General features: G+C 70.1%; 68 protein-coding genes, 1 tRNA gene and 1 pseudogene (2 of these 70 running past the window's edge). 35 read left to right on the forward strand and 35 right to left on the reverse strand.

What is annotated here, in order from left to right; genetic code table 11:
* From ACGFI7_RS35205 to ACGFI7_RS35215, 3 genes are all read right to left on the reverse strand, one after another.
* On the reverse strand, window positions 1-153 hold the start of the coding sequence (locus ACGFI7_RS35205) for an SgcJ/EcaC family oxidoreductase (protein WP_393412397.1). It extends 222 nt beyond the left edge of the window; the window shows 153 of its 375 coding nt (coding positions 1-153); the start codon lies at window positions 151-153; its stop codon lies beyond the left edge, outside the window.
* Window positions 154-267: 114 nt separating this feature from the next.
* A complete protein-coding gene (locus tag ACGFI7_RS35210) occupies window positions 268-870 on the reverse strand; it encodes a PadR family transcriptional regulator (protein WP_393412399.1) in 603 nt (200 codons plus the stop codon).
* Between the two features lie 47 nt (window positions 871-917).
* On the reverse strand, window positions 918-1,724 hold the full coding sequence (locus ACGFI7_RS35215) for an MBL fold metallo-hydrolase (protein WP_393412401.1): 807 nt from the start codon (window positions 1,722-1,724) through the stop codon (window positions 918-920).
* Between the two features lie 60 nt (window positions 1,725-1,784).
* Here ACGFI7_RS35215 and ACGFI7_RS35220 point away from each other — a divergent pair, with 60 nt between their 5' ends.
* Together ACGFI7_RS35220 and ACGFI7_RS35225 are read left to right on the forward strand one after the other, a co-directional pair.
* Window positions 1,785-2,216: a VOC family protein gene (locus ACGFI7_RS35220; protein WP_393412403.1), complete on the forward strand. Its 432-nt coding sequence runs from the start codon at window positions 1,785-1,787 to the stop codon at window positions 2,214-2,216.
* A 74-nt stretch (window positions 2,217-2,290) separates the two neighbouring features.
* Window positions 2,291-3,481, forward strand: a complete 1,191-nt coding sequence (locus ACGFI7_RS35225) for a TerC family protein (RefSeq protein WP_393412405.1) — start codon at window positions 2,291-2,293, stop codon at window positions 3,479-3,481.
* A gap of 16 nt (window positions 3,482-3,497) precedes the next feature.
* Here ACGFI7_RS35225 and ACGFI7_RS35230 read toward each other — a convergent pair whose 3' ends face one another.
* The 6 genes from ACGFI7_RS35230 to ACGFI7_RS35255 all read right to left on the reverse strand — a co-directional run bounded on the left by ACGFI7_RS35230 (window position 3,498) and on the right by ACGFI7_RS35255 (window position 9,359).
* A complete protein-coding gene (locus tag ACGFI7_RS35230; protein ID WP_393412407.1) occupies window positions 3,498-3,680 on the reverse strand; it encodes a hypothetical protein in 183 nt (60 codons plus the stop codon).
* Window positions 3,681-3,744: 64 nt separating this feature from the next.
* Window positions 3,745-4,899 carry an MFS transporter gene (locus ACGFI7_RS35235; protein ID WP_393412409.1) on the reverse strand — a complete coding sequence of 385 codons (1,155 nt, stop codon included), beginning with the start codon at window positions 4,897-4,899 and terminating at the stop codon, window positions 3,745-3,747.
* Window positions 4,900-4,967: 68 nt separating this feature from the next.
* A complete protein-coding gene (locus ACGFI7_RS35240) occupies window positions 4,968-5,834 on the reverse strand; it encodes a TolB family protein (protein ID WP_393412411.1) in 867 nt (288 codons plus the stop codon).
* Window positions 5,835-5,892: 58 nt separating this feature from the next.
* Entirely contained in the window at window positions 5,893-7,857 is a 1,965-nt protein-coding gene (locus ACGFI7_RS35245) for a beta-galactosidase (RefSeq protein ID WP_393412413.1), read from the reverse strand.
* A gap of 119 nt (window positions 7,858-7,976) precedes the next feature.
* Window positions 7,977-8,366, reverse strand: coding sequence for a nuclear transport factor 2 family protein (locus ACGFI7_RS35250; RefSeq protein WP_393412415.1), 390 nt, complete (start codon window positions 8,364-8,366; stop codon window positions 7,977-7,979).
* Window positions 8,367-8,426: 60 nt separating this feature from the next.
* Complete coding sequence (locus tag ACGFI7_RS35255) at window positions 8,427-9,359, reverse strand: sigma-70 family RNA polymerase sigma factor (RefSeq protein WP_393412417.1); 933 nt, start codon at window positions 9,357-9,359, stop codon at window positions 8,427-8,429.
* 44 nt (window positions 9,360-9,403) lie between these two features.
* Between ACGFI7_RS35255 and ACGFI7_RS35260 the strand changes: the two genes are divergently transcribed.
* From ACGFI7_RS35260 to ACGFI7_RS35280, 5 genes are read left to right on the forward strand one after another with little or no spacing between them, the layout of a single operon-like run.
* Entirely contained in the window at window positions 9,404-9,631 is a 228-nt protein-coding gene (locus tag ACGFI7_RS35260; protein WP_393412419.1) for a hypothetical protein, read from the forward strand.
* A 4-nt stretch (window positions 9,632-9,635) separates the two neighbouring features.
* Entirely contained in the window at window positions 9,636-10,979 is a 1,344-nt protein-coding gene (locus tag ACGFI7_RS35265; protein ID WP_393412421.1) for a hypothetical protein, read from the forward strand.
* Window positions 10,979-11,248: a hypothetical protein gene (locus ACGFI7_RS35270; protein WP_393412423.1), complete on the forward strand. Its 270-nt coding sequence runs from the start codon at window positions 10,979-10,981 to the stop codon at window positions 11,246-11,248. The genes ACGFI7_RS35265 and ACGFI7_RS35270 overlap by 1 nt, the downstream gene beginning before the upstream one ends.
* Entirely contained in the window at window positions 11,245-11,553 is a 309-nt protein-coding gene (locus tag ACGFI7_RS35275) for an SseB family protein (RefSeq protein ID WP_393412425.1), read from the forward strand. The genes ACGFI7_RS35270 and ACGFI7_RS35275 overlap by 4 nt, the downstream gene beginning before the upstream one ends.
* Window positions 11,554-11,557: 4 nt before the next feature.
* Window positions 11,558-11,929: a hypothetical protein gene (locus ACGFI7_RS35280; protein WP_393412427.1), complete on the forward strand. Its 372-nt coding sequence runs from the start codon at window positions 11,558-11,560 to the stop codon at window positions 11,927-11,929.
* Here ACGFI7_RS35280 and ACGFI7_RS35285 read toward each other — a convergent pair whose 3' ends face one another.
* From ACGFI7_RS35285 to ACGFI7_RS35300, 4 genes are all read right to left on the reverse strand, one after another.
* Window positions 11,930-12,781, reverse strand: a complete 852-nt coding sequence (locus tag ACGFI7_RS35285) for a DUF72 domain-containing protein (protein ID WP_393412429.1) — start codon at window positions 12,779-12,781, stop codon at window positions 11,930-11,932. It lies immediately after the preceding gene.
* Between the two features lie 9 nt (window positions 12,782-12,790).
* Window positions 12,791-13,789, reverse strand: coding sequence for an NAD(P)-dependent alcohol dehydrogenase (locus ACGFI7_RS35290; RefSeq protein WP_393412431.1), 999 nt, complete (start codon window positions 13,787-13,789; stop codon window positions 12,791-12,793).
* A 137-nt stretch (window positions 13,790-13,926) separates the two neighbouring features.
* Window positions 13,927-14,298 (reverse strand): GntR family transcriptional regulator, encoded by a 372-nt coding sequence (locus tag ACGFI7_RS35295; protein WP_393412433.1) that lies wholly within the window; start codon window positions 14,296-14,298, stop codon window positions 13,927-13,929.
* Window positions 14,295-15,128, reverse strand: coding sequence for a hypothetical protein (locus ACGFI7_RS35300; protein ID WP_393412435.1), 834 nt, complete (start codon window positions 15,126-15,128; stop codon window positions 14,295-14,297). Before ACGFI7_RS35300 ends, ACGFI7_RS35295 begins: the two co-directional genes overlap by 4 nt.
* Before the next feature lie 298 nt (window positions 15,129-15,426).
* Between ACGFI7_RS35300 and ACGFI7_RS35305 the strand changes: the two genes are divergently transcribed.
* Complete coding sequence (locus tag ACGFI7_RS35305) at window positions 15,427-16,305, forward strand: M23 family metallopeptidase (RefSeq protein ID WP_393412437.1); 879 nt, start codon at window positions 15,427-15,429, stop codon at window positions 16,303-16,305.
* 142 nt (window positions 16,306-16,447) lie between these two features.
* Here the strand turns inward: ACGFI7_RS35305 and ACGFI7_RS35310 are convergent, their stop codons facing one another.
* The gene (locus ACGFI7_RS35310; protein ID WP_393412439.1) at window positions 16,448-17,305 is read right to left on the reverse strand and encodes a 5'-nucleotidase C-terminal domain-containing protein; all 858 of its coding nucleotides are present in this window, start codon (window positions 17,303-17,305) and stop codon (window positions 16,448-16,450) included.
* A gap of 263 nt (window positions 17,306-17,568) precedes the next feature.
* Between ACGFI7_RS35310 and ACGFI7_RS35315 the strand changes: the two genes are divergently transcribed.
* The gene (locus ACGFI7_RS35315; RefSeq protein ID WP_393412441.1) at window positions 17,569-18,534 is read left to right on the forward strand and encodes an endonuclease/exonuclease/phosphatase family protein; all 966 of its coding nucleotides are present in this window, start codon (window positions 17,569-17,571) and stop codon (window positions 18,532-18,534) included.
* Here ACGFI7_RS35315 and ACGFI7_RS35320 read toward each other — a convergent pair whose 3' ends face one another.
* On the reverse strand, window positions 18,535-19,185 hold the full coding sequence (locus tag ACGFI7_RS35320; RefSeq protein ID WP_393412443.1) for a response regulator: 651 nt from the start codon (window positions 19,183-19,185) through the stop codon (window positions 18,535-18,537).
* Window positions 19,182-20,291, reverse strand: coding sequence for a sensor histidine kinase (locus ACGFI7_RS35325; RefSeq protein ID WP_393412445.1), 1,110 nt, complete (start codon window positions 20,289-20,291; stop codon window positions 19,182-19,184). The genes ACGFI7_RS35320 and ACGFI7_RS35325 overlap by 4 nt, the downstream gene beginning before the upstream one ends.
* A 112-nt stretch (window positions 20,292-20,403) precedes the next feature.
* Between ACGFI7_RS35325 and ACGFI7_RS35330 the strand changes: the two genes are divergently transcribed.
* The 4 genes from ACGFI7_RS35330 (at window position 20,404) to ACGFI7_RS35345 (ending at window position 23,105) form a co-directional block, all read left to right on the forward strand.
* Window positions 20,404-21,336 (forward strand): ABC transporter ATP-binding protein, encoded by a 933-nt coding sequence (locus tag ACGFI7_RS35330; protein ID WP_393412447.1) that lies wholly within the window; start codon window positions 20,404-20,406, stop codon window positions 21,334-21,336.
* Complete coding sequence (locus tag ACGFI7_RS35335; RefSeq protein ID WP_393412449.1) at window positions 21,333-22,097, forward strand: ABC transporter permease; 765 nt, start codon at window positions 21,333-21,335, stop codon at window positions 22,095-22,097. Before ACGFI7_RS35330 ends, ACGFI7_RS35335 begins: the two co-directional genes overlap by 4 nt.
* Before the next feature lie 81 nt (window positions 22,098-22,178).
* Window positions 22,179-22,535, forward strand: coding sequence for a hypothetical protein (locus ACGFI7_RS35340; protein ID WP_393412451.1), 357 nt, complete (start codon window positions 22,179-22,181; stop codon window positions 22,533-22,535).
* Window positions 22,536-22,673: 138 nt separating this feature from the next.
* A complete protein-coding gene (locus tag ACGFI7_RS35345) occupies window positions 22,674-23,105 on the forward strand; it encodes a hypothetical protein (protein WP_393412453.1) in 432 nt (143 codons plus the stop codon).
* On the opposite strand, the gene ACGFI7_RS35350 is transcribed toward ACGFI7_RS35345, so the two are convergent.
* Window positions 23,099-23,650, reverse strand: coding sequence for a hypothetical protein (locus tag ACGFI7_RS35350; protein WP_393412455.1), 552 nt, complete (start codon window positions 23,648-23,650; stop codon window positions 23,099-23,101). The two genes, ACGFI7_RS35345 and ACGFI7_RS35350, sit on opposite strands and share 7 nt — an antisense overlap.
* Window positions 23,651-23,873: 223 nt before the next feature.
* On the opposite strand from ACGFI7_RS35350, the gene ACGFI7_RS35355 reads away from it, so the two are divergent.
* Complete coding sequence (locus tag ACGFI7_RS35355) at window positions 23,874-24,707, forward strand: phosphotransferase enzyme family protein (RefSeq protein WP_393412457.1); 834 nt, start codon at window positions 23,874-23,876, stop codon at window positions 24,705-24,707.
* 18 nt (window positions 24,708-24,725) lie between these two features.
* Here ACGFI7_RS35355 and ACGFI7_RS35360 read toward each other — a convergent pair whose 3' ends face one another.
* Window positions 24,726-25,352, reverse strand: a complete 627-nt coding sequence (locus ACGFI7_RS35360) for a dihydrofolate reductase family protein (protein ID WP_393412459.1) — start codon at window positions 25,350-25,352, stop codon at window positions 24,726-24,728.
* 35 nt (window positions 25,353-25,387) lie between these two features.
* Window positions 25,388-26,086, reverse strand: a complete 699-nt coding sequence (locus tag ACGFI7_RS35365) for a hypothetical protein (protein WP_393412461.1) — start codon at window positions 26,084-26,086, stop codon at window positions 25,388-25,390.
* 73 nt (window positions 26,087-26,159) lie between these two features.
* Between ACGFI7_RS35365 and ACGFI7_RS35370 the strand changes: the two genes are divergently transcribed.
* The 4 genes from ACGFI7_RS35370 to ACGFI7_RS35385 all read left to right on the forward strand — a co-directional run bounded on the left by ACGFI7_RS35370 (window position 26,160) and on the right by ACGFI7_RS35385 (window position 29,071).
* Complete coding sequence (locus ACGFI7_RS35370) at window positions 26,160-26,624, forward strand: MarR family winged helix-turn-helix transcriptional regulator (protein ID WP_393412463.1); 465 nt, start codon at window positions 26,160-26,162, stop codon at window positions 26,622-26,624.
* A gap of 72 nt (window positions 26,625-26,696) precedes the next feature.
* On the forward strand, window positions 26,697-27,203 hold the full coding sequence (locus ACGFI7_RS35375) for a SigE family RNA polymerase sigma factor (RefSeq protein ID WP_393412465.1): 507 nt from the start codon (window positions 26,697-26,699) through the stop codon (window positions 27,201-27,203).
* Entirely contained in the window at window positions 27,200-28,054 is an 855-nt protein-coding gene (locus tag ACGFI7_RS35380; protein ID WP_393412467.1) for a hypothetical protein, read from the forward strand. Before ACGFI7_RS35375 ends, ACGFI7_RS35380 begins: the two co-directional genes overlap by 4 nt.
* A gap of 120 nt (window positions 28,055-28,174) precedes the next feature.
* Window positions 28,175-29,071 carry an aminoglycoside phosphotransferase family protein gene (locus ACGFI7_RS35385; RefSeq protein ID WP_393412469.1) on the forward strand — a complete coding sequence of 299 codons (897 nt, stop codon included), beginning with the start codon at window positions 28,175-28,177 and terminating at the stop codon, window positions 29,069-29,071.
* Between the two features lie 9 nt (window positions 29,072-29,080).
* Here ACGFI7_RS35385 and ACGFI7_RS35390 read toward each other — a convergent pair whose 3' ends face one another.
* The 6 genes from ACGFI7_RS35390 to ACGFI7_RS35415 all read right to left on the reverse strand — a co-directional run bounded on the left by ACGFI7_RS35390 (window position 29,081) and on the right by ACGFI7_RS35415 (window position 33,678).
* Entirely contained in the window at window positions 29,081-29,545 is a 465-nt protein-coding gene (locus ACGFI7_RS35390) for a winged helix-turn-helix transcriptional regulator (protein ID WP_393412470.1), read from the reverse strand.
* Window positions 29,546-29,647: 102 nt separating this feature from the next.
* Complete coding sequence (locus ACGFI7_RS35395; protein ID WP_393412472.1) at window positions 29,648-30,259, reverse strand: class I SAM-dependent methyltransferase; 612 nt, start codon at window positions 30,257-30,259, stop codon at window positions 29,648-29,650.
* Complete coding sequence (locus ACGFI7_RS35400) at window positions 30,256-30,897, reverse strand: TIGR04282 family arsenosugar biosynthesis glycosyltransferase (protein WP_393412474.1); 642 nt, start codon at window positions 30,895-30,897, stop codon at window positions 30,256-30,258. The genes ACGFI7_RS35395 and ACGFI7_RS35400 overlap by 4 nt, the downstream gene beginning before the upstream one ends.
* A complete protein-coding gene (locus tag ACGFI7_RS35405) occupies window positions 30,897-31,274 on the reverse strand; it encodes a hypothetical protein (RefSeq protein WP_393412476.1) in 378 nt (125 codons plus the stop codon). The genes ACGFI7_RS35400 and ACGFI7_RS35405 overlap by 1 nt, the downstream gene beginning before the upstream one ends.
* Window positions 31,271-32,371 (reverse strand): molybdopterin-dependent oxidoreductase, encoded by a 1,101-nt coding sequence (locus ACGFI7_RS35410; RefSeq protein WP_393412478.1) that lies wholly within the window; start codon window positions 32,369-32,371, stop codon window positions 31,271-31,273. The genes ACGFI7_RS35405 and ACGFI7_RS35410 overlap by 4 nt, the downstream gene beginning before the upstream one ends.
* Complete coding sequence (locus tag ACGFI7_RS35415; RefSeq protein ID WP_393412480.1) at window positions 32,368-33,678, reverse strand: glycosyltransferase 87 family protein; 1,311 nt, start codon at window positions 33,676-33,678, stop codon at window positions 32,368-32,370. Before ACGFI7_RS35415 ends, ACGFI7_RS35410 begins: the two co-directional genes overlap by 4 nt.
* A gap of 138 nt (window positions 33,679-33,816) precedes the next feature.
* On the opposite strand from ACGFI7_RS35415, the gene ACGFI7_RS35420 reads away from it, so the two are divergent.
* From ACGFI7_RS35420 to ACGFI7_RS35430, 3 genes are all read left to right on the forward strand, one after another.
* A complete protein-coding gene (locus ACGFI7_RS35420; RefSeq protein WP_393412860.1) occupies window positions 33,817-34,788 on the forward strand; it encodes an NAD-dependent epimerase/dehydratase family protein in 972 nt (323 codons plus the stop codon).
* Window positions 34,785-35,474, forward strand: a complete 690-nt coding sequence (locus ACGFI7_RS35425; RefSeq protein ID WP_393412482.1) for a glycosyltransferase family 2 protein — start codon at window positions 34,785-34,787, stop codon at window positions 35,472-35,474. The genes ACGFI7_RS35420 and ACGFI7_RS35425 overlap by 4 nt, the downstream gene beginning before the upstream one ends.
* A 122-nt stretch (window positions 35,475-35,596) precedes the next feature.
* Complete coding sequence (locus tag ACGFI7_RS35430; RefSeq protein WP_393412484.1) at window positions 35,597-36,025, forward strand: hypothetical protein; 429 nt, start codon at window positions 35,597-35,599, stop codon at window positions 36,023-36,025.
* A 102-nt stretch (window positions 36,026-36,127) separates the two neighbouring features.
* On the opposite strand, the gene ACGFI7_RS35435 is transcribed toward ACGFI7_RS35430, so the two are convergent.
* From ACGFI7_RS35435 to ACGFI7_RS35450, 4 genes are all read right to left on the reverse strand, one after another.
* Window positions 36,128-36,727 (reverse strand): hypothetical protein, encoded by a 600-nt coding sequence (locus ACGFI7_RS35435; protein ID WP_393412486.1) that lies wholly within the window; start codon window positions 36,725-36,727, stop codon window positions 36,128-36,130.
* An 81-nt stretch (window positions 36,728-36,808) separates the two neighbouring features.
* Complete coding sequence (locus ACGFI7_RS35440) at window positions 36,809-37,156, reverse strand: hypothetical protein (RefSeq protein ID WP_393412488.1); 348 nt, start codon at window positions 37,154-37,156, stop codon at window positions 36,809-36,811.
* 178 nt (window positions 37,157-37,334) lie between these two features.
* On the reverse strand, window positions 37,335-37,592 hold the full coding sequence (locus ACGFI7_RS35445) for a hypothetical protein (RefSeq protein ID WP_393412490.1): 258 nt from the start codon (window positions 37,590-37,592) through the stop codon (window positions 37,335-37,337).
* Window positions 37,589-37,888 (reverse strand): DUF6247 family protein, encoded by a 300-nt coding sequence (locus ACGFI7_RS35450; RefSeq protein WP_393412495.1) that lies wholly within the window; start codon window positions 37,886-37,888, stop codon window positions 37,589-37,591. The genes ACGFI7_RS35445 and ACGFI7_RS35450 overlap by 4 nt, the downstream gene beginning before the upstream one ends.
* A gap of 219 nt (window positions 37,889-38,107) precedes the next feature.
* On the opposite strand from ACGFI7_RS35450, the gene ACGFI7_RS35455 reads away from it, so the two are divergent.
* Complete coding sequence (locus ACGFI7_RS35455) at window positions 38,108-38,494, forward strand: hypothetical protein (protein ID WP_393412497.1); 387 nt, start codon at window positions 38,108-38,110, stop codon at window positions 38,492-38,494.
* 150 nt (window positions 38,495-38,644) lie between these two features.
* On the opposite strand, the gene ACGFI7_RS35460 is transcribed toward ACGFI7_RS35455, so the two are convergent.
* Together ACGFI7_RS35460 and ACGFI7_RS35465 are read right to left on the reverse strand one after the other, a co-directional pair.
* Complete coding sequence (locus tag ACGFI7_RS35460; RefSeq protein ID WP_393412499.1) at window positions 38,645-38,815, reverse strand: hypothetical protein; 171 nt, start codon at window positions 38,813-38,815, stop codon at window positions 38,645-38,647.
* A gap of 22 nt (window positions 38,816-38,837) precedes the next feature.
* On the reverse strand, window positions 38,838-41,525 hold the full coding sequence (locus ACGFI7_RS35465) for an ATP-binding protein (protein ID WP_393412501.1): 2,688 nt from the start codon (window positions 41,523-41,525) through the stop codon (window positions 38,838-38,840).
* 304 nt (window positions 41,526-41,829) lie between these two features.
* On the opposite strand from ACGFI7_RS35465, the gene ACGFI7_RS35470 reads away from it, so the two are divergent.
* The 8 genes and pseudogenes from ACGFI7_RS35470 (at window position 41,830) to ACGFI7_RS35505 (ending at window position 47,557) form a co-directional block, all read left to right on the forward strand.
* On the forward strand, window positions 41,830-43,374 hold the full coding sequence (locus ACGFI7_RS35470) for an MFS transporter (RefSeq protein ID WP_393412503.1): 1,545 nt from the start codon (window positions 41,830-41,832) through the stop codon (window positions 43,372-43,374).
* Between the two features lie 19 nt (window positions 43,375-43,393).
* Entirely contained in the window at window positions 43,394-43,783 is a 390-nt protein-coding gene (locus ACGFI7_RS35475; RefSeq protein WP_393412505.1) for a VOC family protein, read from the forward strand.
* Complete coding sequence (locus ACGFI7_RS35480; RefSeq protein WP_393412507.1) at window positions 43,780-44,361, forward strand: dihydrofolate reductase family protein; 582 nt, start codon at window positions 43,780-43,782, stop codon at window positions 44,359-44,361. The genes ACGFI7_RS35475 and ACGFI7_RS35480 overlap by 4 nt, the downstream gene beginning before the upstream one ends.
* Before the next feature lie 360 nt (window positions 44,362-44,721).
* The gene (locus ACGFI7_RS35485) at window positions 44,722-45,249 is read left to right on the forward strand and encodes a hypothetical protein (protein WP_393412509.1); all 528 of its coding nucleotides are present in this window, start codon (window positions 44,722-44,724) and stop codon (window positions 45,247-45,249) included.
* Window positions 45,250-45,691: 442 nt separating this feature from the next.
* Window positions 45,692-46,444 (forward strand): alpha/beta fold hydrolase, encoded by a 753-nt coding sequence (locus ACGFI7_RS35490; RefSeq protein WP_393412511.1) that lies wholly within the window; start codon window positions 45,692-45,694, stop codon window positions 46,442-46,444.
* Window positions 46,431-46,886: a MarR family winged helix-turn-helix transcriptional regulator gene (locus ACGFI7_RS35495; protein WP_393412513.1), complete on the forward strand. Its 456-nt coding sequence runs from the start codon at window positions 46,431-46,433 to the stop codon at window positions 46,884-46,886. Before ACGFI7_RS35490 ends, ACGFI7_RS35495 begins: the two co-directional genes overlap by 14 nt.
* A 50-nt stretch (window positions 46,887-46,936) precedes the next feature.
* Window positions 46,937-47,014 (forward strand): annotated as a pseudogene (locus tag ACGFI7_RS35500) (transposase); the annotation flags it as partial.
* Window positions 47,015-47,122: 108 nt separating this feature from the next.
* Window positions 47,123-47,557: a hypothetical protein gene (locus ACGFI7_RS35505; RefSeq protein WP_393412515.1), complete on the forward strand. Its 435-nt coding sequence runs from the start codon at window positions 47,123-47,125 to the stop codon at window positions 47,555-47,557.
* A gap of 164 nt (window positions 47,558-47,721) precedes the next feature.
* Here ACGFI7_RS35505 and ACGFI7_RS35510 read toward each other — a convergent pair whose 3' ends face one another.
* Window positions 47,722-48,384, reverse strand: coding sequence for a hypothetical protein (locus tag ACGFI7_RS35510; RefSeq protein ID WP_393412517.1), 663 nt, complete (start codon window positions 48,382-48,384; stop codon window positions 47,722-47,724).
* 340 nt (window positions 48,385-48,724) lie between these two features.
* Between ACGFI7_RS35510 and ACGFI7_RS35515 the strand changes: the two genes are divergently transcribed.
* The 3 genes from ACGFI7_RS35515 to ACGFI7_RS35525 all read left to right on the forward strand — a co-directional run bounded on the left by ACGFI7_RS35515 (window position 48,725) and on the right by ACGFI7_RS35525 (window position 49,857).
* Window positions 48,725-48,862, forward strand: coding sequence for a hypothetical protein (locus ACGFI7_RS35515; RefSeq protein ID WP_393412519.1), 138 nt, complete (start codon window positions 48,725-48,727; stop codon window positions 48,860-48,862).
* 267 nt (window positions 48,863-49,129) lie between these two features.
* Complete coding sequence (locus tag ACGFI7_RS35520) at window positions 49,130-49,444, forward strand: type II toxin-antitoxin system Phd/YefM family antitoxin (RefSeq protein ID WP_393412521.1); 315 nt, start codon at window positions 49,130-49,132, stop codon at window positions 49,442-49,444.
* A gap of 2 nt (window positions 49,445-49,446) precedes the next feature.
* Window positions 49,447-49,857 carry a type II toxin-antitoxin system VapC family toxin gene (locus ACGFI7_RS35525; protein ID WP_393412524.1) on the forward strand — a complete coding sequence of 137 codons (411 nt, stop codon included), beginning with the start codon at window positions 49,447-49,449 and terminating at the stop codon, window positions 49,855-49,857.
* 79 nt (window positions 49,858-49,936) lie between these two features.
* Here the strand turns inward: ACGFI7_RS35525 and ACGFI7_RS35530 are convergent.
* The 3 genes from ACGFI7_RS35530 to ACGFI7_RS35540 all read right to left on the reverse strand — a co-directional run bounded on the left by ACGFI7_RS35530 (window position 49,937) and on the right by ACGFI7_RS35540 (window position 50,896).
* Window positions 49,937-50,009 (reverse strand) — tRNA-Ala (locus tag ACGFI7_RS35530).
* Window positions 50,010-50,028: 19 nt separating this feature from the next.
* A complete protein-coding gene (locus ACGFI7_RS35535) occupies window positions 50,029-50,760 on the reverse strand; it encodes an HAD family hydrolase (RefSeq protein WP_393412526.1) in 732 nt (243 codons plus the stop codon).
* A gap of 16 nt (window positions 50,761-50,776) precedes the next feature.
* Window positions 50,777-50,896 carry a DLW-39 family protein gene (locus ACGFI7_RS35540; RefSeq protein WP_393412528.1) on the reverse strand — a complete coding sequence of 40 codons (120 nt, stop codon included), beginning with the start codon at window positions 50,894-50,896 and terminating at the stop codon, window positions 50,777-50,779.
* A gap of 284 nt (window positions 50,897-51,180) precedes the next feature.
* Between ACGFI7_RS35540 and ACGFI7_RS35545 the strand changes: the two genes are divergently transcribed.
* Window positions 51,181-51,393, forward strand: a complete 213-nt coding sequence (locus ACGFI7_RS35545) for a heavy-metal-associated domain-containing protein (RefSeq protein WP_393412530.1) — start codon at window positions 51,181-51,183, stop codon at window positions 51,391-51,393.
* A protein-coding gene (locus tag ACGFI7_RS35550) for a hypothetical protein (RefSeq protein ID WP_393412532.1) crosses the window boundary here: on the forward strand, window positions 51,390-52,065 show its 5' portion. 326 nt of this gene lie beyond the right edge of the window; only the first 676 of its 1,002 coding nucleotides appear in the window; it begins with the start codon at window positions 51,390-51,392; its stop codon lies off the right edge, out of view. Before ACGFI7_RS35545 ends, ACGFI7_RS35550 begins: the two co-directional genes overlap by 4 nt.

Consider the following 52,065-nt stretch of genomic DNA (forward strand, 5'->3'; position numbering starts at 1 on the left):
GCCGTCCTCGATGGCCTGACGGCCCTTCATGTTGAGCCCGAAGTAGGTGATGTAGTCGGCGTCCTCGGTGAACAGCGCCGCGTAGGCGGCGGCGTCGCCGGCGTTCCAGGTTTCCTGGACACGGTCGACGAGCTGACGGATCTCTGCGGACATGGCACACTCCCGTGGTCGGCGGCGCCTATCCTGGATCTGCGAAGTCTGGACAGGGCAGGCGCCGTGTTCGGATGTCGGCCGCCGGGGTGTTGGCGCACTCCGGCGGCCGTTTTCTCATTCGTCGAGCAGCTGCTCCAGCAACGACTGTTTGACCGTGCCCGACCAGTCGAGCTCGCCGCGCTCGATGCGGCCGATGACGGCGCGCACCCAGTCGAGCTCGGCGACGTCGAGCGCCCGCTCGCATTCGAGCTCCAGCATGAGCATCGCCGGCAGCCCGTTCTCGGCCAGGGTGGCGAGGTGCGCGTCGATGCCGCCGATGGAGCCCTGCAACGCGGCCGTGCGGGTGCGCAGGGCCTTGAGCGCGGCGTCCGGGGGCAGCGCCCCGATCATGGAGACGGCGGCCACGAGCGTGCGCCGGTCGGACTCGGGCTGCTCCAGCAGCCTGCGCAGCCGGACGGCCAGCTCCTGCCTGCCCTCGTCGGTGATCTCGTAGACCGTCCGCTCCGGCCTGCGGCCCTCGCGCCCGGTCTCCGCCGGGATGATCAGCTCTTCCTTGGTCAGCCGGTCGACCGCGTGGTAGAGGCTCCGCGGCAGGCCGGTCACGTAGTCCTTGTGCGTGTCGACGATGAAGCGGTGCAGCTCGTAGGGGTGGCTGGGGCGCACCGAGAGCATGGCGAGGACCGTGAGCCCCACCAGGTCGTGGCGTCGCGCCATCATGCCTCCCCGTGAATAGTGCAATATGCACTATAGCGAGATGCTACCTCTCAGGAAAGCTCTCCGTCGAGCTGCGCGAACGCCCGCTCGATGGCGGTACGGGTGACGTCCTCGTCATAGGGGAACTTGTGGACGAGGTCGCGCAGCCCTTCCACGTGCGCGCGCCTGGCCAGCTCGGCCACCACCGACAGCTCCTCGTGCTGCCCGATCACGAAGTCGCGGCCGACGACCGCGCCGTGACCCGGCACGTACACCTGCTCGCGCATGTCGTTCAGCATCCGGGCCGTGGTGGCGGGCCAGTCGAGCGGGTACGCGTCGCCGAACGCCGGCGGCGCCCCCTCCTCCACCAGGTCGCCCGCGAAGACCACGCCCGCGTCGGGCACGTGCGCCACCACGTCGTTGGAGGTGTGGCCCAGCCCGAAGTGGCGCAGGTGGACGATCCGGCCGCCGATGTCGAGCGTGGCGGCCGAGGTGAACACGTGGTCCGGAGGCACGATCTCCACCTCCTCCACCTCCGCCCGGCGGTCCTCGTCGAGCGCCGCCACCACCGCGGCCCGGTGGGCGGCCCCGCGCAGCTCGATCTCCTCGGCGCACCGGACGTGCCCCCAGATCTCCGCAGGGCGGAACATCGCGTTGCCGAAGTAGTGGTCGAAGTGCGCGTGCGTGTTGACGACCGTCCACGGGGTGGCCGTGACCCGCCGGACGGCCTCGACCAGGTCGGCCGCCTCACGGTGCGACATGCGCGTGTCGAGGATCAGGCAGTGGTCGTCGCCGACCACCAGGCCCACGTTCATGTCATAGGACGCGTGGCGACGGACGTAGACCCGGTCGCCGATTTCCTGCCATGGCTCGTTCATCGTGCGATCCCGGAGCGCCGTAGCGAAGTCATGATGAACAGACCTTATTAGGATCAGCCCATGGCGTACGACATCCAGGTGGTCATCGACTCACAGGATCCGCACAATCTGGCCGACTGGTGGGCCGACGCTCTGGGCTGGAAGGTCGAGCAGCAGGACGAGGCGTTCATCCGCAACCTCATCGAGCGGGGCCACGCCACCGAGGCCGACACCGCGTTCCACAAGGGCGCGCTGGTGTGGAAGGAAGGCGCGGCGATCCGCCACCCGGGCGGGCTGGAGCGCGCCCCGCGCGTGCTGTTCCAGCTCGTGCCGGAGTCGAAGACGGTCAAGAACCGGGTGCACCTGGACGTCCTGGCCGGGGTCGAGAGCATCGACGCCGAGGTGGAACGGCTGGTCGGCAAGGGCGCCACGGTGCTCCACGAGGGGCGGCAGGGCCCCACCCGATGGGTGACGATCATCGACCCCGAGGGCAACGAACTCTGCATCGCCTGACCTCACCCGCCCGGCGCGCGTGAGCCCTCCGGCCCGGGGTAACAGATCACTGTCCCGAGACCTGGAGGGCGCGCGTGGATGTGCCGGCGCTGGTGTGGTGGCTGACGATCCTCGGGATCGCCGGCCTTCTGCTCTTCGACTTCTTCTTCCACGTACGCCAGGCGCACATCCCCACGCTCAAGGAGGCGTCGGTCTGGTCGGCCCTCTACGTGGGCATCGCCGTCGTGTTCGGGCTCGGGGTGTGGATCTTCGGCGGCTCCGACATGGGCACCGAGTACTTCGCCGGCTACGTCACCGAGAAGGCGCTCTCGGTCGACAACCTCTTCGTGTTCCTGGTGATCATCGCGAGCTTCCGGGTGCCCCGGGCCGACCAGCAGAAGGTGCTGCTGGTGGGCATCACGTTCGCGCTGGTGGCCAGGAGCGGGTTCATCCTGCTGGGCGCGACGCTGATCAACATGTTCGCCTGGGTGTTCTACCTCTTCGGCCTGATCCTCCTCCTCACCGCCGGGCACCTGCTCAAGGAGGAGAGCGCGCAGAGCCACAAGGGCGACAACATCGTGGTCCGGCTGGCCCGCCGCTACCTGTCGACCTCCGAGCACTACGACGGCGACAAGCTCACCACGGTCGTCGACGGCAAGCGCGTGCTCACGCCGATGCTGCTCGTCATGGTGGCCATCGGCGGCACCGACCTGCTCTTCGCGCTCGACTCCATCCCGGCCATCTTCGGCCTCACCCAGCACGTCTACCTGGTCTTCACGGCCACCGCGTTCTCGCTGCTGGGCCTGCGGCAGCTCTACTTCCTCATCGACGGCCTGCTCGACCGGCTCATCTACCTCTCGTACGGGCTGGCCGTGATCCTCGGCTTCATCGGCGTGAAGCTGGTCCTGCACGCCCTGCACGAGAACAACGTGCCGTTCATCAACGACGGCGAGCCCGTCCCCGTGGTCGAGGTCTCCACCGGCCTGTCGCTGGCCGTGATCGTCGCCGTGCTGGCGATCACCGTCATCGCCTCGCTGGCCAGCACCAAGGGCCGGGCCCAGAACCTCTCCTCCACGGCCCGCCGCTACGCGACCAGGCTCCTGGACCAGGAGTGCGAGCCGGAGGAGTGCGCCTACCTGTACGAACGGCTGCGGGCGGAGGAGCGGCAGCTGGCCAGGCTGCCGGAGAAGTATCGGGCGAAGATCCGCGAGGACGACAACCTGATGGACATGTTCCGCCGGGCCCACGAGAGGTTCGGGTCCGAGGAGGCCCGCCGGCCGGTCTGACCGGCGGGAGCCCCGCTCAGGTCTCGGTCTGCTTCTCGAAGCCCTCGTCCTGCCCGTACACCTCGTCCTGTCCCTCCTCCTCCGGCAGGGACGCCGGATCGGTGGGCGACGGGGTGAACTCGTCGGCGATGTCGCCTTCGACGTACTCCTCGGGATGCTCCCGCCGGTCGGCCAGCGGGCGCTCGTCGGGCTCTGACATGGAACCTCCTGCGGTCGCGTACGGTGCCCCTGCCCGGACGAGGCGCGCCGATTCCCGCCCCGGATCAGCGCGTGCGGACCGCGATCAGACGCCAGAGCACCAGCTGGACCACGGCCAGCGCGAGCGAGAAGGGCATCAGCGTCCACACGCCGACGCCCTCGGCGACCGCCCCGGCCGCCCACGGGAACACCGCGCCGCCGATGACCGACACGCCGTTCATGACCCCGATGGCGGTGGGCACGAGCCGGGCCTCGGTCAGGTTGGGCACCACCGCCATCGCGGTCGGGAACACCGGCCCGAGGAAGAACCCGAGCAGCGCCAGCCCGGCGCCCGCCACCACGCCGACGGGCGCCGCCCAGACCAGCGCCACGGCGACCGCGCAGCCGGCCAGGCAGGTGTAGGCCATCGCGAGCGTGCTCAGCCCGAGCCGGGCGGCGGCCGGACTGATCAGGAACCGCCCGGCGGTCAGCCCCAGCCAGTAGCCGCTCACCATGGGCCCGGCCACCGCGGCGGGCTGGGCGTGCTCGCCCACCAGGAACGTGAAGCCCCAGTTGCCCACGACCGTCTCCAGCCCCACGTACACGGTGAGGAAGACGCACGCCAGCACCACCGCGGGCGACCGCAGCGCCGCGCCGAGCATCCTGTCGCGCGCCCGCCCGGCGGCCGGCGCGGCGACCGCACGCGGGTACGTGACCCCGAAACCCACCGCCAGCAGCGCGAACGCCGCCGCCAGCACCAGCCACACCCCGTTCCACGGCGCGAACGTCAGCATCCACGTCGCCAGCAGCGGCCCGGCCAGCGCGCCCACACCGAAGAACGCGTGCAGCCGGTTGAGCAGCGTGGCCGCCGACGGCAGCCCGGCCAGGTAGGAGTTGAGCACCGCCTCCAGCAGCCCCATCCCGTACCCCGCCACCACCTGCACCGCCACGAACACCACGAACGGCGGCCGCACCCCCATGATCGCCGCCGCCAGCACGTACGTGCCCGTGCCCGCCAGCAACGCCGTCCGGGTCCCGAACCGCCGCACGAGCGCCCCGGAACTGGACCCGGACAGCAGGAAACCGGCGGAGAAGGTGAAGAACGTGATGCCGATCGTCGCCATGTCGACGCCGTAGTCGGCGATCTGCGGGGGCAGCAGCACGCCGGAGACCCCGGCGCTCACCCCGACCAGGACGAAGCCGACGTACGCGAGAAGGACGGAGCCCCGCCGAACGGACACGCGACCCCCCGGAGAGTGCGCGGAGACGTGTCTCGATCTTAGCGAAGCGGATCATTCCCCGGCAGGGGTCAGAGCACCTGGAGTAGTGATCGTTCCCGGGCCGCGGACGGCTCGGTCAGCCGCTGGGTGACGCGGCCTCGGCGGTCGAGGACGGCCCAGGTGTTGGCGGGCTTCCCGCTGATCCGCACGACCAGCCGGCCGTCGGCGAGGTAGAAGGCGCCGATCGCGCGGCCCCGCACCGGGAGCGACACCCGCCGTCCGGTGACGGTGTCGACCACCGTCGGCGTGAACCACCGCGGCCACGAGCCGTCGCCGCCCGGCTCGTCGGCCCGCAGCGTGTCGACCACCGCGTAGCGGCCGCCCGGCGACAGGCTCTGCACGTGGTTGGCCAGCTTGACGCCCTTCACCTTGACCGAACGTCCCGTCTTCAGGTCGAGGCGGTAGACGCCCTCGGTGGTGCCCGCGTACCCGGCGACGTAGCGGCCGTCGGGCGACCACGCCAGGTGGCACGGGCCCCGCGTCTTCCCCAGCACCCGGGAGCCGCCCCCGTCGGCGCCGGTCACCCGCACCTTCGACCCGACCAGGTACGCGATCCGCTCGGAGTCGGGCGACCACACGGGGCTCAGGCACGGCACGCCGCTCTGCACGCCGCGCGCCACGGTCGTCACCTTCCCGCCCGCGCGCACCCGCAGCGTGGTGCCGGTGATGTAGGCGACCTTCCGCCCGTCGGGCGAGGCCGCGAACTGCACGCTGTCCTTCAGCACGGCCAGCGGACGCCAGCCGGAGCCCGGGCGGTGGCGGTCGATGCGGTAGGCGCCGTCGTGGTGGGCGTAGACGGCCGCCCCGCTCACCGGCCGCGGCCGCTCCGCCGCCTGCGCGGCCGGTGCGGCGGTGGTCACGAGCGCCGCCGCGGCGAGCACGGTCACGAGCTTCATGAGGCCTCCAGATGCCCAGGTCATGGCTCTCGTTGGATGCGCGTGACCCGCCGAAGGTTCATGACGACTCGTCATCCGTGCTCCGGAGCCGGACGACGCGGACCTCGCCGGCCGGGACGGCCAGCTCGCCGGGCACCTCCGCGCCGGTGACGAGGTCGGTGCCGGCGGCCTCGACGGCGGCGTCGGCGCCGGTGTGGTTGATCGCGAACAGGTAGGCCGGGCCGTCCGGGTGCGCGCGCCGGACGAGCTCGACGCCGGGAGTACCCCGGACGGCGACGCCCGCCTCCTCGCAGACCGCGCGGAGCACGCCCGCCAGGTCGTCGCCCGAGAGCAGCGTGGTCAGGTAGTGGGCGGCCCCCTCGCCCCAGGCGTTGCGGGTCCAGGCCGGCTCGCCGGTGGCGTACGTGTCGAGCACCTTGGCCGTGGTGGCGTGCGCCGCCTCGCTCCACACGGTCCCGGTGCCGCCACCCGACAGCGCGACGCCCTCGCCCGGCTCCAGCGGGAAGAACTCCTCCACCGTCACCCCGAGCAGGTCACGCCACGCGCCGGGGTAGCCGCCGAGCCTGACCCGGTCGTGCTCGTCGACGATCCCGCTGTACGGGCCGGCCAGGGCGGTCCCGCCACCGGCGACGAAGCGTTCGAGCGCGGCCGCGCCCTGGTCGCTGATTAGGTAGAGCGAGGGCGCCAGGACCAGGCGGTAGCCGGACAGGTCGGTTTCCGGGTGGACGACGTCGCAGGTGACGCCCTGCTTCCAGAGTTCGGCGTACCAGCTCTTGATCACCTCGACCGGCTTCAGCTCGCCGGTGGGCTGGGCGGGGTGGTCCTGTGCCCACACGCTCGCGTGGTCGAGCAGGATCGCCGCCTCGGCCTTGACCGTGCTGCCCGCCACCTCCGCGACGGCCCCGAGCAGCGCGCCGAGCCCGGTCACCTCGCGCCAGACCTTCGTGGCGGTGCCGGCGTGCGGCAGCATCGCCGAGTGCCACTTCTCCGCCCCGGCCCTGGACGCCCGCCACTGGAAGAACATGATCGCGTCGGCGCCCCTGGCCAGGTGCTGCACCGAGTTGCGGACCAGCTCGCCGGGCCGCTTGGCGCGGTTGACCGGCTGCCAGTTGACCGCGCTGGTGGAGTGCTCCATCAGCAGCCACGGCCGGCCCTCGCCGAGCGAGCGGGCGTAGTCGGCGGCGAACGCCAGGTCGACGTGCGGGTCCTGGCCGATCAGGTAGTGGTCGGTGGAGACGATGTCCACCTCCTTGGCGAAGGACCAGTAGTCCATGTCCCAGTGCGCGCCCGCCATCAGGTTCGTGGTGGCCGGCACGTCCGGGGCCAGCCCGGCGAGCAGGTCGCGCTCGGCGCGGTACAGGTCGAGCAGCGCGTCCGAGCTGAACCGGCGGAAGTCCAGCTGCTGCCCCGGGTTGGTGAACGACGGGGTGGCGCGCGGCGGCAGGATCTGCTCCCAGGAGCTGTAGCGCTGCGACCAGAAGGCGGTGCCCCAGGCGTCGTTCAGCGCGTCCAGCGTGCCGTGCCGCTCGCGCAGCCAGGCACGGAAGGCGGCGGCGGAGACGTCGCAGTAGCAGCGGGCGTTGTGGCAGCCGTACTCGTTGTGGACGTGCCACATCCGCAGCGCCGGGTGTCCCCCGTAGCGCTCGCCGAGCCGCTCCACCACCCGCAGCGCCTTGTCCCGGTAGACGGGCGAGCTGGGACAGAAGCCCTGGCGGCTGCCGTGGTGGAGCAGGCGGCCGTCGGCGTCGACCGGCAGCGCCTCGGGGTAGGCGTGGCCGAACCACGGCGGCGGCGACGCGGTCGGGGTCGCCAGGAAGGCGCCGATGCCGTGGCCGGCGAGCAGGTCCATCACCCGGTCCAGCCAGCCGAACTCGAACCGGCCCTCGACCGGCTCCAGCTGCGCCCAGGCGAAGATGCCCACGCTGACCTGGTTGACCCCGGCCTCGCGCATCAGGGCGACGTCCTGGCTCCAGATCTCCTCGGGCCACTGCTCCGGATTCCAGTCGCCGCCGTAGCCGATCAAGGGCCCTCCTCCTGTGGTGGTTCGAGGAGGATTAAAACGTTCTTCCTTCCAGGAGACAAGTCCTCGTCTCACAGGAGGCGCATCGCCCGCACAAGCCCATGATCACCTCTTGAGTCGATTCAAGCACTGATGGGGAAGGAGTGGTGCTCGTGCGCCACCACCCACCGGCCGTCCTCCCTGCGCAGACCCAGCGTCAGCCGCAGCAGGACCTTCGGGTCGTCGTCCGGCATGCCGCAGCGCAGCAGCCCGAACGCGTACGCGACGTCCTCCCCCGCCGTCACCTCCAGCGAGAGGATGTCGTACGTCGCCCCCTGCGCCTGCCAGGCGAAGAACTCCGGCCACGTGCGCCGGTAGGCGTCCATGCCGCGCGCCCCCTCGTACGGCGGCGGCACGTCGAACATGACGATGTCCTCGGCGTGGTCCGCGACCACCCCGTCCAGATCGCCGGCGTGCACGGCGCGCGCCCACCGCTCGACGAGCTCCCTGATCTCCTTGTCATCGGTACGCATGAGCTCCGGCCCTTTCCTCGATGGTCTCCTCACCCGTACAACCCGGCAGGGACCGGAAACTCATCGCAGCTCGGCCGGCAATCCGAACGCGGCGAAGTCGGCCTCCAGGAACGACACCACCTCGGCCACCCGGCCGTCCCGCACGGTTAGCACGTCCAGCCCGCAGGGGACGTAAGCAGCCCGTGCCTCGTCCCAGCGGTACGTGCCGAACGCGAGCTGCCCGTTGGCCCGCGCCGGCACGAACCGCCAGCGCTCCCGCAGCGCCGCCTCCATCAGGAACCCGCGGACGGCGTCGCGGCCCGCGTACCACTCGGGCAGCGGCGGCATCGAGTACTTCACGTCCTCGGCCAGCATCGCCACGATCGCCTCGACGTCGCCCGCCTCCCACGCCGCCGCGTACCGCCTGGCCAGCTCGCGGTGCCCGTCCCCGTCCGGCTCCCGCCGCGCCGGGACCGCCTTGCGGGCGCGCTGCAGCGCGCTGTTCGCCGCCGGGACCGTCAGGTCCAGCAGGCCCGCCGTCTCGGCGGCGCTGTACCCGAGCACGTCCCGCAGCAGCAGGACCGCCCGCTGCACCGGAGGCAGGTGCTGCAGCGCCGCCACGAACGCCAGCTCCACGCTCTCCAGCTCCACCGCCCGCGCCTCCGGCCCCAACAGCCGGTCCGGGTACGGCTCCAGCCACGCCACCTCGGACTCCCCCGCGGTCAGATCCGTCGGCAGCTCCCGGCGGCCGCGCCGCTCGGCCAGGGTCAACGCCCGGTTCGTCGCGATCCGGTACAGCCACGGCCGCAACGACCCGTACCGGTCCTCGAACCCGCCGAGGCCCCTCCACGCCCGGTCGAGCGTCTCCTGCACCGCGTCCTCGGCGTCGTGCACCGAGCCGAGCATCCGGTAGCAGTGGGCGCGCAGCTCGTCCACGAACGGGCCGACAAGACTGCCGAACGCCCCCGCGTCCCCGCCGCGCGCCGCCTTCAGCAACTCGCCATACCCATCCATGCGACCGGCTTCCCCTTCCGCCCGTACCGCAGTCCAATGCCCGCATGACACGCGAACAACTGGAGGACGCGTTACGCCGGGCAGAGGAGCTGACCGCGCACGCGCGCACCCGCCTCGACCGGGCCGTCGCGCTGATGGGCCAGCGGGTGTGGACCGGCCCGGCCGCCGACCGGTTCGGCCAGGATCTCACGGCCCAGCGACAGGCCCTGATCCACGCCTGCGACAGCGCCGTCAGCGAGCTGCGCGCCCAGCTCGCCCGCACGCCGAGGTGAGCCCGTGGCCGAACTTGAGGGCATGGTCCCCGACGGCGTCCGGCAGCTGATGGAGGAGCTGCGCCAGGCGGAGTCGTCCCTGGAATCGGCCGCCGCCGAACTGTGGGGACTCCTGCGCGGCGCCTGGCTGCCGCCCGGCCCGTCGAACACGGTCCGCCACGTCGCCTCCTGGGCCGGCGGCCGGATCCCCGACGTCAAGCGGCGCCTCCTCCTGCTGGAACGCCTGGAGCAGGCCCGCCCCGACCTGTTCGCCGGCGGCGGTCCGGTCACGGTCGACGCGTCACTGTTCGCCCCCGGCGCCCGGCTGCCGACCATGGGCGGGTTCTGGGATCAGGTACAGCAGCAGATCCAGGCCACCTTCGACCTCGACCAGAACAGCGGCCGGCCGGAGGTCGAGATGGCCAAGGGCGCCGTCGAAGGACTGGGCGGGATGCTGGGGCTGGCGGGCCGGCACAACACCGTGCGGCTGGTGTTCGACTTCAGCGGCTGGCAACGCGACACCGAGGCGCTGGTGTCGGACGTGGTATCCGGTGTCATCGACCAGCCGCTGGAAGTCGGCAAGGCACTCCTCGACTGGGACACCTGGGCGGAGAACCCGGCCCGCGCCTTCGGCCACCTCATCCCCGACATCCTCACCGGCCTGGCATCCGGAGGCGCGGGCACCGCGGCCACCCGCACCACGAGCACCGCGGCCAAGGTGGCCGCGAAGGGCGGTTGGACCGGCAAGGGCTGGACACTGTCTCCCGAGGCCAACGCCGTGGCGGACCAGTTCCTCGCCAGGCTGCGGCAGGCGGAGAAGGGCATCTCCCGGGACATGCGGGCGGCGGGACGTGAGATCGGCGCGGACATGGAAGGGTTCCCGACTTTCACCCTGAAATCCGCCGACCGACTCAAGGAAAAGCTGGCCAAGGATATCCAGGACGAAGCGAACACTCCTGTCTCAGCGCTTGTGAATGACATCCATGACGGTATCCGCTACACGTTCACTTTCTCCGAGGACCGATACGCAGCCGGTGTGGCACGCGGCCGGGAGATGCTGGAGCGCCAAGGCTACGAGTTGCTCGTACAGAAGTCGTCCTGGGGAGACAAACCTGGCGGCTACCGGGGCGTGAACACCCGATGGCGAGATCCGGTGAGTGGCGAGATCTTCGAGGTGCAGTTCCACACACCGGCAAGCTGGCATGCCAAGCAGGTCACTCACAGCGCCTACGAGGATCTCGGTGAGCGGGATATCACCCGGGAGGACAGAGCACGCCTGCATCGGCACCAAGCGGAAGTATTCGAGAAGGTGCCCGTACCACCCGGAGCAGAGGACATCCCTTCCTACAGAAAGGCCGACAAACCCTGATGGACGAGAGCGTTCAGTACTACGCGATAGTCACCATGCTCGGCCCACGCGATGTGGCCAACCCGGGCGGGCTGGCGCGGCGGCGCGTCCAAGCCGACGGCACTGAGGTGGACGAGGTGCTGTGGCGTGATCTCCACTGGCACTCCACGAACAGGATCCGCGAGTGGGAGATGGGGGAAGCCTCCGGGGATCTGGTCGAGATCAGCGAGGACCAAGCGGCGCAGGTCATCGCAGCGTTCGAGAGGAAATTCGGCCCAAAAGGCCGATGACCTTGGCTGACGCGGCCGTGGCCTTCGGGGAAGGGGAGTTGGACGCGGCCGGCCTGCACGAGGTCTTCCTGGCCTCCCCCGTCTACTGCGAAGCCCCGGAGACGCCTGGTGTCCGCGTCAGGCTGGTGGACGGCAGGAGGCTGGTGCCCGTCTTCACGTCGCTCGCGGCGTTCGAAGGGTTCACCGACCATCGGGCGTGGTTCCGTACCACCGGGGAAGACCTGCTCGCCCAGCTTCCGCCCGGGCTTCAGATCGTCCTCGACCCCGGCAGCCCGCGCGCGCTCAGGCTCGGCGGGGGATCATGAGTGGATGGTCAAGAACGTAGCCCTGCTGCTGGCCGGGCTTCTCGCCGGGGTGGCGATCATGGTCGCCGGCCACTGGCCTCAGACGGAGGTCGTGTACCGGAGCGAGCAGCCGCCGAGCGTGACGTACGACGACGGTTCGACGCATCACCTGGGCCTGATCCGCAGGGGGTCGGTGTTCGGGGACGCGACGCACCTGCTGGTCGTCGGCCGGGATCCGGGTCTCGGGTACGGCCACTGGGTGAACGTGCACACCCCTTTCCTCGCCCCGGGCAAGGAGGTCGAGGAGACGGAGTGGACGGCCGAGGGGGTTCGGGTGCGGTTCGCGGGCGGGCACGAGCTGTTCGTCCCGGCCCGCCACTTCCAGAACGGCCGATGATCAGAAGAGCGTGAGCGGCTCGACGGGTTCGGGGTCCGGCAGTGGCTCCACCTGCGGAAGCTCGGCGCGTACCGCGTCGTGGAAGCGCCGGGCGAGCGTCAGGGCCTCGGCGTTGTCCGGGGTGTGCACGAACACCGTCGGCGAGCGGCCCTCACGCAGCCATTCCGTCACCACGCCGACCCAGTGGGCCCAGCCCTCGACCGTGCGGGTGACGTCGTCGCGGCCCAGGTAGCGCACGATCGGCCGGTCGGTGAGCGCCGCCGACCGGCGCGGCACCCGCGGCTTCTTCGTCCAGGCGTCACGCTCGGCGTCGCTGGTCGGCGGGCTGTCGAAGAGCGTGACCGTGTCGAACGGCACCCATTCGGCGCCGGCCCGCCCCAGCACGCCCTCCAGCGCCCGGATGGCCCGCGCGTCCTCGAAGAACGCGCGGTGCCGCACCTCCACGGCATAGCGGTACGCGGGCGGCAGCCCGTGCAGGAACCCGGCCAGCGTCCCCAGGTCGCCCGGCCCGAAGGAGCCAGGCAATTGGATCCACAGGGCGTGCGCCCTCGGCCCGAGCGGCTCGATCGCGTGCAGGAACTCCCGCAGCGGCTCCTCGGCCCCCGAGAGCCGCCGCTCGTGCGTGATCGTCTTGGGCAGCTTCACCACGAACCGGAAGCCGGGGTCCGTCTGGGCCGCCCATGACTCGACCGTGCCCCTGGCCGGTGTCGCGTAGAACGTCGTGTTGCCCTCGACCGCGTTGCACCAGGTGGCGTAGGCGCGCAACCGCTCGGCGGGCGGGAGCGGGTGCGGCAGGAACCGGCCCTGCCACGGCCCGTGCGTCCACATCGCGCATCCCACATGAAGCCGCATCCGCCCACGCTACAACGTGACGACGATGCGGCCCCGGGCCGTGCCCTCGGTCAGGTAGCGGAGCGCGGAAGCGGTCTCGGCCAGCGGGAACGCGCGGTCGATGACCGGGGTGATCCGGCCCGTCTCCAGCAGTTCGGCGAGCACGGCCATCGACTCCTTCCTGGGCGGCGTGGCCCGGGTCGGCTTCGGCAGCTGGCGCAGGAAGAGGGACTGGGCCATCAGCTTGACCATGCGCGGGACGCTGCCCAGCACCGGGTGGCCGGTGGCGCCGTAGTGGTCATGGCCGATGAGGACGTACGTGCCGTCGGGGGTGAGCGCGCGGCGGCAGGCGGCGAACGAGTGGTTGCCCGGGATGTCGAAGACGAGGTCGTAGCGGGTGCCGAGCCGGGTGAAGTCCTCCTTCGTGTAGTCGATCACGTGGTCGGCGCCGAGCTCTCGCGCCAGGTCGAGCTTGGACGTGTGCTCGACGCCGGTCACCGTCGCGCCGCGTGCCTTGGCGATCTGCACGGCGAGCCCGCCCACGCCGCCGGCCGCGCCGTTGACCAGCACGTTCCGCAGCGGGCCCGTCGGCAGGTTCATCAGGGTGATGAGCCCGGCTGTGGGCACGGTCGCGGCCTGTTCGAAGCTCACGTTGCCGGGCTTCGGCGACAGGTTGTCCTGCGGTACGGAGACGTACTCGGCGAAGGCGCCGCCGTTCTTCCACTGCATCGCGCGCAGGGTCTCGCCGAACACCTCGTCGCCCGGCCGGAACCGCGTCGCGTTCGCGCCCGTCGACTCGACCACGCCGGCCATGTCCGTGCCCGGGACGCGGACCTTCGGCCGGCGCAGCCCGGAGCCCATGAGACGCAGGACGTAGGGCTTCCCGCTGACGACGTGCCACACATCGGGGTGCACGGAGGCGGCGCGGACGCGGACCAAGACCTCGTCGTCCTTGACCTCCGGCAGGGGTACATCACGTAATTTCAGGACATTTAACGACCCGTAGGCTTCCTGCACGATTGCCCTCATGCCGTCATTCTGTGTCGGCGACACCCCCGGCGCGTCCGTCAGGCGTACGGAAGGCGCGGACCGCAGCCCGTCGGCGTGGCGACGCAGCTCCCGGCGCCTGACCCATGAGCCAGGGCGACCGGGGACGTTCTGAGTGGTCAGGCCGGGGAGGGCCGGGTGGAGCGGAGTGCCGCTTCGACGATGCGGATGGCCTCGGTCGGGTCGATGCCGACGCTGGCGACCACGGCGGCGTAGTCGGCGGCGGCGCGGCGGGCGCGTTCGCGGCCCTCCTCGCCGGCGGCCGACACGAACGACCCGGCCCGCCCGCGGGTCTCGATCAGCCCGGCCTCCTCCAGCTCTCGGTAGGCCCGGCCCACCGTGTTGACGGCCAGGCCGAGGCTGGCCGCGAGGTGGCGGATGGTCGGCAGCCGGGAGCCGACGGGCAGGGTGCGATCCTGGATCTGCCCGGCGAGCTGGGCGCGTAGTTGCTCGTACGGGGGGACGGGTGAGGCCGCGTCGATGAGGATCATCGGAAGCTCATCACCCGCCGGGCCACCGTAACGCTCGGCGGCGTCCGCTTGGTGATGGCGACGAGCATGGCCAGCCCGAGGAGCACGAATGCGATCGACGCGACGTTCCACCAGAGCGGCGCGGTGCCGAAGAGCAGCACCACGGGCAGTGACCAGGGCACGCTCGGCATGGTGACCTCACGGGCGTCCTCGACCCGCATGATGACGTCGGCGGTCAGCGAGGCCTCGTCCTCGGCGACGATCGGGCGGACCAGCAGGTCGCGCAGCTGCCGGGCGACACCGGCGGCTGCTCCGGCGACGCCGATCAGCACGATCAGGGCCGCTTGCCGCACGGTGGCGTCCTGGACGGCCAGCGCGCTCAGCGCGAGCAGCGTCGCACCGCCGAACATGACGACGGTGAACGCGGCGCGCGGCCGGCCGAGCAGGGCCCGCCAGCCGGGCCGGGCCAGGTGGGCGGTCCGGCGGGGCAGGGCGGCGCCGGCCCGCCGGTCGACCCTGCGCACCCACTGGTCGAGCAGCACCTGCACGAGCAGCATCACCGCCACCAGGCCGATCAGCATCAGCAGCGGGGTCGAGGCGGGCGGCTGGAACCCGCCGAACGCGGACGTGGACAGCCGGTTGTAGGTGTGGATGAGCGCGGCCCCGATGAACAGGCCGGCCAGCAGGACCTGGTCGGCGAGCCGGGCCCGGCGGCGGACCGCGAGCCGCGCGGCGAGCAGCGGCGTCGGCCGGACGCCGGGCAGCCCGTGGCAGGACAGCCATTCCTCCGCCAGGCGCAGGTCCTTCGGCCGCGGGGGCGGCCCGGCTCCGGGGAACGCGTCGGTCGACATGGTCACTCCTTTTTGTCGCAAGCTTTGTATTAACAGAATGCGTCATAGCTTGCGACAAAGCAACCCCCGGCCCGAGCAAGGCCGAGGGGTCGCGTCGTCACGTCGTCAGTCGGAGCTGGGACGTGGGCGGAAGATCTGCCACAGGTACCAGAGCACCGCCTTCCCCTTGCCGCCACCCTGACACCTCGACAACGATCTTCAAAGCCGGAAACTTTCATGTCACTAGGCATTGATGAAGAGAACCTTCGGCGCTATGTTCCGATCAAGCGACCCCCCTCATACCTCCGGAGAGGTACGCATGTCCGCACCCCGGCCGATGATCATCGCCTTACTGGTCGGCCTCGCGGCCGTCCTGTTCCCGCAGGCCGCCTCCGCGCGGGAAACCACCGCCATGGCCTCCCACAAGAGCCCCTTCAACTGCGGAAAGACCTTCTACGCCAACAACTGGACGCCCACCCACAACCCGTCGGGCTCCATCGACTGGCAGACCTACGGCGGCGACGCCGTCAACGGCGAGACCGTGCGCGCCACCGCCGCCGGCACCGCCTCCTTCCACAACGCCGGCAGCACCAGCTACGGCCAGTGGGTGGAGATCCGGCACAGCGACGGCACCAGGACCCGCTACGCCCACCTCGCCACCATGGTGCGCGCGGCCGGCGGCTCCATGAGCGTCAGCCAGGGCACCGCCATCGGCACCGTCGGCGCCACGGGCGGCACCAACGCCCCGCACCTGCACTACGAGCAGCGCACCTCCACCGGCGCCATGGACACCAGCCCCACCGTCGACGGCGTCACCATCTCCCTCGGCCAGAAGAAGGCCGTCACCAGCACCAACTCCTGCGGCGGCAGCAGCAACCCCTACACCCCCGCCGAGGTCTGCGGCAGCGGGTACGGCGTCATCGACTCCGCCGCGCTCACCGGCGGCCGCGTCTACCTGCTCTACAACTCCGGCAACGGCTACAACTGCGTCGTGACCCTGAAGACGTCGGGCGTCGGCACGGCGTCGTCGATGTCGGCCTTCCTGGAGCCGCAAGGGGCGAGCCGGACGACCGACTCCGGCAGCTACGGCTACTACGCCGGCCCGGTCAAGCGCTCGGCCCCCGGCCAGTGCGTCAAGTGGGGCGGCTCGATCGGCAGCAGTTCCTACACCAGCCCCTTCGAACACTGCGGCAGCTGACCGCATTTCCACGTCCGCCTGCGGGCCACGGCCTCCGTCCGCAGGCGGCGACCTTTCCCGGGCATCGCTTGACGGCGAATTCCGGAGAATCGCCGGGCGGACATGCATTTTCCGCCCGGCGACCGCCGTCATCGCCTTTCACTCAGCGCATGGTGACCCGGTCTCCCTGAGGCGCCGGGACCGGCGTGTTCTTCGCGATATAGGAAGCCAGCGCTCCCCGGTCGTCGGGACCACCCCGGTAGACGGCGGTGCTCCCTTCCCATCTCGGCCAGCCCTGGCCCCCACCGACCAGGACGTAGTTCGCCGCGATCTTGAGCACCTGCGTGTCGGCCACCGGCGCCCCGTTCAGCGTGAGCTCGGTGACCGCGCCGCCCTCCAGCGTGTAACGGAGCGAGGCCGAGGGCGTGAGCACCCACCCGACGGGGTTGGGATGCGCCAGCACCCGCTTGAGCTCCGCGCCGGTGACCGTGTAGACGTCCACGTGCAGGCCGGCGGGCTGTAGGTCGAACAACTCCTGGTACGTGACCGACCCCGCATCCAGCCCCGTCCAGAACCCGTACCTGTTGACCAGGGCGGCCTCGGCTCCGGAGACGGCCTGGACCGCGTCGAGATAGGCGTCGGCCACCAGTTCCACCACCGGTCCGCCGCTCCTGGTCAGCCCGACGGGCTCGGCGGCCTCGCCGAAGGTCGCGCCCTCCGGCGGGTCACCGCACTCAAAGTAGTACAGGGTGTTGGAGGTGAGTCCGCCGGGCTGCGCGAGCTCGACCTGGACCGAGGTCCGGCCGGTCTCCGCATCCCAGGCGAGCGTCTCCAGCACGGTGGTGTACGTGCCGTCATGGCTCCCCGGCACCTTGACGCTCTTCCACTTCCCGGCACCGGCGAGGCGGTAGCGGATGAGCTGCCCGCCGGGGGGAAGCCCTTCGAAGGTGCCATGGACCTTGAAGGTCAGCGGGCACTTCGACGCGGTGGTCCGCTCGAAGAAGATGGTGACCTTCTCCACCGTTTCCGCCGCGAACTCGGAAACGGCCGTTCTCGGGGTGGCGTGCACCGCCGGGACAAAGGCGCCGGACGACAACAGTATTGCGGCCGCCAGCCCCACGATTCGACGCCCGGTTCTCGTTGGTAACCCCACAGTATTCCTTTCTGGGAGCGAATAACGGAATGACCGTGCCTAGGCGGGTCAGACGTTAACCAGATCGACCGACATTTCCGGAAAAAGCAGATGGTGCACGAAAATCCGCGACATCCCGTACGGTCTGCGGCATGACCACGCAAGATCGGGAGGCGCGCGGCGGGGGCCGGTTGTCGTGGCGGCGCGGGCGGGTGCCGGCGGTGGTCGCCGTGACGGTGGCCGTGCTGATGGCGTTCCCCGGCGTGCTGCCCAACACGGTGGGCCGGCTGGGCAGCATGCTGGAGACCTTCCTGCCCTGGGCCGGCCTGGCCGTGCCGGTGCTGCTCGTCCTGGCGCTGCTGCGCCGCTCGGCCGTCGCGCTGGTGGCGCTGGTGCTCCCGTCGGCGGTGTGGGCCGGCGTCTTCGGCGCCCGGCTGTTGCCCGCCGGGCAGGCAGCGGCGCACGACCTGACCGTGCTCCAGCACAACGTGAACGACGAGAACCCCGACCCGGAAGGCACCGCCCGCGCCCTCGCCGGGGCCGGAGCCGACCTGATCGCCCTGGAGGAGCTGACGCCCGGGGCCCTGCGCGGCTACCAGGCCGCCCTCGCGCCCGATCACCCGTACCACGCGGTCGTCGGCAGCGTCGGGCTCTGGTCCAGATACCCCCTCGCGGACCCCGGGCCGGTGGACATCAGACCGGCCGAGGTCGAAGGAGACTGGAACCGGGGGCTGCGGGCGATCGTGCGGACCCCGTACGGAGACCTGGCCGCGTACGTCGCCCACCTGCCGTCGGTCCGGATCCGGCTGCCTGACGGCTTCGCCTCGGCCTGGCGCGACGAGAGCGCCGCCAAGCTGGGCGCCGCGCTCGCGGCGGAGAAACTGGACCGGATCGTCCTGATGGGCGACCTCAACAGCACCCTCGACGACCGCGGCCTGGCCCCGGTCGCCGCGCGGCTGACCCCGGCGGACGAGGGGTTCGGCTTCACCTGGCCCGCCGCCTTCCCCATGGCCAGGATCGACCACGTCATGACCCGGGCGGCGGCGCCCGTCACCACCTGGACCCTGCCCGCCACCGGCAGCGACCACCTGCCGGTGATGGCCCGGATCAAGCTCTGATCAGTCCAGGACGCGCGCGTGCAGGGCGCGCAGCACCGCGTTCGTCCGGTCCCGCGCCCCGAGCTTGAGCAGCACGGCCGAGACGTGGTTCTTGACCGTGCCCTCGGCCAGGAACAGCGCCCGCGCGATCTCGCGGTTGCTGTATCCCTCCGCGACCAGCCGCAGCACCTCCAGCTCACGCTCGGTGAGCTGCTGGATCTCCGGCAGGTCGGCCTCCTCCGGCGGCCGGCGGCGGTCCACCGCGCGCAGCAGCCGATCGGTGATCGACGGCGAGATCAGCGTCCCGCCGCCGGCCAGGACGCGGATGGCCCGGGTCAGCCGGTCGAGCGTCACGTCCTTCAGCAGGTAGCCGCCCGCCCCGGCGCGCATCGCGTCCAGCACGAGGGTGTCGCTGTCGAACGTGGTCAGCACGAGCACCGGCGGCGCCTCGCCCGCCCGTTCGCGCAGCGCGTCCAGGGTCCAGATGCCGTCGTGGCGCGGCATCCGCAGGTCGAGCAGGACGACGTCGGGGGCGTGCGCCTCGATCGCCGCCAGCGCGGACATGCCGTCGTCGGCCTCCCCCACCACCTCGATGTCGTCCGTCAGGTCCAGCAGGCTGCGGATGCCCTGCCGTACCAAGGTCTGGTCGTCGACCACGAGCACCCGGATCATCGGGCGGGCACCGTGGCCGTCACCCGGAACCCGTCGCCGCCGTCGAGCCGGACGTCGCCGCCGATGGCGTCGATGCGTTCGAGCAGGCCGCGCAGGCCGTTGCCGAGCCGCAGCTCGGGGCTGCCGCGGCCGTCGTCGACAGAGGTGAGCTTGACGGCCCGGTCCGGCGTGTTCTCGATGCTGATGCGCAGCGAGGTCGCGCCGGCGTGCCGGATCGTGTTGGTGACGATCTCCTGGACGGCGCGGATCAGCGCCAGCGACACCTCCTCGGGCGGGCGCACGTCGTCGTCGATCCACAGGTGGACGTCCAGCCCGGGGATGTCGCGGACCACGGCGCTCAGGGACGCGCGCAGGTCGGGCGCGTCGGCGCGGAGCTGCCCGACGGTCGTGCGCACGTCGCGCAGCAGGTTGCGCGCCACCTGGTCGGCGCGCTCGACGTGCGGGCGGGCGCCGGGGCCGTCGTGGTGCCTGGCGACCTCCAGCTCCAGGGTGAGCGCGGTGAGCTGGTGTCCCATGAGATCGTGCAGCTCGCGGGCGATGCGCAGGCGCTCGTGCGCGCGGGCCGAGTCGGCCAGGATGACGGTCGCCGCCCGCAGCTCCACGTGCGCCTCGGCCAGCTCGCGGCGCAGCCGCTGCTCACGGATGATCGCCATCGAGCTGAGCAGCGCCGCCGCCTGGATCAGCAGGTAGAGCAGCGCGGTGAGGCCGATCCCGGTCCAGGTGGTGCCGGCGAGGTGGGCGGTCACGGCGATGACGGCGGTGTTGAGCGCGATCACCACCGGGCTCACCCACCCGGGCGCGACGTAGGCGCCCATGGTCGCGGTGATGACCAGCAGGATCGGCAGCCACCCGGCCGTGGGCGCCGACAGCACCGCCAGCCAGCCCAGCACGACCGACGTGCCGTAGCAGACTCGCGCCGCGTCCCGCCGGTGGTCCTCCCAGACCGCCGCGGCCACCGTCGTGATCATCAGGGCGATGAACAGCGCGCTCCACACGACCCGGGGGACCCACGTGTCGGTCACGCCCAGCAACGTCGGGGTGCCGACCCCCGCGCACACCAGCAGCATCGCCAGACCGGCCCACACATCCGGCTCGATTCGCCGCATACCGCCACTGTAATGAGGTTTCCCTGCACGCCGAGGGTGCCGAAAGTCATGGGCGCGCATGCTGACCATCGGCACAGGCGCCCGGCGTGCCCCTCTTCCTACCGTCTGAGGCATGCCACCCACACCTGCCGTCGAAGCCGAACGGCTGCACAAGCGCTACCGCGCCACCGTCGCCGTGGACGACATCAGCCTGACCGTCGGCACCGGGGAGATCTTCGGCGTACTCGGCCGGAACGGCGCGGGCAAGACGACCACCGTGGAGCTGATCGCCGGGGTGCGGCGGCCGGACCGCGGCACCGTCCGCGTGCTCGGCCTGGACGTCCGGCGCGACCGCGCCCGGCTGCGCCAGGTGCTCGGCGTCCAGCTCCAGGACGCCACCCTGCACGGCGCGCTGACCGTCACCGAACTGGTCCGCCTGTACGCGACCTTCTACCGCGACCCGGCGCCGGCCGGCGAGCTGATCGAGTCGGTCGGCCTGACCGCCTCCGGCCGCACCCGCTTCGAGAACCTTTCCGGCGGTCAACAGCAGCGGCTGTCGATCGCACTGGCCCTCATCGGACGGCCGCGGGTGGTGATCCTCGACGAGCTCACCACCGGGCTCGACCCCGAGGCGCGCCGCCAGATGTGGGCCACCGTCGAACGGCTGCGCGACACCGGCGTCACCATCCTGCTCGTCAGTCACGCCATGGAGGAGGTCGAGCGGCTGTGCGACCGGGTCGCGCTGCTCGACGCGGGCCGGGTGGTCGCCCTCGACTCGCCCGAGGGGCTGATCGAGCAGGCCGGGTTCGTCCAGCGGGTCACGTTCCGCGCGGCGACTCCCGTACCGGAAGGGCTGCTGGAGGGGCTCGGCGAGGTGGAGCGCGTGCGCGCGGACGGCGGCCGGGTGGTCGTGGAGGGCCGCGGCGACCTGCTGCAGGCCGTCAGCGTCGCGCTCGTACGGGCCGGCGTCGTCGCCACGGAGACCCGCAGCGAGCAGGCCCGCCTGGACGACGCGTTCCTCGCCCTGACCGGGCGCCGGCTCGACCCCGAGGAGGAGACCCGATGACGGACGTCCAGGTGTACCGCCCAGGCCTGCGGGCCTTCGCCGAGATGCTGGTCTGCGAGCTCAAGATGGTCGCCCGCGACACCGCCGGGCTGATCGTGCCGATCGGCCTGCCCATGCTCATCCTGGTGGTGAACGCCTCGTCGGCCGGCGACCAGGTCGTCGCGCACGGCCGCACCGCGCTCGACGTGTTCGTGCTCCCCCTGGTGTTCACCATGGTCGTGGCCACGACCGGCGTCATCAACATGCCGAGCTTCCTGGCCTACTACCGGCGCAGCGGCATCCTGCGCCGGCTCGGCGTCACGCCCGTCTCGCCCTTGCTCGTGCTGGTCGCCCAGGCCGCCGTGGGGATGCTGCAGATCGCCGTGGGCGTCGCGGCGGCCTGGGGGCTGGCGGCGCTGGCGTTCGGGGCCAACCCACCGGTCCGCGTGGGCGTCGCGCTCGGCGTGCTGGCGCTGACCGTGACCGCCATGTACGCCGTGGGCATGATCGTCGCCGCCCTGTCGCCGACCCCGAACTCCTCCGTCGCGATCGGCCTGACCGTCTTCTTCCTCATGGGGGCGGCGGGCGGCATGTTCGGCGGGGTGGCCGGCCTGCCGGAGGCGGTGGCGACGGTCGGGGGGTGGCTCCCGTTCGGCGCCGGGCTCCAGGCCCTGTCGGCGGCTTGGGTGGGCGCGCCCGTGGCGGCGGCCCACCTGGTGAGCCTGGTCGTGACCGTGGTGGCCGGCACGGTGATCGCGGTGGCGTTCTTCCGCTGGGACTGACAGTCCGCCCACCCCACCCGCCCCGCCCCTTCCCGGACCACCCACGGCGACATCCGCGTCGGCGAGATCGACGGCACCGCGGTGATCAGGAACTCGCACGGCGAGACCCACCTCCAGGAGATCACCGGCGAGCTGCGGCTGACCGCGGCCCACGGCGACGTCACCGTCGACCGCGCCCTGGCCGGGGTCGTCGCCAAGACCGCGTACGGAAGCCTGCGGATCGGCGAGGTGGCCTCCGGCTCGATCGTCATGGAGACCACCGGCGGCGGGCTGGAGCTCGGCGTCCGCGAGGGCAGCGCGGCCTGGCTGGACGTCAGCTCGCGGTACGGCACCGTCGACGTCGGCCTCGACCCCAGCGACGGCCCCGCCGAGTCCGACGGCGCCGTCAAGGTGCGGGCGCACACCGCCCACGGCGACATCGTCATCCACCGGTCCTGACCAGCGGCTTCACCGCGGCGTGAGCGGACATACCGCCGCCATACCGGAGATCCCTACGCTCCTGGGCACTACGTGATCACCGATGGGCGGGGCGCGGTCATCGCGCCCCGCCCATTCGACACCGAAGGACGGCCCGCCATGCGGAACATCTCCCGGTTCAAGAAGCTCGCCACGGTCATCGGGGTTTCGGCGTCCCTCGCCGCGCTGGCCCCCGCTCCCGCGCTCGCCGCCGCCGCGAGCGGCTGCTCCGCCACCACCTGGGGAAAGCTCACCACGTCGGGCGGCTACGTCAGCTACAACATCCGCCAGTGCGGCAGCTCCACCAAGGCGTGGGGAAGCGTGGTGGACACCAAGAGCGACGTCTGGACGGCCGTGGTCGAGGTCGACTTCTACGCGGACGGCAAGGCGGTCGACGGCGGTTACAAGGAAGCGGGCAGGAAGAAGGGCAGCAAGACCTTCTCGTACTCCTCCGGCCGCGTCGACATCGACAAGGTCCGCGTCCGGGCCCGGCGCTGCCTCCCGTCCACCATCGTGTGCAACAACACCAAGACCAAGACGGTCAACTACTGAGCCGCCGCGCCCTCGGGTGACGACGCGGGTCCCGTCGGCCGCGGGGGCGCGGATCGGACAACCGGCCGGACTCTCCGCCGTCGCGTCCGGCCGGACCCGCGCGGGCCCCTCCGCCGCACCGGGGTGGCCCGCGCGTCGTACCCGGCCCAGCGAAGCAGGACGATGAGCAGGCCGGTGAGCATGGTGACCGCTCCGGAGCCCCAGACCATCAGGATGACCAGTTCCTGAACTTCCCGGTCACCGAGGACGGCGGGCCGGGTGTCGACCCAGTTCGACGCGTGGACGCCCTGCACGAGGACGATCAGCCCGAAGGCGATCGTGACCGCGCCCAGGACATAGCCGGGCGTACGCGTCCGCGATCGCTTCATGATGACCACGAAACCGATCACCAGCGCGGTGAGGACCGAGCTGAACTGGCCCAGCACCAGGGCCGTCAGCGCGTCGAGCCGCGCGTGCTCGAAGCCGGTCTCCTGCCGCGGCCACGCGAACGGCACGAAGAGGACGCCGCAGAGAAAACCGACCGCCACCAACCGGATCATCGCCACCCGGCCATGATGCTGGACGGTTCCGCGAATCGCAGCCGTCGGTGTCCAGTTGAAGCCACAATTCCGGATTTAATCCCCTATTTCCGTCGGCGGCCCGGCGGGGAGCCCTGGGCGATGCCCTCGCCACACCGCGCAGATCAAGACACTACTGTGCAGGACAGGACCGATCATCGGCATCGCGGTCATCCCGCAGGGCGCACCGCGGCAGAGGGGGCACGAGACGATGCAGGCGGCAGAGTTCACGCGTGCGGTGGCCGCGGCCAGGGCGACCGCCTCGTCGCTCGGCCTGACAGCCGACGACGCGGTCGTGCTCCACGACTCCAGCAAGCTCACCCTGCGCCTGCTGCCCTGCGACGTCCTCGCCCGGGTGGCCCCGGCGGGAGATCGGAGCCTGCCGTTCGAGATCGAGGTCGCCCGGGCCCTCGCCGAAGCCGGGTGCCCGGTGGCCGCACTCGACCCCCGGGCGAAGCCCCGCGTCCACGAGCGCGACGGCTTCACGATCACGCTGTGGACCTACTACGAACCCGTGCCGCCTCACGAGGTCCCACCGGCCGACTACGCCCGGGCGCTCGCGCGGCTGCATGCCGGCATGCGCGCGGTCGACGTCCCGACGCCGCGCTTCACCGATCGGGCCGCCGAGGCCCAGCACTTCGTGGCGAGCCGCGACCGCACCCCGGACCTGTCCGAAGCCGACCGGATCCTGCTCGGCGACACGTTACGGAGCATGAAACACAAGATCAGCGCGTACGGCGGCGCCGAACAACTCCTGCACGGCGAGCCCCACGCCGGCAACCTGCTCACCACGGCGGACGGGCTGCTGTTCATCGACTTCGAGACCTGTTGCCGCGGCCCCGTCGAGTTCGACCTCGCCCACGCCCCGGAGGAGGTCGGCCGCCACTACCCGGGGGCCGATCAGGAGCTGCTGCGCCTGTGCCGGATCCTCATGCTGGCGATCGTCACCACCTGGCGCTGGAACCGGGACGACCAGCTCCCCGACGGACGCCGCCTGGCCCGCGAGTGGCTCACCGAGCTCCGCGCGGCACTCGACCGTCCTTGAGATCCGGCTTCCCGGGGGTCACTTGGTGGGGTCGGACGCGTACTGGGGAGGTCCGGCGGGACGGTAGGTCTGCAGGATGATCCCCTTGGGAAAGGCCCGGGACTCGACCAGGTCGAGCGCCAGGTCCGGGCCGTTGTCGGGGAACAACCGGTCGCCCTGCCCGACGATCACCGGTGCCACGAGCAGGGTGAGCTCGTCCAGGAGGTCGTTCGCGAGGAGCCAGCGGATCAGGCTGCCGCTGCCGTGCACCTGGATCTCGCCGTCCGACCGGGCCTTCAGCTCGCCGACCGCCGTCGCGAGGTCGCCGGTGAGCACGGTCGTGCCGGCCCAGGCAGGGTCGGTGAGCGTGGTGGAGGCGACGTACTTCGGCCGGTTGTTCAGTGCGTTGGAGATCGGGTTGTCGCCCTGGCCGGAGCCCCAGGTGCCGGTCCCCCACGACCAGAGGAACATGTCGTAGGTGCGCCGGCCGAACAGGAACGCGTCGGCTCGCTGGTAGTAGTCGCCGAGGTACGCCATCGACTCCTCGTCGAACAGCGGCCTGGCCCACCCGCCTCGCTCCATGCCCGGGTCGAAGTCGGGGTGGCGTCCGCCGTTCGACTGGTGGACGCCGTCGACGGACACCTGGATGTTGGCCTTCAGTTTCACCGTTCCTCATTTCCGCTGGACATGGATGCGGTCGTTCAAGATCCTTCTCGTGGTACGTGACGCGTCCGGGGAAGCAGGAACCCCGCGGCGACGAGCCAGATCAGCGACCCGAACCGCCCGATCGGGATGAGGATCTGCAGCGGCTCGAACACCATCGTCAGGAAGCTCAGCTCCGCCAGCACCGCCAGGACGAGCCCGGCCCACGCGAACCAGGCCGGGACCAACCGCAGGAGCAGGGCCGGGACGGCGATCCCGGCGACCAGCAGGCCCAGCCCGAGGACATGCGCGAACCCGCCGGCGGCGAAGCTCACGTAGGAGAAGGCGTGGGTGAGCTCCGGGTTCGCGCTGACCACGTCCTGGCTCTGCGTCCAGGTGACGATCGCGGACACGGCGAGCAGGATCGCCGCGGCGGTCCCGCCGAACAGGCCGATGCCGGGGCCGGGGACGCGGATGCCGAGCCGCTGCTGCCGCGCGTGGACGGTGGCGGCGTAGATGCCGAGCGGGATCGACGACCCCAGCTGCAGCATCGCCGCCACCCGGACGGCGAATCCGTGATCGGCGAAGAACCCGGCGACGCTGTCGGTGTCGCCGAACGGGGACGTGATGACGCCACCGCCGGAGAGCGCCGCCATCGAGATCAGGCTGCCGACCAGCAGTCCGAGGGACACCAGGCCGAGGATGCCGGGGTTGGGACCGCCGACCGCACTGGCCGGGGCGGCGGTGTGGGTGCTCATCACGTGCTCCTTTCGTTCATAGGCGCTATAATACATAGGCTGAATCATTCATCAAGTGAACTAAATGGATCGCATGAACACTCGCCGCCCCCGCCGCATCGCCTTCCTGCTCGCCCAGCTCGGCTCCGACGCCTCAGCCGCCTTCGAGCAGGCAGTCGCCTCACTCGGCATCACCGCTTCCGAGGCGGGTTTGCTCCGCCTGATCGGCCGCAACCCGGGCCTCAGCCAGAAGGCGGCGAGCGAGCACCTCGGCGTCGGGCCGAGCCGGGTCGTCGCGGTCCTGGATCGCCTCGAACGCCGTGGGCACATCGAGCGCCGCCGCAGCGCCACCGACCGCCGCTACCACGAGGTCCACCTCACCGCCGACGGCGAACGACTCCTCGCCGCGCTGCGCCCCCTGGCCGAATCCCATGAGGCGGCCTTCACCCAGGGCATCGACGAGGCCGACCTGGACCGGCTCGCCGCCTACCTGGAGGCCGTCGCCGCCTCGCGCCGGCTGAGCCGCGACGTCCACCGCGACACCGGCGACCGGCGCTGAACACGGCGATCGCCGGCCCGCCATAGGCCGGGCACGGGATCGCGTCTTAGGAGGCGACCCGAGGAGACCCGTTTGAACAACGAGCAAAGACGCGACTTCGCCGATTTCGTGTCGGCGCGGTCGGACACCCTGATCAGGCTCGCCTACGTCCTCACCGGCGACCAGCACGCGGCCGAGGACCTACTCCAGACCGCGCTGACCAAGACCGCGGGCCGCTGGAGCAAGATCCGCGCCAACCCCGAGGCGTATGTCCGGAAGGTCATGTACCACGAACAGGTCAGCCGCTGGCGAAGTCCCCGCTGGGGCAGGGAGAAGGCGGTGGAGTCGCCCCCTGAGCGGACGACCGGCGACCGCACGGCCGAGGTGGACGACCGCCTCGCCCTCCAGCAGGCCCTGCGCACCCTGCCGCCGCGCAAGCGCGCCGTGCTGGTGCTGCGCTACTACGAGGACCTGCCGGAATCCGAGGTCGCCAAGATCATGGGCTGCTCGGTGGGAACCGTGCGCAGCCAGACCCATCACGCCGTCGCCCGGCTCCGCGAGCTGGTCAGCGACCCCGTCATGCAGGAGGCCTGGAGATGAGCGTCGACGAGAAGACGATCGCCGCCGAACTACGGCGGCTGGCGGACGCCTCCCGCCCCGTGAACGCGCAGGCCATGGCGGCCCGCGCCGTCGCGAGATCCAGACGCCGCCGCCTGGGCTGGTCGCTGGCCGCCGGCGCGCTCGCCACCGCCGCCGTCGTCGGGGCGCTGGTCGTGGTGCCCACCGCCCGGAACACCGCGGACCCCACGGCGAGCGGCCCCACCGCCCTGCCGGAGAACACCTCCGAGCAGCTCCAGGCCGTACGGGACTGCATGCCGCTGGGCGGACCGGTGGACGGCATGAACCCCCGCGAGCGATACCCGCGAGACGCCGACGCCGAGGACTTCCGCGAGCTGGTGGTGCACCGCGACGCCGTCGGCTCGACCGCGCTCGTCGGCAGCGAGGCCGGCTTCGTCCTCTGCACCCCGCAGAAGTACGAGGAGGCGTTCCCCAGCACCCCCGTCTTCACCCCGTGGGGGCTCGCCCTGCCCGGCGCTCTCGACGCGGGCCTCTCCGGTCCGCTGACCGTGGACGCGCACACGATGACCACCGACTCCCACGCCATGTCCGACGACGACCAGACCGGCGGCGGCTACCGTGTCGTGGTCGGCCGGGTGGCGCAGGAGGTGACCCGCGTCGAGATCGACTGGGCGGACGGCAGAACCACGGACGCCGCGGTGGCCGACGGCTTCTTCGTCGGACGGGTGCCGGCCCGGCAGAAGGCCGACGGCAAGCACCTGGACACCCCGTCCCCGACGGTGACGGCGTACGACGGGTCGGGCCAGGTCATCAGCCGGAAGGCGGGAGTCCTCTTCGCCCCGCTCGGCCCCAAGCACGCCGAAGCGAGCTGACCACGCTGCGCCGCGACGGCTGACGGCCGGAAATCCGGTCGACAGGGCAAGCCCGAGTGCACTGTGATGGTCCGGGCCGCCCGCCGGAGGGTGCGGGCCGATCACAGGAGTCGCTCTTTGGTGACCGGGAGAACCGCGGGCACCCGCCCCGCGATCCCTGCCGAACTGGTCAGGAAGCTGGTCGACACCCAGTTTCCCCAGTGGGCGGCGCTGCCTCTCGAACTGCTCGACCCGGCCGGCTCGGATCATGTGATCTACCGGCTGGGCGGGCAGTTGACCGTCCGGCTGCCCCGCCACGAAGGCGCCATCGGACAGGCCCGGAAGGAGCTCGAATGGCTGCCCCGGCTCGCGCCGCGGCTGCCCCTGGCCATCCCGGTACCGGTAGGAGTGGGTGAGCCCGGCTTCGGCTACCCGTGGCGGTGGGCGGTGTCCCGCTGGCTGGAGGGCGAGGTGGCGACCGTCGAGGCGCTGGCCGACTCGTCGGAGGCCGCCGTCCGGCTGGCGGGGTTCCTCGCCGCCCTGCAGCGGTTCAGCCCCGAGGACGTACATGCCCTGCGGTCCCGCGCGGACCTCGCCGACCAGCCGCTGGCCGCCAGGGACCGCGCCACGCGGGCCGCCATCGCCCAGGTCGGCGACGTGTTCGACGCCGCGGCCATGACCGGACTGTGGGACGCCGCCCTGACCGCCCCGGCCTGGGATGGCCCTCCGGTCTGGTTCCACGGCGACTTCCACACGGGCAACCTGCTGACCGTCGACGGCCGGCTCAGCGCGGTCATCGACTTCGGCGGCCTCGGCATCGGCGATCCGGCCTGCGATCTGACCATCGCCTACACGCTGATGTCGCCCGGCAGCCGGGCCGCCTTCCGCGCCGCGCTCGACGTGGACGACGCCACCTGGATCCGAGGCCGCGGCTGGGCCCTCGCCACCGGACTGAACGCCTACACCGCCTACGCCGCCGTCAACCCGAGGATCGCCGCGCAGACCACCCGTCAGATCACCGAGGCCCTCGTCGGGTAGACCGAGATCTCACTCCTCGGCGGGGGAGCCGGGCATCCCGGGCCCCGGCACGGCATGGACCTGGGCCAGGTCGGTGACCTGTCCGCAGTGGTCGCACGTGGCCTGTTCGGCGATGGCTCCACCACAGGCGGTGTGCCGGTACAAGATGGGCGGCCCGTCGGGCGCCGCCCACCGGTCCCCCCACTGCGACAGCGTGATGATCACCGGTGCCAGGTCCAGGCCCTTCTGGGTCACCGCGTAGCCCGGCCGATCAGGATGCTCCGCGCCGGACCGCCGCTCGAGGATGCCCGACTCGACGAGGCTGTCGAGCCGTTTCGCCAGAACGTTGGTCGCGATGCCCAGCCGCTGGAAGTCGGCGAAGCGGGTCGCGCCCGCGAACAGCGCGTCCCGCACGATCAGCAGGCTCCACCGCTCGCCGATGACCTCGAGCGCCCTGGCGGCGGAGCACACCTGCGTGTCATAGGTCCTGCCCAACAAGACATCCACCTCCCTTTGGCCCTTGCATCAAGCAAGCATAGCCCATGAGCCGGCGGCATCGCAGGACTCCGGAACCACCATGACCGCAGCCTCCGACGATCAGCGCAGGCACGCCAGCCAGCGGTCGTGCGCCGTCCAGCACTCGGCGTCGGCGAACCCGCCGGCCAGGGCGACCCGGCGGATGTCGCTCGCCGACACGGTCGCCCAGCCGAACCACTCCCCGGCGAGCCGCCCGCGGCGCAGCCGGAGCCGGTCGACCCGGCTGCGCGTCTCGGGCGGGGCGACCTCGGCCAGCACGATGCCACCGGGCCTGATGAGCTGCCTGACCCGGCGCAGCAGCACCTCGGGGTGCCCGGCGATGCCGATGTTGCCGTCGGCGAGCAGGGCCGTCGCCCAGTGCCCGCTCCACGGGACGTCGTCGAAGACGTCCCGGAGCAGGGCGAACCCGCCGGCCCGGCGGGTCAGGGCGACGGCCCGCGGCGTGATGTCGATGCCGAGCGCGCGGATCCCGCGACGGGTCAACGCCGCCGTCAGGCGTCCGGGGCCGGAGCCGATGTCCAGGGTGGGGCTGGCGCACCGGCTCAGCAGTTCCTCGTCACCGTCGATCGGCTCGAACCAGCGGGCGGTCTCCAGCGCGACGCGGGTGCCGTCCACGTACTCGATCTCCGTGCTCTCCCCCGCGAGAGCGTCCGCGTAGATCTCCCCGATCATCGGCCCAGCCCTTTCAGTACGGCGGCGAAACGCGACCCGGGTGCCTGGGCCGCCACGGTGACGGCGTCGGCCGCGGTGTCGACGTCGATCAGCTCGGGCAGCAGCCGGACGGACAGCCCGGCGCGTTCCAGCCGGTCGAGCTGAAGCTTGCCGGTCTCCGGGTGCGACATGGGCACCCCCCGGATCAGCTCCGGGTCCGGCCGGCGCATCCCGAGCAGCCAGAAACCGCCGTCGGCGGCCGGGCCGAACACCGCGTCGTGGCTGTCCAGCGCCTCGCCCGCGGCGCGCAGCAGCTCGGGGGTGACCTGCGGGGTGTCCATGCCGATCAGGACGACAGGTCCAGGCCGCAGCCGCCGGACGTCGGCGAAGGCCGCAGCCAGACGTTCGTCCAGGCAGCCGCCGCGTTGCGGGATCACCACGATCCCCGGCGGCAGCCAGTCACCGGGGAGGCCGTCCAGGGCGAGCACCCGCTGGGCGGCCGGCGTCGCGGCGACGGCACGCAAGCTGTCCCGGAGCGCGGCCTCGGCCAGCGCCGCGGCCTGGGCCGGGCTGAACGGCGGAGTCAGCCGGGTCTTGACCTTCCCCGGCACCGGCTCCTTGGCGATGATCAGTAACTGCGGGTGGTGATGACGCGGCATTACCCTTCCTTACGACGTGCGGACAGCAGGTGCCCCAGCAGCGCGAGCAGCGCGATGACGGCCAGCACGACGGCCAGGTTGAGGCCGTAGTCCAGCGGCAGGATCGAGGGGTTGTCGGCCCGCCGGCCCAGCGCCGACACGGTCGGCAGGGTGGCCACGACCAGGGCGCCCGCCAGGATCAGCGCGGTCCGCACGGGCCACGGCCACCGTCCGGCCACCGTGCCGGCGACCGCCACCCCCGGGGCGAGCAGGGCGTCGTGCACGACGAGCACCCCGCCGAACCACAACGCCCACCCGAACAGGACGCCCTCCGCCACCAGCCCGCCCAGCCCGAGGACGACCAGAGCGCCGCCGGCGACATGACCGATCCACCTCATGCCACCCTCACCTCCGTGACCCACTTGGTCTGCTGGACGCCCGGCCGGTTCGGCGCGATCAGGCGCACCGGATAGCCGTGGTCGGGGTCCAGCGGCCGGCCGTTGATCCGCAGGGCAAGCAGGGTGAGCGGGTCGTTCCAGTGCGGCGGGCGGATCTCGCTGGTCCGGTACGCGCCGGTCCGTTCGAGCGATGCGACGGTGACGAAGGCGTCCGGCGCCGCGCCGGCGGACTCGAGCAGGTCACGCAGCCGGATCCCGGTCCACTCGCACTCCACGCTCCACCCCTCCACGCACGCGATCGGCAGGCGGACGGTGTGCCGCGCCATGCGGACGAGGTCGGCGTAGTCCAGGGACAACGGGGTACGGACGGCCCCGGTGACCAGCAACCGGTAGCCCGGCCCGACCACCACCCCGGCCGCGGCGGCCGACCGGTTGACCGGCACCCCCTGGGCGCCGATGCGGGGATTGCGCGGAGCCAGCACGGCCAGCCGCTCCAGCGGGGTGACCGCCTCCCCCGCGGTGACCAGCGCGGTCAGGCCGCAGGCGGCGGCGACGGTGACCAGGAAGCGCCGGCGGTCCGGGTCCGCCACGCGGGTCCACAGGCTGCGCCTGACCTTGACCCACTCGTTCGCGACGTGGATCAGCAGCGCGCCGTAGACGACGTAAGCCGTCCAGTAGTGCGCCTGGACGAAGCCGAACGGCCACGGGTAGACGTAGGCGATGTTCAGCGCGCCGGTGACGAGCTGGAACAACGCGCCCGCCACCAGGAGCAGCACGCACAGCCGCTCGACGACGTGTCCGGCGGAGCGGAACGGCGGCCACTGCCACAGCTTCGGGTACACCGCCCACAGCTTGGCCAGCAGCAGCGGGACCGTGGCGAGCCCGCCTACGACGTGCAACCCCTGCGTGACCCGGTACAGGCTGACCGGCCGGGAAGGCCAGAGCAGCCAGGCGGGCGGATGTTGCAGGAAGTGGCTGAACAGCCCCGTGGCGAAGGCGACGGTGAAGCTCACGCCGAGCCAGACGCCCAGCTTGGCCGCCACCTGCTCGGAGCGCAGCCGGCTGGTGAACCTGTCGGAGATCGTCCTGAGGATCATTGGCGTGTTTCCGCTCGTTGGGGACGTCGCGCGGCCCAGCCGGCCAGCACGGCCAGCCCGGCCAGGGCGTAGACGAGGGTGGCGGGGCTGTCGGGAGCCGCCGGTCCGGTGGCGTAGGCGACGGCCCCGGCGAAGGCCGCGCCCAGCCATTCCCACCGGCCGTCCATGGCGGCCAGCGCGACGACCAGCAGCGCGTACCAGGAGTACCCCGGCGTGAACAGCAGCAGGAGCGACCCGCTGACCAGCAGCGCGCCCTGCCAGGGCCGCTCCGCGTCGCCGTACCGGAGGACGGCCAGCGCGATCAGGACCAGCAGCAGGACAGCGGCGACGGGAGCCCAGGAGTCCGGCAGGAGCAACCGCAGGATCGCGTACCGGTTCCCTCCGCCGTCGTAGCGCTCCTCCCGCAGGTAACCCGGCAGGTAACCGGCCACCGAGATGCCCGAGAGCAGCACGTACGGCAGATAGGACAGCGCCACCACGAGAGCGGCGGGCGCCACGACCCCGAAAACCCGCCGCCACGCCACTCCGTCCGCCCGGTTCCCGAGCACACCGGACAGGGCGCCGGGCAGCGCCGTCGCGGGAAGCAGCTTGGCCGCCACGGCCGCGCCCAGGAGCGCGCCCCGGCCGCGGGTGACGGAGAAGGCCACCACCACCAGCAGCACTCCGAGCATGTCGACGTGCGCGTTGTTCACGGCCTCGACCGGGACGGCAGGACACCACGCCCAGAGCGCCGCGCGCCGCGCCCCCGTCCACCGCACCAGCGCGAGCAGCACGAGGACGGCCATCGCCCAGCCGCCGAGCTGCAGCGCCTTGTGCCGGGAGCCCTCCGGCGACACCCAGTGGACCAGCAGGAAGTACCCCTGCGCGAGCGGCGGGTAGATCGTCGGCACGGTGGGGCGGTTGATCCGGGTGCAGCCGCCGTCGGGCAACGGCCACAGCCACCGCTCCCCGCACTCCGCCGGGAAGAGCCAGTCGTCGCGCAACCCGGCGAGCGCCGGGTCGGCGGGCGGATGGTCGTAGGGCGAGATGCCGGCGGCCTGCACGCGGCCGTCCCAGGCGTACCGGAAGGAGTCGGTGCTGCTGCTCGGCGGCGTCGTCAGCCCGACCCCGGCCAGCGCGATCCCACCGGCGACGACCAGCGCGGTCAGCCGCCGCTCCGGCACCCGTCCGGCCAGCCACAGAGCCGCGGCGAACAGCGCCCAGGCCAGCACGTACCAGCCCAGCACGGGCGGGCCCGCCACCATCTTGGCCACGACGGCGCCCAGCGCGACGAGCACCGCCACGGCCGCGGACATGTTCCAGCTCACAGCCCGGAGCCTGACACCCGCGACCCGCTTCCCGGCGGTCCCGGCGCCCGCCGTTCGACCTTCGTAAGAACCCTTACGGATCGCGAACGTCATCCGATCGGCGCCGCCCGGCGGGGTTACGGTCGGGGCGTGAGAGTGATGGTCACCGGCTCGGCCGGTTTCATCGGCAGGCACGTGGTCGAGGCGCTGGAAGCGGCTGGACACGACGTCATCGGCCTCGACCTGCGGTCAGGCGCGGACGTCCGGGACGCCGGCCTCCTCGACACGCTGCTGCCGGGCGTGGACGTCGTCGTGCACCAGGCCGCCAAGGTGGGCCTCGGCGTGGACGTCTCCGACCTGCCCGACTACGCCTCGGCCAACGTGTACGGCACGGCCGTCCTGCTGGCCGCCATGGCCAGGCACACGATCCGCCGGCTGGTCCTGGCGTCCTCGATGGTGGTCTATGGCGAGGGCCGCTACGAGTGCGTCGCGCACGGCGAGGTCAGGCCGGGCCCGCGCACCGCGACGGAGCTGGAGCGCGGCCGGTTCGACCCGCCCTGCCCCCGGTGCGGCGAACCGCTGGCCTGCACCGTCATCGACGAGGACGCCCCCACCGATCCGCGCAACGCCTACGCCACCAGCAAGCTCGCCCAGGAGCACCTGGCCGCCAACTGGGCCAGGGAGACGGGCGGCAGCGCGGCGGCGCTGCGCTACCACAACGTCTACGGACCCCACATGCCGCGCGACACCCCCTACGCCGGGGTGGCCGCGATCTTCCGCTCCGAGCTGCAGGCGGGCCGCGCCCCGAAGGTGTTCGAGGACGGCCGCCAGCTCCGCGACTTCGTCCACGTACGCGACGTCGCCCGGGCCAACCTGGCGGCCATGTCGGCGCCCGTCCGGCCCGGTGAGTCGCGTGCCTGGAACATCGCCTCAGGCACCCCGCGCACGGTGGGCGAGATGGCCGACGCGCTGGCCGCCGAACGGGGCGGGCCCGGCCCGGTGATCACCGGGGACTACCGGCTGGGCGACGTCCGCCACATCGTGGCCGCCCCCGGACGTGCCGAGGCCGAGCTCGGCTTCCACGCCGAGACCGATTTCGCGACCGGTATGAAGGAGTTCGCCTGGTCATGACCGTCGATGTGATCCTGCCCTGCCTGAACGAGGAGGCGGCGCTCGGCTGGGTGCTCGGGCGCATGCCCGACGGATACCGTCCGATCGTGGTCGACAACGGCTCCACCGACCGCTCCGCGCGCATCGCCCGCGAGTTCGGGGCCGAGGTGGTCCATGAACCGGTACGCGGTTTCGGCGCCGCCTGCCACGCCGGCCTCCTCGCCGCCACCGCCGAACTCGTCTGCTTCATGGACGCCGACGCCTCGCTCGACCCCGGCCAACTGCCCCGCGTGACCGCCGCGGTGCTCGACGGGCACGGCGACCTGGTCCTGGGACGCCGCATCCCGGCCGCCGCGGGTTCCTGGCCCTGGCACGCGCGGCTGGGCAACACCGTGCTGGCCGCCACACTGCGCCGCCGTACGGGAGCGCCGCTGCACGACCTCGGCCCCATGCGCGCGGCCAGACGCGCGGCGCTCCTGGACCTCGGCCTGACCGACCGCCGCTTCGGCTACCCCCTGGAGATGGTGCTGCGCGCCGCCGCGGCCGGCCGGCGGATCGCCGAGGTGCAGGTCGACTACCTGCCCCGAGCCGGCGTCAGCAAGGTCACCGGCACCCTGCGCGGCACCCTCCAGGCCGTCTCGGACATGCGGCGCGTCATGACCGAGCTCCAGCAGCCCCGACCGGCCTCGCGTGCCTCAGGACGATGACCCGCTTTACTCCGAGCTGAACAGATCCTTGCCCGGCCTTGTCCAGACGGGGGCGATCACATCAGAATAAGTTCAGTCTTCAACTACTCGGTTGGAGCGCCACCGCACGGATGAGGAGAGGCATGAAGCGCACCATCCCCATTCTCGTCGCGACCGGCGTCCTCGGCGCCACGCTCACCGCCACCAACCCCGCCTCCGCGGCCACCTCCACCCTCGACTGCGCCGCAGGCGGATACCCCCGGGTCCTCAACAGCTACGTCCCCACCAACGTCGAACGACCCGCGATAGACGGCCGCAGCTACAACATCGGCGGCCCGCTGTCGTACACGTACGAGATCTGCCTCGACATCCCGGACACCTCGACCTTCACGATCGAGGTCCGAAGCTGGGCCAACGGGTCACCGAACGTGTTCGTGGACGACCGCCCCGGTGACAAGATCTTCCGCTACTCGCTCGGCCCCAACAGCTTCTGGCAGGTCTACGGCACACTCACCGGGCCTGACAGCACCTACCTCTACTACACCTGGCACGAGAAGCAGATCCCGGCCTGACGACTCGACTCGTCACCGTCGGTGGATTCCTCTTTCTGTACGAGACGTCAAAGGCCGCATCCCCATCATGGGATGCGGCCTTTGACCAGGAGGTGCCCCCAATCAGAGGAAGTCTCGCCAGAACGGGACCGTGGCCTGTGCGTTCCGTCTGTCGCTGGTGTCCGCTTCGGAGGGGTCGAACTCTCGGTTGATGTAGTCAGGCAGGTCTTTGCCGTAAGAGATGATGTCGGTCTGGTAGATCGAGAGCACCGGGTGCCCGTAGGTCCCGCGTCCGGCGGGCAGGTAGCGGTGGGCGAAGATCGGGATCATGCGTGGCGCCTGAGCGAGATGCAGCTTCGCTGCTGTCAGCGCATCGTCCGGAAGGAGTGGGCGCACGCCCCAGGCGTCGTGCCAGTAACCGTGTCGGACGTCGAACAAGACGCCTTCCGCCGGCCAATCCAGGTACGGTCGCAGCTCGTCGGGGTCGCCGTTTCGCCAGTCCGGCCAGGGTTGAGCCCGGGTATGCCCTGCCTCGGCAGGTGGGCTCACCGGCAGCCCAGCGGCCAGGAACGCCCGATGGTCGTCGGCGAACTCGAATCCGTACTCGCGTTCGACGCGGGCGAATTCGGCTTCGGTCAGCCCTGGCTCGATGCGACAGCAGCCGGACCGCAACAGCCGGCGGGCAGCCTCGTCGCCCAGCCGAACCCCTTCGCGACCAAGCACCTTGGAACAGTAACGCCTCACAACGCTTCAGCAGCCGAGGTCCTGGGGCCGAATCCACACGCTCGACCGAAGGGTCAAGATCTACAAGTGGGACCGGACACCACGCTGGTGCGTCACCTTTCTGCGGCGAACCAGTTCGCTCCGACTCGCCGCCTCGGCGCGGCGGGCCAGCTCGTCACGGTGGGCCGCTGTGACGGCCAGGGCCGCCGGCAGGGCGGTCAGGACGGCCGTCGCCGCGAGCGCGGCCCAGGTGGCCGCGTCGGGGTGGATCAGCGACTGGCCGCGCAGCGCCTGCCAGGCGGTGATCGTGAACAACGCGCCGTAGCCGAGGATGACGACCCCGGTGAGCTGGGCGCGTACGCGTTCGTGGCGTAGCGGACCGATCCGGGACGCGAGGGCGGTGAGAACCAGCACCGTGAGGACGAACACCTGGATGGAGTGCAGGCCGATGAAGTGCGGGACACGCAGGTCGCCGCCCGTGGTGCTCCAGTGCTCAGCTCACTCCCTTGGCTTGAGCCTGGGCTGCGAAACAAAAGCCAGAAACCGTCGGTCGCTCCCGTTCGACTCCCCGCGGGTCGAGCCGTGCTCGGCCACCTCGCAACAGAGGTCAGCCGGCCCAGAGGAGGTCGATGATGCGCAAGGCTCGGGTTTCTTCATCGAGGATGAACGTCATCATCCCCTGGCTGCTATCTCCGAAGAAGGCGTGTCTCACGACGGACTGCCCGGGACGCTCCACGACCGCGTCCCATGGATCGCGGAGGAGTTCGAGAAGACGCTCCAGCAAGGGGCCGTCGCGAACGTCCTCGGGAAGACCGTTCAGCTCGTAGAGTGCGCGTCCGTGGAAACCATCGAACTTGTAGCTCACACCCGGCCTTCCCACTCCGGCGGGGTGTAGCGAGTGAACATCTCCGTACGGTTTTGAAGAGCGTCCTGGACGGCCTCCTCGTAGCCCGGGCGAGCGTAAGCGATCGCACGCAGACGCCACTGACGCAACAGCGTCTGCACCTGCTTGAAGCGGGCCAAGTCGTGCGCGGCCTCCAGAGCGTCGTCGTACTCCGCCCGGAACTGCGCACGGTGCGACACCGGAAGCGCCTCGAAGATCGCGGCCGGATCTTCACCTGGATCGTAAGGTGCAACGGGCTCCACAGGCTGAGCGGTCATACCGACCAACCTATCCTCCCTGAGCACGAAAGCGTGCCCTCGTGCTCTCACTCAGTCACGCGACCTTCACGCCTCCCATGATGAGAGTAGAGAGGTGAGCCGTGCAGCGAACGATCACCGGACAACCCATTCACCCAGCGGCGAAGCGGGCGCGCTGAGCAGCGCGGACGAGCATGCTGATCGCTTGTCATGCGGGTCCGGCCGTGGTGGGGTGCTGCCGTGAGCGAAGTTTGGTATCCCGGCGAGCTCGCGCTTCCTCTTGCCTTCCCGAACCGCCGCTTCCGCCTCTGGAGCTATGTTCCTACGCACAGTGGCCTCGTCGTGCGGTCGGAGTTCGAGCCTGACCTGCCCCATGTCGAAGTGCTCTTCCAGGTCGTCCACCTGATCAACCTTCCGACCAGGATGAACGGATTCATGGTCGCTGTCGGAGAGGACAGTGGGGCGTCGGGCGTGACATTCACCGTGAGCGGCGATGACTTCTCGGGCCACGTCATCGCGGACTACCTTTGTCTCGGCACCGAGGAACGATCGAAATACAGTCCAATCTCGATCTTCCACGGCTTGCTGAGCAGCGAATTCCTACCCGAGCCACGCGGTCCCGCCTGATCATCCCGGAGCCGGAGCCCCTACTGGGGGCACTATCTGCGGCGGCGCAACATCACCCTGGCGAGCCAGATGATGGTGGGTAAGAGGATCAACAGAACGGCGAAGCCGGCATGCTGACCACAGCACCCGATCAGCCTTCAGCCGGACCGTTCAACCGACCACGCCGAGATCACGGAAGATCGGTTCCAGCCGTCGGTACGTCAGACCCTCGGGTGCGCCGCGGCGCTCCGCCTCACGTTTCAGGGCGGCGAGGTCGGCGCTCGCCCGGTCCAGGGCGAACTCCACAACGTACGCGGTGACCGTGCGGCCGTGCCGCCTCATCGTGCGTCCGCGCGGTAGTTGATCAATGAAGCACCTTGCTGAGCTCGGCGCGGGATCGGATGTCAAGTTTCGGATAGACCTTGTACAGGTGGTACTCGACGGTGCGCGGGCTGAGGAAGAGTTGTGCCGCGATGTCGCGATTGGACAGGCCGGCTGCGGCGAGTTCGGCGATCTGCAGTTCCTGCGGTGTCAGTCGGCTCCCCTCGGCCGGCGTCGTACGTTGCCGGCTCGAGCCGTCGATGGCGGCCAGTTCGCCCGTTGCACGCTCTGCCCAAGGCCGGGCGCCCAGCTGGTCGAACAGATGGCGTGCGACGTCCAGGTGCTCGCGGGCCTCACTCTTGCGACGGGCGCGGCGTAGCCATTCGCCGTAAAGCAGGGTCGTCCGGGCGCGATCGAAGGGCCGTTCGTCGGCCGGGTGACGTGCCAGTGCTTGAACGTACAGATCCTCCGCCGAATCGTCAGCCGCAAGCAGGGCCCGACACCGCAGCACCAAGGCGTCGGTCCACGGCTCGTCCATGACGGCCGCCCAGGTTTCGCAACGCCGCATCGCCTCGGACGCCTCGTCGGCACGGCCGATTCGGACGGCGGCTTCGATAAAGTCGGGGACGCTGCGCTGGACGGCGGACAGGTGCCGGGTTGGTCCCCGTTGCACGCCGGCGAGGCATTCGTGCGCCTCAGCGATCCGGCCAAGTCCCAGATAGAGAAGGCCGAGGGCCGCGCGGGCCTGGGTGCCCGTCGCACGCTCGTCACCCAGCGAACCCGCGTCGGTGCCCGCCATCTCGTGGCAACGCTTCTCATCACCCTGGATCGCCGCCAGGTAGGCCAACGCGGAGCTCGCGTACGCAGCCCAGAGCTGTTGACCGGTATCACGGCCCAGCGTGACCGCTTCGGTGCCGCTGATCAGCGCGTCCCGATACCGTCCAAGAAAGACTTGGCTCAGGCTGAGCTGGGCAAGCGCCGATGGGAGCACCGCGACCGCGCCCCGCTCGCGGGCACCCTGGATGAGTTCCGTGGCGATCTCCGACGATGTTTTGTCCCGATTCAGTATTGCCGCGAAGCTCATCACCTCGGCCAGGGCCTCAGGTCCACGCTCCCTGGCGACGCAAGCTGCGCGGAGGAGCAGCGGATCCAATGCGGGGTAGCCGCGCGGGTCGGTCACGAGGGCCGCCACCGCAGCCCATTTGGCGAGCCAGGCGACAGCATCCAGTGACGTGCCCGCGGGCGCCGACGAAGCAAGGTGATCGACAGCGGCGACGAGTTTCTCCGGATCGGTGGGCATCGACCAGACGGTGTGCACAGCGGTCAGCCCCAGCCAGAACGCACGCTCGCCGTCACTTGCTGCCATCGCGTCGCTGGCCGCCAGGAGGTGGTCATAGGCCTCGTGCAGGATACGGGCCGCGAATTCGGCCCGACCGGCGACCTCGAGTAACCGTGCGCGCTGCAACCGTCCGCCGGACGTCGGAAGGGTCTGCAGCGCCGTCACCCTGGCCCATTCGATCCTGCCTGCATCGATGGCCGCTTCCGCTGCGTCGGTCATGCGGCGTACCGCATCGCCCGCCTCGGTCGAAAGTTCAGCAGCCCTTCCGAAGGCCGACGATGCCGCACCGTGGGCACCCCGAGCCATCGCCCGCCTGCCCGCCTGCTCCATCGCGTCGGCGATCGCGTCGTCGCGTCCGATCGTCGCAGCAGCCAGATGCCAGACGCGCCGATATTCGTTGCCGGTGACCGCTGCCAGGGCGCGATGAGACTCCAGCCGATCGGCCAGTGCCGCATGGTGATACGCGGCAGACCGCAACAGCGGGTGCCGGAAGATCAACGCGCCCTGTGCCACCCGAACCAGTCCGGCTGATTCCGCCGCGGTCAGATCGGCGAGCGATGTACCGACCGCCGGAGCCGCCCGGTGAATGGTTGCGAGATCACCGGTGTCGTCGGCCGCTGCGAGTGTCAGAAACCTGCGCGTACTGGGCGGGAGTGCCTCGATCTGGCGACCGAACGCCTGCACCAGGCGGTCGGTCAACCGTATGGGGCCCTCGTACGGCATCGGGCCTGCGGCTGCGAGTTCACGCAGCGCCAAGGGGTTGCCTTCGGTCGATGCGACCAACTCGGTCCGGGAGACACCTGCGAAACCGAGATCATCGAGCAGCAGCGCGGCTTCGTCTGCCGGTAGGCCGGCGAGCGTGATCTCCGGGAGTCCGGCCGCATCCGGCGCGCCGGGCTCGTTCCGGGTGGCGATCAGTACGCCGACGGCCTCGCGCCCCAGTCTGCGCGCCGCGAAGATCCACGCATCCAGCGATGCCCGGTCCATCCAGTGCGCGTCGTCGATCAGAACCAACAGCGGCGACACTTCGGATGCTTCGGCCAGCAGCGACAACACCGCCGCGCCGATCATGAACCGGTCCCGCGCGGCCTCGCCAAGCCCGAACGCACCGGACAACGCCCGGCGCTGCGGCTCTGCCAGGGCCGGAAGATGGTCAAGGACCGGGCGGAGCGCCTGGTGCAGCCCGGCGAACGGCACCTGGCTCTCCGACTCATAGCCCATGCACTGCAGTACCCGGACGTTCTCGTCCACCGCGCCGAGGGCGTACTCCAGCAGGGCGGTCTTCCCGATCCCGGGCTCCCCGCGGACCAGCAGCACGCCACTCACCCCGCGCCGGACCTGCTCGAGCAGGGTGTCGATGGCAGCACACTCAACCTGCCGGCCGCGAAGCATGACGGCCAGACTACCGCCGTACCGGCCGTGCGATCACTGATACCGATACTGATTCGGGTACCGGTCGATCGCCCTAGCGTCGAAGCACTGCCGCCATCCCGAGGTCACCCCGATCAGCGTCATTCGCACAGCCATGACCAAGCGATACGAGGCGGTGATCGTCGGTGCAGGAGCCGCCGGACTGCCGCGGCGATCGCCACGACCGGCGGGAGCTCAACACCACCGACTGGAGTAGACCGTGACTACTGGAAATACGAGACCCGGAGCCGGGTGGCGGGAATGGGTTGGGCTTGCCGTGCTCAGCGTGCCCACGTTCCTCGTCACGATGGACTTCTCCGTGCTGTACCTGGCCGTACCCCGCCTCACCGCCGACCTCGCAGCCAGCGGCATCCAGCAGCTGTGGATCGTGGACATCTACGGCCTCATGATCGCGGGTTTCCTGGTCACCATGGGCACCATCGGTGACCGGATCGGCCGGAGGAAGCTGTTGTTCATCGGCGCCGCGACGTTCGGCATCGCCTCGGTGGCGGCGGCGTTCTCCACCAGCCCGGAGATGCTCATCGCCAGCCGTGCGCTGCTCGGCGTGGCTGGTGCCGCGGTGACGCCGTCGGTGCTGGCCCTGATCACCGGCATGTTCACCGACCCGCAGCAGAGCCGCCGCGCCCTGGCCGTCTATCTGGCCTGTTTCATGGGCGGGGCGACGCTCGGCCCGCTCGTCGGTGGCGTCCTGCTCGAGTATTTCTGGTGGGGTTCGGTCTTCTTGGTGTCCGTGCCGGGGATCGCGCTGCTGCTGGCGTTCGGCCGCTTCCTGCTCCCCGAACAGAAGGCGCCGCAGGTCGGCAAGCTCGACCCGGTCAGCGTCGTGCTGTCCCTCGCAGCGATCTTGCCGTTCGTCTATGGGCTCAAGGAACTTGCCCGCAACGGCTGGGAGTGGTTCCCCGCCGGGGCGCTGGCGTTCGGCTTCGCGGTAGGGCTGGTGTTCGTCCAGCGGCAACGGCGCCTGGAGCACCCGCTGCTCGATCTGCGCATGTTCGGCAACCGTACGTTCAGCTCCGCTCTGACCTTGATGTTCGTCACCGCCGTGGTGGGTGCCGGCACCCTCCTCCTCGTCACGCAGTACCTGCAGAACGTCGCCGGCCTCACCCCACTGGCGGCCGGCTTGCTCCTGCTGGTGCCCAACGTGCTGATGATCATCGGCAATCTGGCCACTCCTCCGGTGGCGAACCACATCCGTCCGGCGTACCTGATCACGTGCGGACTGATCGTCGCGGGTGTCGGCTACCTGGTCTTCACGCTGGCTGACTCGACGTCCGGCCCGATGACGATCTTCATCGCGATGTGTGTCGTCATGCTCGGCACCGCTCCGCTGGCCGCGCTCTGCAATCTCCTCGCCATGGGGGCCGTGCCTCCGGACAAGGCCGGTTCGGGGGCGTCGATCGTCCAGACGGCCGCCGAGTTCGGGATCGGGTTCGGCATCGCCACGCTCGCGACGCTCGGGACCGCGGTGTATCGGCGCAACGTGGAGGACGGTCTCGGCACTGCACGTCCTGATGCGGCGGACGCAGCCCGGGAAAGCATCGACCGCGCGGTCGCCGTGGCCGGGCAGCTGCCCGCAGAGCAGAGCGGTGACCTGCTGGCCGCAGCCCGCGACGCCTTCACCTCCGGCATGCACGTGGTGGGCATCGTCAGCGCCGTCATCTACGTCGGCCTGGCCGTTCTCGCTGCGCGGGCGTTCAGACACGTGCGGAACTCGCGCGGCGACGACGACACGACGACGGACGCCGACCCGCTGCCCGAAGCCGAATCGGCCACGCCGGCCACCCAGAGCCATGAGCGCTCATCGATTTGACCCGGATCGAGGAGAAGCCATGCCCCAACCCGTCGTGCACTTCGAGATCGTCGGTGGCGACGCCGCCGCGCTGCACACCTTCTATGCCCAATTGTTCGGCTGGAAGGTCGAACCCTCCGGTCCTGGCGGCTACGGCCTGGTCCAACCGAGCGGGCCGGACGGGATCACCGGCGGCATCGGCTCCGGTGACAGCGGTGACAGCCGGCACGTCACCATCTACGTCGAGGTGCCCGATGTCGGTACAGCTCTGGACAGGGCCGAAGAGCTGGGTGGCCGCCGCCTGTTCGGCCCGGACATCGTGCCGGGAACCAACGTCGAGTTGGGCCAGTTCACCGACCCCGAGGATCACGTGATCGGCCTGACCGCCGCGATCACACCCGATCAACCACACGCAAGGAGAACATCATGACCGCGACCTACACCTGGGACGTCTATTCCAGCCTCGACGGCTACGGCTCCTACAGCGGCGACGGCGACTGGGGCGGCTACTGGGGCAAGCAAGGTCCCGAGTTTCTCGACTACCGCTTCGCCTTGTACGGCGAGGAGCAGCGGATGGTCTTCGGGGCCAACACCTACCGGGAATCCGTGCAGCTGCTGGGCCCGAGCACCGAGCCCGAGGTGAGCGATCCGGTGAACACCCGGCTGAGGAACCTGCCGACCACAGTGATCTCGACCACGCTCGAAGGCGCCCTCGCCTGGCCGAACGCGACCCTCGTGAGCGGCGACGCCGTCGACGTCGTCGCCCGGCTCAAGGAAGAATCCGAAGTGCCGCTGCGCTCGCACGGCAGCCTGGCCATGAACCGGGCGCTGATGGCCGCCGGCCTGGTCGACCAGGTCCAGGTGACAATCTTCCCAGTGATCACCGGACAGACCGGAACGGCCCCGATCTTCCAGGGCGCGGCCGACTTCGACCTCGAACTGCTCGGAAGCCGGACACTCGACGGCCGTACTCAAGAGCTCATCTACCGGCCCACCCTGCACGGCTGAGCGGAGGGCACCCGGATCTGTCCCCTCGGCAGCCGCATATGAGGTCGCCCTGCTGATCCACCACGCATCGCGACCACTGCGTGTCCCCACGCTCGTAGTCACTCAGCCAGTCACACACCCTCGCTGGATGATCCCAGCGGGGGCACGTTCTCCAGGTGGAGTCTAGGAGGTTCGAACTCCTGACTTCCTGCGTGCCCATCAAACCGTAGGTCGCCAGTGCCCTATACCGTCGCAACCTCATGCAGTAGCCCACCCGCAGCGACATACCCGACTCATACCGATGCTCGTTAAGCTGCGGCGCATGATCCGCACCTGGCGGCCTCAGCGCACGGCTGGGCGCCGTGAATAAAGGAGAGCAACATGCGGGGGCGCCTCAGCCGTACCGGGCATTCCGCCGCCTCCATCGTGCCGAAGGTGAGGACAGGCCATAGAGTGACCGCGATCGTCGCCGCTCTCCTGGGCGTGGCAGGGTGCACCGCAAGCGAGCCGCAATCCGTCGTGACGGTCACCGCGTCCGCCGAGCCCCTTCCCGCCTATCGAGGCCCCCTCACCCTGGAATCCTTCGCAGTCGAGGACGTCAACTTCGACTCCGAGACCCTTGCCGGCGGCGACGCCGAGATCGACATCCATGCCGCCCAGATCCTCTGGAAAATCGCCGACGTGGACTTCAAGGCCATGAACGACACCAAACTCATGGTCGCACCAGGACAGGTGAACTCCCGGGCCGAGTGCGCGGCCGTGGCCCAGGCGGGGAAGGATACGTATGTCATTGCACGGACAGACGACATTCTCTGCGTGCGAACCGCGAACGGGGCCGTCGCTCGGCTCCAGGTGATCAAATTCGGCAAGGAGACCGTCACCTTGGACGCCACCGTCTGGAGACGCTGAACCTTTCATCCTCCGTCGGAGGCCTGCGGGTCTCATCATGATCGCGACCCTGGCGTTCGCCTGACCACATAGAAAACCCCTGGTAGACGGGCCGATCACCACAATCCATCCGCCAACACCAGGGGCCTCGGATGCTGTTCCACCGTGCTGCGGTCGATTTGTCACGTGCAACGCCGACTTCCAGGAACAGGCCAATCGTGCCCACGCTCGCCTGCGCGGTCGCGGCGAACGCGCGCACGCACAGCTCAAGGGCCGCCCATACTCCGCAAGCTCGCTGCTGCCCTCACAGGGCCGGGCAGCTCCGAGGTGACGGGGTCACGAAGCCGGATCCGGATCGAGGCGACGTCAGCGCGCCCTTTGTGTCGCGCGTGTCCGATGCGACAGGCGCCAACGCTTGCCCGAGATTAGGTGACACGACATACATGTCGTGTAATGTATTGGCATGACGAACGAACCGACTCTGGTCTTCATCCCCTGCTTCTCCGGCGCCCCATGGGACCTGGAGCAGTTCCCCCCGCTGGCCCACCGCCCGCGGCGTACCTTCAGGCTCCTCGAAGGCGTGGCCGACATGGAGGTCTACGCCGACGCCGCCGCGACCCATGTCGCGGATCTGGACAACTATGTGCTTGTCGGGGACTCCTTCGGAGCGAACATCGCGCTGGCGCTGGCCGTCCGCCAACCGGCCGGACTTCGCGCTCTGGTGATGTCGGGTGGCTTCGCGGCAAACCCTGTCTCCTCCCCGGTCTGGAAGAGCGCCATGCGGATCATGGGCAAGCTGCGCGGCGGCCCCTACCGGCAGCTGGTGCTGCGCGCGCACGCCCACCGGCTGGCCTCACCCCACGACCGTGAGGGCCAGATGCCCTGGAGCGAGGCCGACAGCCGCCGGCTGTTCCTGGACAACACCCCGGCAACGTCCTTCGGAGCACGCGTCACCGCGGCACTTGCCGCCGACTACACCGACCGTCTCGATAAGGTACGAGTGCCCACCCTGATCATCACGCCGTCACATGACGAGCTGATCGGCGAGCAGGCGGCGGAGATCATGCGTGCGGGAATCCCGGACTCCCGCGAGATCGTGCTGGACCGCACCGGGCACATGTTCCGCTTCACGCATCCCGAAACCTACGCCCGCGCGGTTGAGGCGTTCCTAGCCGAAACGGTCGACGATCGCGAGGTGGCCGGTGCGGCCCGCTGAGGAACTCAGATACCTGATCCTGGCCGCGCAGCGGGAAGGCAACCGACTGCTCGGCCAAGCCTTGCGGCCGCTCGGCATCACCCCCTCCCAGGCCGAGGTGATCCGCGTCCTACAGGAGCGTGGCCCTCTGACGCTCAACGGCCTTGGCGAACTGCTGGTTTGCGAGAGCGGCAACAGCCCGAGCAGGCTCGTCGATCGACTGGTCACCGTAGGCCTGGTCAGGCGTGACGTGGTGGCCCACGATCGCCGTCACGTCGACTTGTCGCTCACCGAGGAAGGGATCCATCTGGGACGGCACATCACCGAGATCGAGGAAGGGCTCTATCAGTCGATCGACGCCGCAGCCGAGGGCCGCGATCTTGAGCAGATCCTCGGCTTCCTGCGAGACTTCGTCGGCGACCTGCCCGCCGGTCAGGCTCTGGTCCGCCGCGCCCACCAGTAGGGCGTATCCAGCGATCTTCGGCGGGTTGGGTGTAGATCATCCGGACGCGGACGGGCGCCCCGTGGCGGGACCTGCCGCCCTGCTACGGGGCGTGGAAGACGGTCCGCAACCGGCATCGCCGCTGGTCACTGGATTGGGGGGGGCCGATAAAGATCACGAAAGGGTTTGGGACATACCTCCGCCATACCGCGTCTCCGTACGGTCTCACCTCGACGGAAATCAACGGAGGGAACCATATGAAGATCATGCGTAGCGCGGTCGTCGTCGGGCCCTCGGGGACCGTGGCCATGATGGGCGCGCCCGCGTCGGCGTCGGTGACCGCGTCCGCGCCGGCGGCGTCGGTGACCACGTCGGCAGCCAAGGCCCTCGTCGCGACCTGTTCGAAGGGGTCCTACAGGCTGAAGGTGACCGTCTCCTACATCAACACGACGTTTGGGCACCGCTTCAGCCGTGTCCACTGGACGGCCTCCGGAGGCCCCACCACGGTCAAGGTCAGTCCCGTCCAGGATCGGGGCGGCCTTCCGGACGCCGAGTTCCTGACGACCGTGATCACGGGCAACGCCGGCAGCAGGGCGATCTCGGCGACCCGGCCGATGGCGCATCGGGTCTTCGTGAAGCTGGCCGGTAGGAAGGGTGTCACGAGCTGCGTCGGGCAGAGCGGCGTCATCTGATCCGGACCGCTCGGCTCCCGCCGTCGCGAGACTTGTACTTCGCAGCTGTACGAGATCGAAAAGGCCACTTCCCGATCATGGGATGTGGCCTTCGACGTGTGGTGGAGCCTAGAGATTCGAACTCGACCACTACTGCTTGGTGCTTGCGTAGACTTTGATCTTGTCTACCTGAAAACTCGGACCGTGGTATTTCCGCCGATTTGAGTGTCATAGCTATAGCTGCCGAGAACAGTCGCGTACGCCTGGAAGACATCGCCTTCAACCACGTCACTGAGTTGGTCCTTGGAACCAGTGAATAGAGAGTTCTGGTCGTAGCTTGTGAGACCGTACTCTGGCTGCATTTTCTTCCCTCCTGAATTTGCACGGAAGATGTCGTTGCCCGTAGCGGCGTCGAACTGGGTGACTTCCCCGTAGATGATGAATTTCTCACCCTTGAACACGTCGGGGTTTTTTACGAGTTTGGCGAACCCGCGGGGCGAGAGAACCTTGTAGTCACCAGCCGTGAACTTTTTCTTGCTCGACGCCGTGGTCGGCTTCTCCGCTTCTTCTCCAGCTTTCTCGGCCGGTTCCGCATCCGTCCCCGTAGCGGCGATCGTGTCAGCGCTCTGCGGCGACTCGCCGACAAGGCCGACCAATGCCGCGCATCCGCCGAACAGCAGCAGCGCGGCGGCTCCGGTAGTGACAAGGATCAGCCCAGCATTGGACTTCCTCCGCGGGGGCGGGTAACCGTATCCGAGCGGCGGTTGGCCTTGAGGCTGCTGGAAGTGCGGCTGCCTCGGTTGAGTGTGCCACTGCCGTGGATCCTGGGGGCCCTGCTGGTACGCCATCGTCGGCACTCCGAAGTGAGTGATACGGGAACGTTCCCTAAGACGGGCAAACCAGCTAGAGAGATTACCAGCCCGCTCCAAAGAGATCCGATCGTTAACAAGCAATTTCCAAGATCTCTATTACTGGCTGCCGGACGAGCCGGTCTACTTCAAGGCCGGCTCGGAAACGTGGCTGGGGCCTACGGGCGACCCCATCATCGCAGCGGGCCGCACTTATCGAACCATTGATGGCATTCCAGAGACGCTATTGGCACGGCGATCAAGGCTTGAGCAGCAGAAGCGGCCGCCCCTGCCCAGTCGTGCAAGCGCCCGCCAACGATTGAACCGCTACCGTGTCCACGTGATCGTCGAGCAGCAGGTCTACTTCGTGATCCAGTCCGCCGAACTGGATCCCGGGCAGATCACCCAATACAGGGCGTCGAGCCGACTCGATCTGAGGCGAAGGAGTCACGACGCGGGAGGAAGAGTGGACGCCTGATACCGCCACGACACGGATGGATGCTCGACTCCGGCCTGGCGGACACCGCCTCACTCAACTCAGGCATGTGCTGGAGGATGTCAGGGTGAGCCGCAGTGCGGCCCGGTTGCTGTACTTCTCTGCCATACAGGAGCCTCCGCGTGGGCCCGGGAAGCGATCTCGCCCTCGCGCCCGCTCTCTCCCACCAGCCACGGCCCCTTTGGGCTTGACATTATCCAGTCGTGCTACTAGGTAGCACCGAATGGCACAACACTGTAGGCTTCAGACGTGAGCACTCCTGCGTCTGACCACTCCCATGAGATCTCTCAGCGCGACCTGCGCAATCGGTCAGCGGAGATCATGGATGGACTGGAACGTGGGGAGCGGTACGCCGTTACCCGTAATGGCCATCACATCGGTGATCTGGTCCCGCTCCGCCGCCGGCGCCGGGTCGTTTCGCGTGCCGAGTTCGCCGCCGTGTCGCGTGGCATGCCACGACTGGACGACCGTAAATATCGCGAGGACATGGACCGCCACGTCAACGACGATCTCTACGATCCTTACGATCGCGCATACGGCAGACGCGAATCCGCGGAGGACTAGGGATGACCCACGCCCTAGGGCTGCTCGACACCAACATCCTCATCCTGCGCGCCGGCATCGATGCCGACGAGCTCCCTGATGAGATGATGATCAGTGCCATCACCACCGCGGAGCTCTCGGTCGGAGTCTTGGTGGCGACAGGGCCGCAGGAACTCGCCCAGCGAATGAAGATCCTGCAGACCGCCGAAGCCGAATTCGATCCCCTCCCTTTCGACGACACCGCAGCCCGCGAGTACGGCCAGTTGTGGACGGCTGTCATCGCCTCAGGACGCAAACCACGCCCCCGCACTGCAGATCTGATGATTGCCTGTGTGGCGATCGCGAACCGGCTCCCCCTCTACACCTGCAACCCTAAGGATTTCAAGGGTCTGGAACACCTGATTACGGTAGTTCCGGTCACTCGCCCCCAGTGAATTCCACAGGCGCCTTGTGGCAGCTCTGCAAGATGGAAAGGCCACTTCCCGATCATGGGAAGTGGCCTTTTACCTGGGGTGGAGCCTAGGAGATTCGAACTCCTGACTTCCTGCTTGCAAAGCAGGCGCTCTGCCAGCTGAGCTAAGGCCCCTTCGAAGGTTGAAGATAGCTTACCGGGCCGACGCCGGTGTCCGCGCGCTTCCCAGGTCGCCGCTCAGGATCAGTTCGGGGAGTTCGTCGAGGGATCGCAGGATGTGGGTGGCGCCGCCTTGGGTGAGGCGTTCGCGGCTGTGGCCGCTGGTGGTGAGGATGCCGGCGACGATGGCGGCGCCGGCGCGGCGGCCGGCGAGGATGTGGCTCTCGGAGTCTCCGGCGACGGCAACCTGGCGGACGTCGGGGATGCCGAGGCGGAGGACGGCGTGCAGGACCATGTCGGGCCAGGGGCGGCCGCGGCCGCCCGCGTCTTCGGGGCTGATGGCCAGGTCGATCTTGTCGTGCCAGCCGAGGAGGCCGAGGACGCGGCCGAGCGTGGGGCGGCTGAAGCCGGTGACGAGGGCGAGCTTGATGTCGGAGCCGCGGAGCTTGTCGAGGACTTCGACGACGCCGGGGGCGGGGGTGAGGCCGGACCGTTCGAGTGCGCCTTCGTAGGCACGCTCGAAGGTCAGGTTGGCGGCCTGGGCCCGGGCTTCGTTCTCGGGGAAGATGCCGCGGAAGACGTCGATCTTGGGTTGCCCCCGGGACCGGTGCACGTGCACCATGGCACGTGCGTACGCTCCGGTCCCGGGGACTATGCCCTGGGTGGCGATCGCCTCGGCGAACGCGCGCTCGACTGTGGCGATGTCGCCGACCGTGGTGCCTGCCAGGTCCAGGCACACGAGCTTCACAGGGACGATGTCAGTCATCGCCTCGCCGGTCGGGTTAGTTCTCGCTACCGGTCGCCTCGGTCCAGAGATCGAGCTCTGCGCGGTCGGCCTGGCGCTTCCGCCAGATGAGCAGCCCCCCAAGGGCGACCAGCGCCAGAACAAGCAGCTTCTTCACTGTGTGACCCCACTTCTTCGACGGCCTCGCCCGCCGGGCGAGACCCAACGGAATGCTTTGCAGCCTAGCAAGGGATGGCTGCGGTCCCTGTCTTTGCGCGGACCAGATGTACGGATTGTTCAAGGAACACGCCGGCCTGAGGATTGACATACCCCCTAGTGGTATATATGGTCCTCGCATACCCCCTCCCGGTATGGCACCGCCAGGGCGGACGAATACCCTAGGGGGGTACGGTGTTAGACTCGATGGCAAGCACTCTGTACGAGCATACGAAGGAGCCGGCGATGACCACCTCCATCTACACCGTCAAGGGCATGACCTGCGGCCACTGCGTGAGCTCCGTCAAGGAGGAGGTCGGCGAGGTGTCCGGCGTGACCTCCGTCGACGTCGACCTCGCGAGCGGCCGGCTGACCGTGGTCAGCGAGGGCCCGGTCGACGAGGCCACGATCAGCGGCGCGGTCAAGGAAGCCGGATACGAGCTGGTGGGCTCGTCATGAACACGGTAGGCCGGTTGGGCCTCTACGGGGCCGGGCTCGCGGTCGTCTTCGCGGCCGCGCTGGGCGCCGGCAACGCGGTCGGCCAGGTCGGGCCCACCCCGGGCCCGACCGGCCAGGCCGCCGACCGGGCCGGGACGGCCGCGCCTCACGGCACCGACTCCCCTGAAGGCGCCGGTCACGGAGCCGACGCCAAGGCAAAGGGCGACCACGCGACAGACCAGGCGCAACCGACCAGCACCGCGGCCCACAAGGACGACCACGGCGATGACAGCGCACACTCAGGTGCTGCGGATACCCCCGGGGGGCTTCAAGTGTCCGAGAGCGGCTACACCTTCACCCGCGTCGACACCGACGACCCCGACGACCCCGACGACTTCCGCTTCACGATCGTGGGTCCCGACGGCAAGCCGGTGACCGCGTACGACGTCGAGCACGACAAGAAGCTCCACCTCATCGTCGCCTCCCGTGACCTGAACAGCTTCCAGCACCTGCACCCGAAGATGGCCGACGACGGCACCTGGCGCACCGAGCTGAAGCTCAAGGAGGCCGGCCCGTACCGCGCCTTCGCCGACTTCAAGCCCACCGGCGCCGACAAGCTGACGCTCGGCCTCGACCTGCAGACCCCGGGCGACTACCGTCCGCGCGAGCTGCCGCACGCCGCCGACGAGGCGG

The sequence above is a fragment of the Nonomuraea sp. NPDC048826 genome, assembly GCF_043198225.1.
GTDB lineage: Bacteria > Actinomycetota > Actinomycetes > Streptosporangiales > Streptosporangiaceae > Nonomuraea.

Excerpts from the sequence above, each read along its gene's own strand:
- ACGFI7_RS35210 (WP_393412399.1), bottom strand. The coding sequence starts at position 870 with ATGATGGCGCGACGCCACGACCTGGTGGGGCTCACGGTCCTCGCCATG.
- ACGFI7_RS35215 (WP_393412401.1), bottom strand. The coding sequence starts at position 1,724 with ATGAACGAGCCATGGCAGGAAATCGGCGACCGGGTCTACGTCCGTCGC.
- ACGFI7_RS35220 (WP_393412403.1), top strand. The coding sequence starts at position 1,785 with ATGGCGTACGACATCCAGGTGGTCATCGACTCACAGGATCCGCACAAT.
- ACGFI7_RS35230 (WP_393412407.1), bottom strand. The coding sequence starts at position 3,680 with ATGTCAGAGCCCGACGAGCGCCCGCTGGCCGACCGGCGGGAGCATCCC.
- ACGFI7_RS35240 (WP_393412411.1), bottom strand. The coding sequence starts at position 5,834 with ATGAAGCTCGTGACCGTGCTCGCCGCGGCGGCGCTCGTGACCACCGCC.
- ACGFI7_RS35250 (WP_393412415.1), bottom strand. The coding sequence starts at position 8,366 with ATGCGTACCGATGACAAGGAGATCAGGGAGCTCGTCGAGCGGTGGGCG.
- ACGFI7_RS35255 (WP_393412417.1), bottom strand. The coding sequence starts at position 9,359 with ATGGATGGGTATGGCGAGTTGCTGAAGGCGGCGCGCGGCGGGGACGCG.
- ACGFI7_RS35260 (WP_393412419.1), top strand. The coding sequence starts at position 9,404 with ATGACACGCGAACAACTGGAGGACGCGTTACGCCGGGCAGAGGAGCTG.
- ACGFI7_RS35270 (WP_393412423.1), top strand. The coding sequence starts at position 10,979 with ATGGACGAGAGCGTTCAGTACTACGCGATAGTCACCATGCTCGGCCCA.
- ACGFI7_RS35275 (WP_393412425.1), top strand. The coding sequence starts at position 11,245 with ATGACCTTGGCTGACGCGGCCGTGGCCTTCGGGGAAGGGGAGTTGGAC.
- ACGFI7_RS35280 (WP_393412427.1), top strand. The coding sequence starts at position 11,558 with ATGGTCAAGAACGTAGCCCTGCTGCTGGCCGGGCTTCTCGCCGGGGTG.
- ACGFI7_RS35285 (WP_393412429.1), bottom strand. The coding sequence starts at position 12,781 with ATGCGGCTTCATGTGGGATGCGCGATGTGGACGCACGGGCCGTGGCAG.
- ACGFI7_RS35290 (WP_393412431.1), bottom strand. The coding sequence starts at position 13,789 with ATGAGGGCAATCGTGCAGGAAGCCTACGGGTCGTTAAATGTCCTGAAA.
- ACGFI7_RS35295 (WP_393412433.1), bottom strand. The coding sequence starts at position 14,298 with ATGATCCTCATCGACGCGGCCTCACCCGTCCCCCCGTACGAGCAACTA.
- ACGFI7_RS35300 (WP_393412435.1), bottom strand. The coding sequence starts at position 15,128 with ATGTCGACCGACGCGTTCCCCGGAGCCGGGCCGCCCCCGCGGCCGAAG.
- ACGFI7_RS35305 (WP_393412437.1), top strand. The coding sequence starts at position 15,427 with ATGTCCGCACCCCGGCCGATGATCATCGCCTTACTGGTCGGCCTCGCG.
- ACGFI7_RS35315 (WP_393412441.1), top strand. The coding sequence starts at position 17,569 with ATGACCACGCAAGATCGGGAGGCGCGCGGCGGGGGCCGGTTGTCGTGG.
- ACGFI7_RS35320 (WP_393412443.1), bottom strand. The coding sequence starts at position 19,185 with ATGATCCGGGTGCTCGTGGTCGACGACCAGACCTTGGTACGGCAGGGC.
- ACGFI7_RS35325 (WP_393412445.1), bottom strand. The coding sequence starts at position 20,291 with ATGCGGCGAATCGAGCCGGATGTGTGGGCCGGTCTGGCGATGCTGCTG.
- ACGFI7_RS35330 (WP_393412447.1), top strand. The coding sequence starts at position 20,404 with ATGCCACCCACACCTGCCGTCGAAGCCGAACGGCTGCACAAGCGCTAC.
- ACGFI7_RS35335 (WP_393412449.1), top strand. The coding sequence starts at position 21,333 with ATGACGGACGTCCAGGTGTACCGCCCAGGCCTGCGGGCCTTCGCCGAG.
- ACGFI7_RS35345 (WP_393412453.1), top strand. The coding sequence starts at position 22,674 with ATGCGGAACATCTCCCGGTTCAAGAAGCTCGCCACGGTCATCGGGGTT.
- ACGFI7_RS35355 (WP_393412457.1), top strand. The coding sequence starts at position 23,874 with ATGCAGGCGGCAGAGTTCACGCGTGCGGTGGCCGCGGCCAGGGCGACC.
- ACGFI7_RS35365 (WP_393412461.1), bottom strand. The coding sequence starts at position 26,086 with ATGAGCACCCACACCGCCGCCCCGGCCAGTGCGGTCGGCGGTCCCAAC.
- ACGFI7_RS35370 (WP_393412463.1), top strand. The coding sequence starts at position 26,160 with ATGAACACTCGCCGCCCCCGCCGCATCGCCTTCCTGCTCGCCCAGCTC.
- ACGFI7_RS35380 (WP_393412467.1), top strand. The coding sequence starts at position 27,200 with ATGAGCGTCGACGAGAAGACGATCGCCGCCGAACTACGGCGGCTGGCG.
- ACGFI7_RS35395 (WP_393412472.1), bottom strand. The coding sequence starts at position 30,259 with ATGATCGGGGAGATCTACGCGGACGCTCTCGCGGGGGAGAGCACGGAG.
- ACGFI7_RS35400 (WP_393412474.1), bottom strand. The coding sequence starts at position 30,897 with ATGCCGCGTCATCACCACCCGCAGTTACTGATCATCGCCAAGGAGCCG.
- ACGFI7_RS35405 (WP_393412476.1), bottom strand. The coding sequence starts at position 31,274 with ATGAGGTGGATCGGTCATGTCGCCGGCGGCGCTCTGGTCGTCCTCGGG.
- ACGFI7_RS35410 (WP_393412478.1), bottom strand. The coding sequence starts at position 32,371 with ATGATCCTCAGGACGATCTCCGACAGGTTCACCAGCCGGCTGCGCTCC.
- ACGFI7_RS35420 (WP_393412860.1), top strand. The coding sequence starts at position 33,817 with ATGGTCACCGGCTCGGCCGGTTTCATCGGCAGGCACGTGGTCGAGGCG.
- ACGFI7_RS35425 (WP_393412482.1), top strand. The coding sequence starts at position 34,785 with ATGACCGTCGATGTGATCCTGCCCTGCCTGAACGAGGAGGCGGCGCTC.
- ACGFI7_RS35430 (WP_393412484.1), top strand. The coding sequence starts at position 35,597 with ATGAAGCGCACCATCCCCATTCTCGTCGCGACCGGCGTCCTCGGCGCC.
- ACGFI7_RS35450 (WP_393412495.1), bottom strand. The coding sequence starts at position 37,888 with ATGACCGCTCAGCCTGTGGAGCCCGTTGCACCTTACGATCCAGGTGAA.
- ACGFI7_RS35460 (WP_393412499.1), bottom strand. The coding sequence starts at position 38,815 with ATGAGGCGGCACGGCCGCACGGTCACCGCGTACGTTGTGGAGTTCGCC.
- ACGFI7_RS35465 (WP_393412501.1), bottom strand. The coding sequence starts at position 41,525 with ATGCTTCGCGGCCGGCAGGTTGAGTGTGCTGCCATCGACACCCTGCTC.
- ACGFI7_RS35475 (WP_393412505.1), top strand. The coding sequence starts at position 43,394 with ATGCCCCAACCCGTCGTGCACTTCGAGATCGTCGGTGGCGACGCCGCC.
- ACGFI7_RS35480 (WP_393412507.1), top strand. The coding sequence starts at position 43,780 with ATGACCGCGACCTACACCTGGGACGTCTATTCCAGCCTCGACGGCTAC.
- ACGFI7_RS35485 (WP_393412509.1), top strand. The coding sequence starts at position 44,722 with ATGCGGGGGCGCCTCAGCCGTACCGGGCATTCCGCCGCCTCCATCGTG.
- ACGFI7_RS35490 (WP_393412511.1), top strand. The coding sequence starts at position 45,692 with ATGACGAACGAACCGACTCTGGTCTTCATCCCCTGCTTCTCCGGCGCC.
- ACGFI7_RS35505 (WP_393412515.1), top strand. The coding sequence starts at position 47,123 with ATGAAGATCATGCGTAGCGCGGTCGTCGTCGGGCCCTCGGGGACCGTG.
- ACGFI7_RS35510 (WP_393412517.1), bottom strand. The coding sequence starts at position 48,384 with ATGGCGTACCAGCAGGGCCCCCAGGATCCACGGCAGTGGCACACTCAA.
- ACGFI7_RS35525 (WP_393412524.1), top strand. The coding sequence starts at position 49,447 with ATGACCCACGCCCTAGGGCTGCTCGACACCAACATCCTCATCCTGCGC.
- ACGFI7_RS35535 (WP_393412526.1), bottom strand. The coding sequence starts at position 50,760 with ATGACTGACATCGTCCCTGTGAAGCTCGTGTGCCTGGACCTGGCAGGC.
- ACGFI7_RS35545 (WP_393412530.1), top strand. The coding sequence starts at position 51,181 with ATGACCACCTCCATCTACACCGTCAAGGGCATGACCTGCGGCCACTGC.